This is a genomic window from Nocardioides sp. NPDC101246, assembly GCF_044767415.1.
In the GTDB taxonomy this organism is placed as follows: Bacteria; Actinomycetota; Actinomycetes; order Propionibacteriales; family Nocardioidaceae; genus Nocardioides.
The window spans coordinates 184,389-241,024 of sequence record NZ_JBIWNX010000004.1 but is presented as its reverse complement, the minus strand read 5'-3'; the positions used below and the strand labels follow the sequence as shown (position 1 = coordinate 241,024).

52 protein-coding genes and 1 tRNA gene (2 of these 53 cut by a window edge) are annotated in these 56,636 nt (G+C 70.1%); 13 read left to right on the top strand and 40 right to left on the bottom strand.

The genetic code is table 11. The features are described 5' to 3' along the window. From ACIRON_RS08960 to ACIRON_RS08885, 16 genes are all read right to left on the bottom strand, one after another. Window positions 1–278, bottom strand: the 5' portion of a protein-coding gene (locus ACIRON_RS08960) for a hypothetical protein (RefSeq protein WP_402991764.1). Its footprint begins 868 nt before the window's first position; the window shows 278 of its 1,146 coding nt (coding positions 1–278); it begins with the start codon at window positions 276–278; its stop codon lies off the left edge, out of view. Window positions 279–303: 25 nt separating this feature from the next. Beyond that, entirely contained in the window at window positions 304–1,560 is a 1,257-nt protein-coding gene (locus ACIRON_RS08955; protein ID WP_402991761.1) for a hypothetical protein, read from the bottom strand. Further along, entirely contained in the window at window positions 1,557–1,925 is a 369-nt protein-coding gene (locus tag ACIRON_RS08950; RefSeq protein ID WP_402991758.1) for a PEP-utilizing enzyme, read from the bottom strand. Before ACIRON_RS08950 ends, ACIRON_RS08955 begins: the two co-directional genes overlap by 4 nt. After that, window positions 1,922–3,118, bottom strand: coding sequence for a hypothetical protein (locus ACIRON_RS08945; RefSeq protein ID WP_402991755.1), 1,197 nt, complete (start codon window positions 3,116–3,118; stop codon window positions 1,922–1,924). Before ACIRON_RS08945 ends, ACIRON_RS08950 begins: the two co-directional genes overlap by 4 nt. Then, window positions 3,115–3,468: a PEP-utilizing enzyme gene (locus tag ACIRON_RS08940; RefSeq protein ID WP_402991752.1), complete on the bottom strand. Its 354-nt coding sequence runs from the start codon at window positions 3,466–3,468 to the stop codon at window positions 3,115–3,117. The genes ACIRON_RS08945 and ACIRON_RS08940 overlap by 4 nt, the downstream gene beginning before the upstream one ends. 211 nt (window positions 3,469–3,679) lie before the next feature. Next, a complete protein-coding gene (locus ACIRON_RS08935; RefSeq protein ID WP_402991749.1) occupies window positions 3,680–4,378 on the bottom strand; it encodes a tyrosine-protein phosphatase in 699 nt (232 codons plus the stop codon). Continuing rightward, complete coding sequence (locus ACIRON_RS08930; protein ID WP_402991747.1) at window positions 4,375–5,526, bottom strand: thiolase family protein; 1,152 nt, start codon at window positions 5,524–5,526, stop codon at window positions 4,375–4,377. Before ACIRON_RS08930 ends, ACIRON_RS08935 begins: the two co-directional genes overlap by 4 nt. Next, window positions 5,526–5,960, bottom strand: coding sequence for a Zn-ribbon domain-containing OB-fold protein (locus ACIRON_RS08925; protein WP_402991744.1), 435 nt, complete (start codon window positions 5,958–5,960; stop codon window positions 5,526–5,528). Before ACIRON_RS08925 ends, ACIRON_RS08930 begins: the two co-directional genes overlap by 1 nt. Then, window positions 5,960–7,459 carry a hypothetical protein gene (locus tag ACIRON_RS08920; RefSeq protein ID WP_402991741.1) on the bottom strand — a complete coding sequence of 500 codons (1,500 nt, stop codon included), beginning with the start codon at window positions 7,457–7,459 and terminating at the stop codon, window positions 5,960–5,962. The genes ACIRON_RS08925 and ACIRON_RS08920 overlap by 1 nt, the downstream gene beginning before the upstream one ends. Then, window positions 7,456–8,853 (bottom strand): acetyl/propionyl/methylcrotonyl-CoA carboxylase subunit alpha, encoded by a 1,398-nt coding sequence (locus ACIRON_RS08915; RefSeq protein ID WP_402991739.1) that lies wholly within the window; start codon window positions 8,851–8,853, stop codon window positions 7,456–7,458. The genes ACIRON_RS08920 and ACIRON_RS08915 overlap by 4 nt, the downstream gene beginning before the upstream one ends. Beyond that, window positions 8,846–9,409 carry an acetyl-CoA carboxylase biotin carboxyl carrier protein gene (locus tag ACIRON_RS08910; RefSeq protein WP_402991736.1) on the bottom strand — a complete coding sequence of 188 codons (564 nt, stop codon included), beginning with the start codon at window positions 9,407–9,409 and terminating at the stop codon, window positions 8,846–8,848. Before ACIRON_RS08910 ends, ACIRON_RS08915 begins: the two co-directional genes overlap by 8 nt. Further along, complete coding sequence (locus ACIRON_RS08905; protein ID WP_402992186.1) at window positions 9,406–11,175, bottom strand: pyruvate, phosphate dikinase; 1,770 nt, start codon at window positions 11,173–11,175, stop codon at window positions 9,406–9,408. The genes ACIRON_RS08910 and ACIRON_RS08905 overlap by 4 nt, the downstream gene beginning before the upstream one ends. 14 nt (window positions 11,176–11,189) lie before the next feature. Further along, the gene (locus ACIRON_RS08900) at window positions 11,190–11,801 is read right to left on the bottom strand and encodes a hypothetical protein (protein WP_402991734.1); all 612 of its coding nucleotides are present in this window, start codon (window positions 11,799–11,801) and stop codon (window positions 11,190–11,192) included. After that, the gene (locus tag ACIRON_RS08895; protein ID WP_402991731.1) at window positions 11,794–13,284 is read right to left on the bottom strand and encodes an AMP-binding protein; all 1,491 of its coding nucleotides are present in this window, start codon (window positions 13,282–13,284) and stop codon (window positions 11,794–11,796) included. The genes ACIRON_RS08900 and ACIRON_RS08895 overlap by 8 nt, the downstream gene beginning before the upstream one ends. Window positions 13,285–13,398: 114 nt before the next feature. Then, on the bottom strand, window positions 13,399–14,949 hold the full coding sequence (locus tag ACIRON_RS08890; protein WP_402991728.1) for a hypothetical protein: 1,551 nt from the start codon (window positions 14,947–14,949) through the stop codon (window positions 13,399–13,401). Next, window positions 14,949–15,668: a PEP-utilizing enzyme gene (locus ACIRON_RS08885; protein WP_402991726.1), complete on the bottom strand. Its 720-nt coding sequence runs from the start codon at window positions 15,666–15,668 to the stop codon at window positions 14,949–14,951. The genes ACIRON_RS08890 and ACIRON_RS08885 overlap by 1 nt, the downstream gene beginning before the upstream one ends. 125 nt (window positions 15,669–15,793) lie before the next feature. On the opposite strand from ACIRON_RS08885, the gene ACIRON_RS08880 reads away from it, so the two are divergent. After that, window positions 15,794–16,663 carry a response regulator transcription factor gene (locus tag ACIRON_RS08880; protein ID WP_402991723.1) on the top strand — a complete coding sequence of 290 codons (870 nt, stop codon included), beginning with the start codon at window positions 15,794–15,796 and terminating at the stop codon, window positions 16,661–16,663. A gap of 82 nt (window positions 16,664–16,745) precedes the next feature. Here ACIRON_RS08880 and ACIRON_RS08875 read toward each other — a convergent pair. The 13 genes from ACIRON_RS08875 to ACIRON_RS08815 all read right to left on the bottom strand — a co-directional run bounded on the left by ACIRON_RS08875 (window position 16,746) and on the right by ACIRON_RS08815 (window position 25,959). Further along, a tRNA-Ala gene (locus ACIRON_RS08875) sits at window positions 16,746–16,818 on the bottom strand. 63 nt (window positions 16,819–16,881) lie between these two features. Further along, the gene (locus ACIRON_RS08870) at window positions 16,882–17,502 is read right to left on the bottom strand and encodes a histidine phosphatase family protein (protein ID WP_402991720.1); all 621 of its coding nucleotides are present in this window, start codon (window positions 17,500–17,502) and stop codon (window positions 16,882–16,884) included. 8 nt (window positions 17,503–17,510) lie between these two features. Next, window positions 17,511–17,885: a ribosome silencing factor gene (gene rsfS, locus ACIRON_RS08865; RefSeq protein WP_402991717.1), complete on the bottom strand. Its 375-nt coding sequence runs from the start codon at window positions 17,883–17,885 to the stop codon at window positions 17,511–17,513. Continuing rightward, entirely contained in the window at window positions 17,882–18,544 is a 663-nt protein-coding gene (gene nadD / locus ACIRON_RS08860; protein ID WP_402991714.1) for a nicotinate-nucleotide adenylyltransferase, read from the bottom strand. Before nadD ends, rsfS begins: the two co-directional genes overlap by 4 nt. 11 nt (window positions 18,545–18,555) lie before the next feature. Then, window positions 18,556–18,717, bottom strand: a complete 162-nt coding sequence (locus tag ACIRON_RS08855; protein ID WP_160027856.1) for a hypothetical protein — start codon at window positions 18,715–18,717, stop codon at window positions 18,556–18,558. A gap of 30 nt (window positions 18,718–18,747) precedes the next feature. Continuing rightward, entirely contained in the window at window positions 18,748–19,998 is a 1,251-nt protein-coding gene (locus ACIRON_RS08850; protein WP_402991711.1) for a glutamate-5-semialdehyde dehydrogenase, read from the bottom strand. Between the two features lie 69 nt (window positions 19,999–20,067). Then, a complete protein-coding gene (locus ACIRON_RS08845; RefSeq protein ID WP_402991708.1) occupies window positions 20,068–20,478 on the bottom strand; it encodes a hypothetical protein in 411 nt (136 codons plus the stop codon). Between the two features lie 51 nt (window positions 20,479–20,529). Next, a complete protein-coding gene (locus ACIRON_RS08840) occupies window positions 20,530–21,435 on the bottom strand; it encodes a phosphotransferase family protein (RefSeq protein ID WP_402991705.1) in 906 nt (301 codons plus the stop codon). 16 nt (window positions 21,436–21,451) lie between these two features. Next, entirely contained in the window at window positions 21,452–22,738 is a 1,287-nt protein-coding gene (locus ACIRON_RS08835) for a phospholipase D-like domain-containing protein (RefSeq protein ID WP_402991703.1), read from the bottom strand. A 212-nt stretch (window positions 22,739–22,950) separates the two neighbouring features. Then, a complete protein-coding gene (locus ACIRON_RS08830; protein WP_402991700.1) occupies window positions 22,951–23,904 on the bottom strand; it encodes an electron transfer flavoprotein subunit alpha/FixB family protein in 954 nt (317 codons plus the stop codon). A gap of 23 nt (window positions 23,905–23,927) precedes the next feature. Next, complete coding sequence (locus ACIRON_RS08825; protein WP_402991697.1) at window positions 23,928–24,728, bottom strand: electron transfer flavoprotein subunit beta/FixA family protein; 801 nt, start codon at window positions 24,726–24,728, stop codon at window positions 23,928–23,930. Window positions 24,729–24,838: 110 nt separating this feature from the next. Further along, on the bottom strand, window positions 24,839–25,174 hold the full coding sequence (locus ACIRON_RS08820) for a hypothetical protein (RefSeq protein WP_402991694.1): 336 nt from the start codon (window positions 25,172–25,174) through the stop codon (window positions 24,839–24,841). Window positions 25,175–25,179: 5 nt separating this feature from the next. Next, the gene (locus ACIRON_RS08815; RefSeq protein WP_402991691.1) at window positions 25,180–25,959 is read right to left on the bottom strand and encodes an enoyl-CoA hydratase/isomerase family protein; all 780 of its coding nucleotides are present in this window, start codon (window positions 25,957–25,959) and stop codon (window positions 25,180–25,182) included. 139 nt (window positions 25,960–26,098) lie between these two features. Between ACIRON_RS08815 and ACIRON_RS08810 the strand changes: the two genes are divergently transcribed. Together ACIRON_RS08810 and ACIRON_RS08805 are read left to right on the top strand one after the other, a co-directional pair. Beyond that, the gene (locus ACIRON_RS08810) at window positions 26,099–29,509 is read left to right on the top strand and encodes a M36 family metallopeptidase (protein ID WP_402991688.1); all 3,411 of its coding nucleotides are present in this window, start codon (window positions 26,099–26,101) and stop codon (window positions 29,507–29,509) included. A gap of 103 nt (window positions 29,510–29,612) precedes the next feature. Continuing rightward, complete coding sequence (locus ACIRON_RS08805; protein WP_402991685.1) at window positions 29,613–30,656, top strand: NAD(P)-dependent alcohol dehydrogenase; 1,044 nt, start codon at window positions 29,613–29,615, stop codon at window positions 30,654–30,656. Between the two features lie 157 nt (window positions 30,657–30,813). Here the strand turns inward: ACIRON_RS08805 and ACIRON_RS08800 are convergent, their stop codons facing one another. After that, entirely contained in the window at window positions 30,814–32,004 is a 1,191-nt protein-coding gene (locus ACIRON_RS08800; protein WP_402991682.1) for an MFS transporter, read from the bottom strand. Window positions 32,005–32,070: 66 nt separating this feature from the next. After that, window positions 32,071–32,952, bottom strand: a complete 882-nt coding sequence (locus ACIRON_RS08795) for an RNA polymerase sigma-70 factor (protein ID WP_402991679.1) — start codon at window positions 32,950–32,952, stop codon at window positions 32,071–32,073. Window positions 32,953–33,085: 133 nt separating this feature from the next. On the opposite strand from ACIRON_RS08795, the gene ACIRON_RS08790 reads away from it, so the two are divergent. Then, on the top strand, window positions 33,086–33,829 hold the full coding sequence (locus ACIRON_RS08790) for an NUDIX domain-containing protein (RefSeq protein WP_402991676.1): 744 nt from the start codon (window positions 33,086–33,088) through the stop codon (window positions 33,827–33,829). Between the two features lie 8 nt (window positions 33,830–33,837). Here ACIRON_RS08790 and ACIRON_RS08785 read toward each other — a convergent pair whose 3' ends face one another. The 3 genes from ACIRON_RS08785 to ACIRON_RS08775 all read right to left on the bottom strand — a co-directional run bounded on the left by ACIRON_RS08785 (window position 33,838) and on the right by ACIRON_RS08775 (window position 41,504). Further along, a complete protein-coding gene (locus ACIRON_RS08785; RefSeq protein ID WP_402991673.1) occupies window positions 33,838–37,254 on the bottom strand; it encodes a glycosyl hydrolase in 3,417 nt (1,138 codons plus the stop codon). Window positions 37,255–37,268: 14 nt separating this feature from the next. Next, entirely contained in the window at window positions 37,269–40,463 is a 3,195-nt protein-coding gene (locus ACIRON_RS08780) for a family 78 glycoside hydrolase catalytic domain (protein WP_402991670.1), read from the bottom strand. A gap of 111 nt (window positions 40,464–40,574) precedes the next feature. Beyond that, window positions 40,575–41,504, bottom strand: a complete 930-nt coding sequence (locus ACIRON_RS08775) for an EamA family transporter (protein ID WP_402991668.1) — start codon at window positions 41,502–41,504, stop codon at window positions 40,575–40,577. Window positions 41,505–41,577: 73 nt separating this feature from the next. On the opposite strand from ACIRON_RS08775, the gene ACIRON_RS08770 reads away from it, so the two are divergent. Further along, window positions 41,578–42,546, top strand: coding sequence for a LysR family transcriptional regulator (locus ACIRON_RS08770; RefSeq protein ID WP_402991666.1), 969 nt, complete (start codon window positions 41,578–41,580; stop codon window positions 42,544–42,546). On the opposite strand, the gene ACIRON_RS08765 is transcribed toward ACIRON_RS08770, so the two are convergent. The 4 genes from ACIRON_RS08765 to ACIRON_RS08750 all read right to left on the bottom strand — a co-directional run bounded on the left by ACIRON_RS08765 (window position 42,519) and on the right by ACIRON_RS08750 (window position 46,273). Next, window positions 42,519–43,478 carry a co-chaperone YbbN gene (locus ACIRON_RS08765; protein ID WP_402991663.1) on the bottom strand — a complete coding sequence of 320 codons (960 nt, stop codon included), beginning with the start codon at window positions 43,476–43,478 and terminating at the stop codon, window positions 42,519–42,521. The genes ACIRON_RS08770 and ACIRON_RS08765 overlap by 28 nt on opposite strands. Before the next feature lie 23 nt (window positions 43,479–43,501). Next, window positions 43,502–44,008 carry a PH domain-containing protein gene (locus tag ACIRON_RS08760; RefSeq protein ID WP_091047876.1) on the bottom strand — a complete coding sequence of 169 codons (507 nt, stop codon included), beginning with the start codon at window positions 44,006–44,008 and terminating at the stop codon, window positions 43,502–43,504. Between the two features lie 99 nt (window positions 44,009–44,107). After that, window positions 44,108–45,073, bottom strand: coding sequence for a methylmalonyl Co-A mutase-associated GTPase MeaB (meaB, locus tag ACIRON_RS08755; protein ID WP_402991660.1), 966 nt, complete (start codon window positions 45,071–45,073; stop codon window positions 44,108–44,110). Between the two features lie 12 nt (window positions 45,074–45,085). Further along, the gene (locus ACIRON_RS08750; RefSeq protein ID WP_402991658.1) at window positions 45,086–46,273 is read right to left on the bottom strand and encodes an acetyl-CoA C-acetyltransferase; all 1,188 of its coding nucleotides are present in this window, start codon (window positions 46,271–46,273) and stop codon (window positions 45,086–45,088) included. A 145-nt stretch (window positions 46,274–46,418) separates the two neighbouring features. Here ACIRON_RS08750 and mce point away from each other — a divergent pair, with 145 nt between their 5' ends. The 4 genes from mce (at window position 46,419) to ACIRON_RS08730 (ending at window position 51,036) form a co-directional block, all read left to right on the top strand. Further along, the gene (gene mce, locus ACIRON_RS08745) at window positions 46,419–46,868 is read left to right on the top strand and encodes a methylmalonyl-CoA epimerase (protein ID WP_402991655.1); all 450 of its coding nucleotides are present in this window, start codon (window positions 46,419–46,421) and stop codon (window positions 46,866–46,868) included. Between the two features lie 145 nt (window positions 46,869–47,013). Then, window positions 47,014–48,354, top strand: coding sequence for a crotonyl-CoA carboxylase/reductase (ccrA, locus tag ACIRON_RS08740; RefSeq protein WP_402991652.1), 1,341 nt, complete (start codon window positions 47,014–47,016; stop codon window positions 48,352–48,354). 319 nt (window positions 48,355–48,673) lie between these two features. Further along, window positions 48,674–49,843: a hypothetical protein gene (locus ACIRON_RS08735; protein ID WP_402991651.1), complete on the top strand. Its 1,170-nt coding sequence runs from the start codon at window positions 48,674–48,676 to the stop codon at window positions 49,841–49,843. Further along, entirely contained in the window at window positions 49,840–51,036 is a 1,197-nt protein-coding gene (locus ACIRON_RS08730) for an AI-2E family transporter (protein ID WP_402991648.1), read from the top strand. The genes ACIRON_RS08735 and ACIRON_RS08730 overlap by 4 nt, the downstream gene beginning before the upstream one ends. Window positions 51,037–51,092: 56 nt before the next feature. Here the strand turns inward: ACIRON_RS08730 and ACIRON_RS08725 are convergent, their stop codons facing one another. Next, the gene (locus ACIRON_RS08725) at window positions 51,093–52,055 is read right to left on the bottom strand and encodes an EamA family transporter (protein ID WP_402991645.1); all 963 of its coding nucleotides are present in this window, start codon (window positions 52,053–52,055) and stop codon (window positions 51,093–51,095) included. 38 nt (window positions 52,056–52,093) lie between these two features. Between ACIRON_RS08725 and ACIRON_RS08720 the strand changes: the two genes are divergently transcribed. After that, the gene (locus ACIRON_RS08720) at window positions 52,094–52,645 is read left to right on the top strand and encodes a CGNR zinc finger domain-containing protein (RefSeq protein WP_402991644.1); all 552 of its coding nucleotides are present in this window, start codon (window positions 52,094–52,096) and stop codon (window positions 52,643–52,645) included. On the opposite strand, the gene ACIRON_RS08715 is transcribed toward ACIRON_RS08720, so the two are convergent. Beyond that, window positions 52,627–53,913 (bottom strand): SLC13 family permease, encoded by a 1,287-nt coding sequence (locus tag ACIRON_RS08715; protein ID WP_402991642.1) that lies wholly within the window; start codon window positions 53,911–53,913, stop codon window positions 52,627–52,629. The two genes, ACIRON_RS08720 and ACIRON_RS08715, sit on opposite strands and share 19 nt — an antisense overlap. 102 nt (window positions 53,914–54,015) lie before the next feature. Between ACIRON_RS08715 and ACIRON_RS08710 the strand changes: the two genes are divergently transcribed. The 3 genes in view from ACIRON_RS08710 to ACIRON_RS08700 are tightly spaced (at most 19 nt apart) and all read left to right on the top strand, a layout consistent with a single transcriptional unit that may run on beyond the window. Continuing rightward, window positions 54,016–54,963 (top strand): sensor histidine kinase, encoded by a 948-nt coding sequence (locus ACIRON_RS08710; RefSeq protein ID WP_091047852.1) that lies wholly within the window; start codon window positions 54,016–54,018, stop codon window positions 54,961–54,963. Continuing rightward, window positions 54,960–55,622 (top strand): response regulator transcription factor, encoded by a 663-nt coding sequence (locus tag ACIRON_RS08705; protein WP_091047850.1) that lies wholly within the window; start codon window positions 54,960–54,962, stop codon window positions 55,620–55,622. The genes ACIRON_RS08710 and ACIRON_RS08705 overlap by 4 nt, the downstream gene beginning before the upstream one ends. 19 nt (window positions 55,623–55,641) lie before the next feature. Next, window positions 55,642–56,636 carry the 5' portion of a pyridoxal phosphate-dependent decarboxylase family protein gene (locus ACIRON_RS08700; protein WP_402991638.1) on the top strand. The gene runs 382 nt beyond the window's last position, so only the first 995 of its 1,377 coding nucleotides appear in the window; it begins with the start codon at window positions 55,642–55,644; its stop codon lies beyond the right edge, outside the window.

The window sequence follows — 56,636 nt, the reverse complement described above, 5'->3', positions numbered from 1 at the left end:
GCGCCGATCCGCTCCGGGTCGTTGCCGAGCACCCGCGAGGCTCGTACGGTGATCTGCTCGACACCTCGCGAGACGCCGGCGAACATGTCCATCACGTTGCGGTTGTGGTACTTGCCGATCCCCTGGTCGATCTGCAGGGAGCCGTCCTTCTTGAAGATCGGGCCCCACAGCTTCTCGGTCCAGGAGATGTCCGACTCGCCGACGGTGGCGAAGGTCTGAGGCAGCTGGTGGCACAGGAGCTCGTCGTTGGGGACGATCATCTGCTGGGACTGTCGCATGAGTGGTCCTCCTCGTTTCGTGGGATCAGCGGACGGGCCGGAACGAGCCCGGGTTCGGCGTCGCGACGATCGGGGTGCCGAACGCGGCCGCGGCCTTGTCGTCGTTGTCCAGCGGGTCCGGGTAGAGCGCGCGGGTCGCGGGAGAGATCTCCCAGTCGATGTCGTCGAGCACGCCGGCGGCAGCCGCGAACGGCTTGAGGCCCCACGAGTACATCGTCGTAGCGGCCAGCACCCGCTCCTCGCGAGACATCGCCGCGAACCGCTCGTAGAGCACCATGTGGCTGCGGGCGATCGCCGAGGTGACGCCTGCCCACTCCTCCGGCGCCAGGACCTTCCGGCCACCGTCGGCAGCGTGCCCGATCACCGTGGCGTGGCTCAGCAGCGACATCAGCTGGTCGGGCTCGGTGAAGGTGGTGCCCCAGTCGTTGATCTCGAACTCGGTGAACACGCTCGGGTCATAGCGCAGCACGAGGGTCAGGGCGGAGTACGGAGCCTCGATGCCGTCCATCCACGGGTAGCCGAAGACACCGTTCTGGTCCAGGCACAGGTAGTCGCGGACGATGGCGACGGTCCCGTCCCCGGCGTCGTAGGGACCGGAGTCGTAGATGCCGACCCGGGAGTCGGTGAAGGAGAGGAAGGAGAAGCCGGACACGGTGGCGTTGAGCTGCTTGAGCGCCTTGCGCGAGTCGTCGGCCAGCGGCTGCGTCGCGGTGAGCAGCCAGGCGACCTCGTCCTCGGGCAGGTAGCGGTCGGTGAACCCGGCGTCCTTGTTGTCCATGGTGCCGTCGCCGCGCTGGGCCAGGGTCAGCCGCCGCCAGAAGTCGACGACGTCGCGTACCTCGTCCGCGCGGTCCCCGGGGGTGGTCCCGCCCAGCTCCGAGAGCGCCTCGCGGCCGCACAGGTAGTGGTAGCCGGCCATCCAGGTCCACAGCGGGCTCGCCTGGCCGCAGCGCTGGGAGAGACCGCGGGCGATCTCCTCCGGCGCCTTCGCCTCGCGGATCGTACGGACCCGGCTGCCGTAGGTGTGGTAGTCCTCGATGGTCGAGAGGCACATGTACGGCAGCATCGGGAACAGCTCGGAGGTGAAGGCCGAGCGCCGGGTCATCTCCGGCTTGAAGGCCCGGCCCATGTGGCCGATCAGGTCGTCGAGCCGGTCCTCGGTCAGCGGCTCGGCGATCAGCGCGTCGAGACCGTCGGGAGTGACCTCGACGTCGAACTTCTTCACACCGATGTCGTCGCCGACCCTGCGTACGTAGTCCCACCAGTCGTCATGGATGCTCACAGCGTTGCTCCTTCGGGAAGCTTCTCGATGATGGCTGTGCCGTCGTCGACCACGACCAGGGAGATCGTGGTGCCGTCGGACAGGTCCTGCTCGACGCTCGCGCCGACCAGGCAGGGCACGTCGAACTCACGGCTGACGATCGCCAGGTGCGAGCGGAGGGTGCCGTCGAGGGCCACGATCCCGCCGAGCCGACCGAGGATCGGCGAGAGGAACGTGGTGCCTCCGGAGGCGACCAGCGCGATGGTGCCGGACAGGTCGTCGTCGAAGGACGCGATCACGTCGCTCGGTGCGGTGAAGCGTCGGACCACGCCCTCGGTCCGCTCGAAGCGGAAGCTCGGGGTGCCGGTGCCGATCTGCTCGCTCATGCCTGACCTCCCAGCGGCCGGAAGCAGCCGTCGCGGTCCTGCGGGACGAACACCCCGCCGATCAGACCGAGGGCGACGTCGGAGTCCTTGAACCGGTCGTAGGACTCGACGACGCTCGGGCTCACCGACCAGTCGATCTCGTCGTAGCAGCCGGCCATCCGGGCCCAGCTCTTCAGCTTCCAGGCGTACATCTGGGTCGCGTAGAGGTTGCGCTCCTCGGCCTCGGTCTCGGCGAGCCGCTGGTAGAGCCGGCGGTGTGCCTTGCGGATCGTGGAGGTGACGTCGTCGATCTCGTCGGCACCGAGCGGCCGCAGCCCCTCGTCGTCGTTGACGAAGACCCGGGCCTCGATCAGGTCACCGAGGTAGTCGGAGGGCTGGAACCACGCGGTTCCCCAGACGTTGTTCTCCATCTTCACCGTGTCCGGGAGGCGGAAGGCGAGCACGAACTGGTGGTGGGCCAGGTCCTCACGGATCCCGTCGAGCCAGGGGAACTCGCCGTACTTGTCCAGGCAGAGCTCCCGCAGGGCCAGGAAGGTGCCGTCACCGAGGTGGTAGGGACCGGTGTCGCACACGGCGGTGCGGGCGTCGCAGTTCTCCAGGAAGGCGTACGCGGTGAGCCGGGCGCCGAGCTTGCGCAGACTCGTGCGCATCGCGTCGTCAGCGGGCAGCAGCTGGTCCCGGATGGCGCCCAGCTGGGCGTCGTCGACGACACGGCAGCTGTCGGCGGGGTCGGCGTCCATGTTGAACAGCACGCCGTCGCGGCGGGTGGCGATGGTCGCCTCGCGCCAGAACCTGAGGACGGTCAGCTGGTCCTCGAGGCCGTCCTCGAGGGAGGTCTCGCCGAGGTCGACGTAGAGCTCGCGGCCGGTCAGGTAGTGCAGGGGCATGGCGGCGAGATTGATGAACGACTTCTTGGTGCCGATCGTCGGCTGGGACCGGACGAGGTCCGTCGCCGTGGTGTGCGCGAGGATCGTACGGATCCGGTCGGGCACCCGGAGGTAGTCCTCCATCATCGACATGACGATGTAGGTGTTCATCCCGAACAGCTCGGACTCGAAGACGGTCCGGGCGGAGAGCTCGCTCTTGTAGGCCGCACCGCCCTTGTGGACCAGCAGGTTCCACTCCTCGAGGGTCGGCTCGTAGCCGGGGTCGGTGTAGAGGGCGTGGGTGTCCGTGGACGCTGCGGTGGTCATGCGGGCACCCCCGCCCCGGCGAGGATCTTGGCCGTGGCCGGATCGGTGAGGTCGAGGGTGACTTCGTCACCGTCGCCGACCTCCCCGGTGAGGTCGGCGGTCACGACACAGGGCACCGCGGCCTCCCGGCAGAGGATCGCCAGATGCGACTCGGGGCTCCCCGCGGTGCACACGATGGCCTTGAGGTCGGGCAGGATCGGCGAGAGGAAGGTCATGCCTCCCTTGTTGACGAACGCGACAATGTCCTCGAGCTCGTCGTCGTCGACCGAGAGGACGTCGCTGGTGTCGATGAACCAGCGGGCGGTGCCGGTGATCTGCCCGGCGGTGAAGAGGTTCGTTCCCGTTCCCAAGAGTGTTGACGGCATCAAGATTTCTCCGTTCGGCGAGGGGTTCACAGACACTGGGTCGAGCGCCTGGATGGCTCGACAGTAGGGACGGAGTGATCTCCGTCACGATCCACGTTGGTGGACAATCCACACCCCGATGTGGGCGGTCGTCTTGACACAGGAACGCCGACGACCCCGACCGCAGAGCTGCGGTCGGGGCGTCGGTCCGAGACGGTCAGCTCCTGTCGGCGTCCGCCTCGAGCACCTCGGAGCGGAACGCTTCGATCCAGGCCTCCGGGACGCCGGTGGAGGCCACCCAGGCGCGGGCGCCGCCGCGCTCCTGCAGCCAGTCGAGCACGACGGTCGCCGACTCCTCCCGAGGCAGGAACACCTCGAGCCGACGCTCACCGAACAGGTCTCGGTAGTAGGCGTGGGTGCCGAGACGCTCGAGCACCGACCCGATGCCGTCGCCGGTCGCCCGGAAGTCGGCCAGGATGTCGTCCCGGCTCACCCCGGCGAGCGAGAGCAGCACGATCGCGAGCAGGCCGGTGCGGTCCTTCCCGGCCGCGCAGAAGAAGTACGCCGGTAGCCGGCCGGGCTCCAGCACCGTGCGCAGCGTCTCGGCGAGCTGCTGCTCCCCCGCCGCCAGGTAGGAGTCGGAGTGGGCGACGGCGAAGGGCACGGTCCCCGAGCCGAGGGAGTGCCGGTGCCGGTCCACTCCCCAGCGCGACCAGTCGACGTCCTCGAGCTCGATCTCGACCGGACGCCGCAGGTCGACGGCGGTCCGCAGACCGGCCGGTGGCTCACCTCCATCGACCAGCCAGTGCGGAAACTCCCCGCGGAACAGCACACCGCTGCGTACGCGTCGGCCGCCGGAGGTACGCAGCCCGCCCAGGTCACGGAAGTTCGCTCCCGCCCCGGCCCCGGCTGTCATCGGTTGGCCTCCAGGACGGAGACGACGCAGTTGTTCCCGTCCATCCCGGCGGCTCCTCCGCCCATGGTCTCCACGACGCCCAGCCGGTGGCGTCGCACCTGTCGGGCGCCGGCCTCACCGCGCAGCTGCCACACGATCTCGGCCAGCTGGGCGGTGCCGGTGGCCCCGAGCGGGTGCCCGCGGGAGAGCAGGCCTCCGCTCGGATTGACCGGCTGGGCGCCGTCGCGCGCGGTGTGTCCGGAGGGCGCGAGCTCGGCGCCCTTGCCCAGCGGCGCCAGGCCCAGGGCCTCCAGCGCGATCACCTCGCCGATGGTGAAGGCGTCGTGCACCTCCAGCACATCGATGTCCGAGATGCCCACCCCCGCCTCGGCGAAGGCGGCCTCGGCGGCGCGTACGACCGGGTCGAAGCCCCACACGTGCTCGGAGCGCTGGTCCCACAGCTGCCCGGAGACGTACGCCGAGGAGCGCACGAGTACGTCCCTGGTGCCCGAGCCGCGATGACGCCCGACCACCGCGGCGCCGGCACCGTCCGTCGTGGGACAGCACTGCAGCAGGGTGAGCGGCTCGACGATCATCCGCGACTCCAGCACCTCCTGCAGGCTCGGCGGCTGTTCGCGCAGGTGGGCGCGGGGATTGTCGGTGCCGTTGGCCTTGTTCTTCACGGCGATCGCGGCGAGCTGCTCGGGCGTGACGCCGTGCTCTGCCGCGTACCTCTGGGCCTGGAGCGCGTAGAGCCCCGGGAGCGGGAGACCGGCGGCCCCCTCCGGGTCGGTCGCCTCCGGCACGATGGCACCGGAGAAGAGCGTGGACATCTGCTCGATCCCGAGGACCAGCACGGTCTCGTACTGTCCGGAGCCGACCGCCTCGACCGCCCGATGGTACGCAGCGGTGCCGCTCGCACAGGCCGCCTCGACGGTCCACAACGGGATCCCGGGCAGCCCCAGTCCGCGCTGGACGCGGGTGGCGATCCCCGGTGGGCCGAAGACCGAGCCGACGATCATCGCGTCGATGTCCTCGACGGCCACGCCGGCGTCCTTCACCGCCTCGGCGACCGCCTCCCAGGCCAGCGACTCGACCCGCCTGTTCCGGAACCAGCCATAGTCGGAGGTGCCGACACCTTGGACGGCGACGTCGTGGATCCGCTCCATCACACCGGCTCCTTCGCGATCTCGGTGGAGGCGATCAGGTCGCCGTCCTCGGTGCCGAGGATCCCCACGCGCGCGCCGGGCGGCAGCACGACCGGCTCGAGGAGCCTGGCCAGCACCCGCGGACCGTCGTCGAGGTCGACGTACGCCAGCGTGTAGGGCGGCTCGCGGTGCAGCACCCGGAGCTGGACGCGTGCCGACGACCAGACCACTCCATCGGGCCCGAACCCCTCCTCGACCATCTCGCCACGCTGGCAGGCCGGGCACCACGGCAGGCCGGTCTGGGCGCTGGGGTAGCCACACTCGGTACAGCGCGAGCCGACCACCCGCCCGTCGACGAGCGGGGGCCTGCTGTCGGCGACCCGCTGGCCGCCGGCCGCGGACCCGGCGCGCCGCTTGATCGGCCGCCCCTCACCCAGCGGCGTCTCGGCGCCCATCAGTGGTCCCCGTTCAGCGTGAGCGAGAAGCCCGGTCCGGAGATGTGGGCGTAGGCACCGGTGGCCGAGGTGACCATCTTGCGGATGTAGCGCATCTCCCGGGTGGTGGCGGGGAACTCCCGGTTCCTCGGCGGCGTCGCCCGCATGGCGTCGACGTCGGCCCCGGGCACCAGCAGCCGCAGGATCAGCTCGTCGTCGCTGATCGACTTCCCGAACCGTTCGCGCAGCTCGTCGAGCGAGGGCTGCGGGGGCACCCACTCGTGGTAGGTCTTGGCCTTCGGCGAGTCCAGGATCCGGTCGAGCACGTCCTGGTCCAGCGGTGCCACCGGGTCGCCGTAGAGCCCGTTGACGTACATCAGGACCTCGTCGGGCACGACCCCGTAGCGGTCGCCGGTGACGACGTTGAGCACCGCCTGGGTGCCGACCAACTGCGAGAAGGGCGTCGCCATCACCGGGTAGCCGAGCTCCATCCGGATCCGGGACATCTCGTCGAGGACCTCCTCGAACCGCTCCGACATCCCGCGCTCGGCGAGCTGTGCCTTGAAGGTGCCGGTCATGCCGCCGGGGAGCTGGTGGCGGTAGAGGAACAGGTTGAACTCGGTCGGCTTCCCGACCGGGAGGTCCTCGTACTCGGCGACCCGGAGCAGGTGCTCCTCGACCGGCGCGAACTGGCTCTCGTCGAGCTCCACGTCGAAGCCCGCGTAGCGCAGGTTGGCGTAGGTGACCTCGGTCGAGGGCAGCGAGACACCGGCGGCCAGCGGCCGGCTGGCGGTGTGGACGACGTCGGCGCCCGCGAGCACCGCCTCGAGGTAGTTGACCGGCGCCATCGCGTTGTTGCTGTGGAAGTGCGCCTCCAGGGGCAGGTCGCCGATCGCGCGCTTGATCGCGGACATCAAGGTGCGGGTGCGGTCCGGCGTCAGCAGCCCGGCGGCGTCCTCGACCTCGATCCCGTCGGCGCCCAGCGCCGCCAGCTGGGCGGCCTTCTCGGCGTAGTACTCGTCGGTGTGGAACGGGCTCTCGGCGAAGAGGATGCACGGGATCGCGGCCGCGCCCTCGCTCTGGATGGTCTTGACGAGTCGTCCGGTCTTGTCGAGGTTGAAGAGCCCGTCATAGATCCAGAAGCTGCCGATCCCGTGGGCGACCAGCCGGCGTGCCCACAGGTCCATGACCGAGTCGGCGGTGAGGCCGAAGGTGACGATCCCGTTGCTGCGCGTCCCGGCCCGAACGGTCGTACGCGGCATCGCCCTCGAGAGCGAGGTGAGCTGTTCCCAGGGGTCCTCCTTGCAGTGCCGGGCGAGCACCTCGAAGATCGAGCTGCCGACGAGGTCGATGGTGTGGAAGCCGGTGCGGTCCAGGGTCTCCGCGATCGGCAGGCCCATGTCCTTGCGCATCCGCATCCCCCACCAGCTCTGGGGTCCGTCGCGCAGCGTCTGGTCGATGATGTGCACCGTGCGGCGGTTGCCGTCGGCGTCGAGGGGTGCCACGTCGAGGAACGTCATGACGCCTCCTTCCGGTCGGGGGTTACGGATGCGCGGTATCCGGCCAGGCCGGTCCGGTCGATCCAGGTCGTGGTGATGGCGCCGTGAGCGAAGTCGTCGGTGCCGAGGACGTACGCGATGAAGTCGGAGGTCGTGCTCAGCCCGTCGGCCACGAGCCCGCCGAGCGCCTCGCGGAGCCGGTCGGCGGCCTGCTCCCGGGTGTCGCCGTGGGCGATCACCTTGGCCAGGAGCGAGTCGTAGTAGGGGCCCACGACGAGCCCGGGCTCGGCGTAGGTGTCCACCCGAACCCCGGCACCGCCGGGGCTGAGCCAGTCGGACAGCGTGCCGGTGCGGGGCAGGAAGCCGTCCAGGACCGACTCCGTGGTGATCCGGGCCTCGATGGCGTGCCCGGAGAAGGTGATCTGCTCCTGGGTGAACGGCAGCGGCTCGCCGCGGGCACTGCGGATCTGGGCCTGCACCAGGTCGATGCCGCTGACCATCTCGCTGACCGGGTGCTCCACCTGGATCCGGGCGTTGAACTCGAGGAACGCGAAGTCCTCGCGCTCGGTGTCGTAGACGAACTCCACCGTGCCGGCGCTGTCCAGGCCGATCATCTCGGCGTAGCTCCGTCCGGCCTCGCGGATCTGCCGCCGGATGCCCTCGTCCAGGCCGGGGGCGGGAGCCTCCTCGAGCACCTTCTGATGACGGCGCTGGAGGGAGCAGTCGCGCTCGCCGACATGGACGACGTTGCCGTGCCTGTCGCCGAGCACCTGCACCTCGATGTGGCGGGCACGAGGGACGTAGCGCTCGACGTACACGCGGCCATCACCGAACGCCGAGGCGGCCTCGGCGGATGCGGAGGTGAAGCGCGCGGCGAGCTCGCGCTCGTCCTCGGCCACGACCATGCCGCGGCCGCCACCTCCGGCGGCCGCCTTGATCAGGACCGGGAAGCCGATCCGATGCGCGGCCGCGACCGCTTCGTCGACGTCGTCGAGGACGGGTGATGCGGCCAGGACCGGGATGCCGGCCCGCTCGGCGGCCTCCCGGGCGCGTACCTTGTCGCCGGCCTCGGCGACCACCTCGGCCCGTGGGCCGACGAAGGTCAGACCCTCGGCCTCGCACTCTCGGGCGAACTCCGGGTTCTCCGACAGGAAGCCGTAGCCGGGATGAACCGCGTCGCAGCCGGTGCCGACCGCCGCCTGCAGCACGCTCGGGGTGTGCAGGTAGGACTGCCCGGCGGGGGCCGGGCCGATGCACACGGTGCGGTCGGCCAGCCGGGCGGCCATCGAGCCCCGGTCGAACTCGGAGACGGCCAGGACGGTCTCGAGCCCGAGTGCGCGGCAGGCCCGGATCACCCGGACCGCGATCTCGCCCCGGTTCGCGACCAGCACCCGGGTGACGGAGTGGTCAGCCATCGTCGCTCTCGATCACGAAGAGGACCTGTCCGAACTCGACCAGGTCGGCGTTGACGGCACACACCTCGACGACCCGGCCGGCGACCGACGAGGACACGTCGCTCATCAGCTTCATGACCTCGACGATCGCGAGCTGCTGGCCCGCCTCGACCGCGTCACCGATCTGGACGAACGGTGGCTCGCCGGGGCTCGGCGAGACCCAGAACGTGCCGACCACAGGCGCGGAGATCTCCGTACGTGTCCCCGTTCCGGCCACCGGGGCCGGTGCCGGCGGAGCAGGTGCCGGGGTGCTGGGTGCCGGGGCGGCCGGCATGGGAGCAGCCGGAGCAGGGGTGGCCGGCGCAGGGGTGGCGGGTACGACCGGCGCGGCAGCTGGCGCTGGGGCCGGCGCGGCAGCCGGCCCCGGCGCAGTCTGACGCCCGAGCGCCAGATGGACTCCACGGAGGTCGAGCTCGAGTCCGTCCCAGTCGGACTCGTTGAAGAGCCGGACGAGCTCGTCGAGCTCGGCCATCGTGACGTCGACTGGCACATCGGTGCCCGGCGTGGTCTCACTCATGAGGTCTCCTTCAGGTTCAGTGCGGTCAGCAGGACCGGAAGCGCGGGATCCGCGACGAGCGTGTGGACGCCGGCCGCGAGCGCGGCACGCAGGCCCTCGGGCGTACCGAAGCAGGGACCGTGCACGGACGCCGTCCCCTCCGGGATCGGCGGGACGGTCTCGGGGTCGAGCTCCGGATCCGCGGTCACGTCGAGGAGCGGCTCAGGCGCCTCCCCGGTGGTGGGGACGACCGTGATCGGGGACCGCTCGGCGGCCCAGGCCAGGATCCGGACGAGGTCCGGGTCGTCGTTCTCGTCGACGGCGACGGTGGGCAGCTCGCCGGCGTAGACGACGCCGGCCGAGGCGTCGACGGTGACGACCTTGCCGACCAGCTTCTCGAGCGCGCCGTCGCAGCCCACCACGCACGGCGTGTCCAACGCCCGGCTGACCACCGCGGCGTGGGAGGTCGATCCACCGAGCTCGGTGACGACCGCGGCCGCGGCGATCATGCCGTGTACGTCCTCAGGGCTCGTCGTACGCCGGACCAGGATCGAACCGGGCACCTGCTCGGCCTCCTCCGGGGTCGCCACGGCCAGCCCGGTGGCCACACCGGGGCTCGCCGAGGAGCCGGAGGCGAGGGCGGTCGCCCCGTCGGTCGCGCCGGACGCGACCACCGGCCTCAGCACGGCACGGAGCTGGTCCGGCGTGACCCGGGCGAGGGCCTCGCCGATGTCGATGACCCCCTCGTCGACCAGCTCCAGCGCGATGCGTACGGCGGCACGGGCGGTGCGCTTGGCGGGCCGCGACTGGAGCAGGTAGAGCGTGCCGCACTCGACGGTGAACTCGATGTCCTGGGCGTCGCGGCCCTCGCGATCGAGCAGGTCGGCGGCCTCGATCAGCTCGGCGTGGATCGTCGGGGAACGCTCGGCGAGCATGTCCAGCGGGAGCGGGCTCACCTTCCCCGAGACCACGTCCTCGCCCTGGCCGCACGGGAGGTACTCGCCGTACACCTCGGGCGACCCGGACAACGGGTTGCGGCTGAAGAGCACCCCGGTCCCGGACCGGTCGTCGGCGTTGCCGAAGACCATCGCCTGCACGGTCACGGCGGTGCCGAGGTCGTGCGGGATGCCGTGGTGCTCGCGGTAGGCCATCGCCCGGCGGGTGCGGCTGGAGGCGAAGACCGCGCCGACCGCCGCCTCGAGCTGGGCCCACGGGTCCGTCGGCACCGTGCCCGTGGTCTCCTCGCTGATCGCGGCGCGCACCGCGGCGGTGTCGGGGAGGTCTCCGAGCTCCTCGAAGCAGCCGAGCACCAGCTGGCCGTAGAACGCGTGGAAGCGGCGGTTGACCTCGGCGGCGAACTCCGGCATGCGGGTCTCGACGGCCAGGGCCCGCTCGATGTCGTCGTTGATGCCGAGGTTGAGGATCGTGTCCATCATCCCGGGCATGCTGACCGCGGCCCCCGACCTCACCGAGACCAGCAGGGGCCGTTCGGTCCCACCGAAGGTGCGGCCCAGCTCGGCCTCGAGGGCCCGGATCCCGGTACGCAGCTCGTCGACGAGACCGTCCGGGAGCGACTTGTCCTGGTCGAAGTAGGCGGTGCAGGCCCGGGTGGTCACCACGAACGACGGTGGCACCCGAAGGCCGAGCTGGTTCATCCGCCACAGGCTCCAGGCCTTGCCGCCGATGAGCTCTCGGCCGGGGTCCTCGTCCGCGTGGGCCGGGAAGACGACCCATTCCAACGGCTCGGCGGTGTCGCTCCCGGACGTCCCGGGGCGCGTACGCATCATCTCGGTCACGGTCCTCACTCCTCGGGGCGCTCGCGGCCGGTGATGCGCAGGATGTGCTCGTGGAGCTGGAACCACACCGTGTGGAAGGAGTCCACGCGTACGCCGCTGACGTAGTCGGTCTCCCCCGAGGCGGCCCGGGTCAGCGCCTCACCGGCCCGGTCGAAGAACCGGGCGATCTCAGGGCGCAGCTCCACCAGCGGCGCGAGCACCGACTCGGTGCGCTCGAGCACCTTGCCGAGCCGGTCGATGACCTTGGCGTCGTACGCGGCGTCGGCATGGTCGTTGGGCTGGCGCTCGCCGTCCACCTCGATGGTCTGCCAGTCGGTGGTCAGCCTGAGCACCTGTCGGTTCACGCCGGCTTCGAAGTCGTCCATCGCGGCGGTGACCGCGGCCGACCCGCGCTCGGTGGCGAACCAGTCCGGGTAGGCGTCATCCAGCAACGTACGACCGGACGGGGTGATCATGAAGGACCCCCGGGCTCCCATGGCCGTCTTCTCCTCGGTCGCGCGCTCGAGCGCCGCGGTGACCTCGGCAGGGTCCTGCTCCAGGATGGCGACGAGGCCGTCCGGATCGGCCAGCTGCTTGAGCGTGAGGGTGTGCAGGGTGGTCAGGTAGGCGTCAGACATGGGTCGTCTCCTTCTCGTCGTCGGACATCTGGTCACGGACCTCGCGGCGCAGGGACTTGCCGACCGGGCTGGTCGGCAGCGCGTCCCAGAACTCGATGCGCCGGGGTCGTTTGAACCCGGCGAGCCGGGCGTCGCAGTGCTCGGTCAGCTCCTCGGCGCCGACCGGCGAGCGGAGCACCACCGCAGCGCTGACCTGCTCCCCCCACTTGGCGTCGGGGATGCCGACCACGGCTGCCGCGAGCACAGCCGGGTGACCGAGCAGCACGTCCTCCACCTCACGGGGGTAGACGTTGTAGCCGCCGCTGATGATCACGTCGTGACGGCGGTCCATCAGGCTCAGGTAGCCGTTCTCGTCGAAGGCACCGAGGTCGCCGGTGTGCAGCCAGCCGTCCGGCTCGATGGTCTCGGCCGTGGCCTCCGGGCGCTGCCAGTACTCCTTCATCGTGTGCGGCCCCCGGGTCATCACCTCGCCGACCTCGCCCGGCGGGAGCGAGTTGCCATCGGTGTCACGCACATCGACCTCGACGAAGGTGTAGGGCTTGCCCGCGGAGCCGAGGTGGTCCAGGTGCTCCCACGGCTGCAAGCAGGTGATCGCCAGCGGAGCCTCCGCCTGGCCGTAGAGCTGCGCGAGGACCGGACCCAGGACGTCCACCGCCCGGGTGATGACCGAGGTCGCCATCGGGGCACCGCCCCAGCACAGCCGCTGCAGTCGCAGGTCGGTCGTGGCGGTCTCGGGGTGCTCCAGGAGCATCGAGATCATCGTCGGCACCATGAACGTCGTGGTCGCACCGTGATCCACCGCCGCGGCCAGGAACGCCTCGGGCGTGAACTTGTCCAGCACCACGTTGGGCGCGCCCTTGACGAGGTGCGGCAGGAAGAAGGCACCGCTGCCGTGCGTGATCGGGGCCGCGTGCAGCATCACCGACCCCGGCGTCGTGTCGGGGATCAGGTCGACCAGGAAGTTGGCCACCTCGGCCATCTCGGTCGTCGTGGTGAGCACCACGGCCTTCGGCTTGCCGGTGGTCCCGCCGGTGTAGGCGAGTCGCAGCGGCGCATCGACGTCACGGCGTACGTCACAGGGCTTGTCGCCGCCGGCCGGCGCACTCGCCATCAGCTCGGTGATCTCGTCCAGGTCGACCATCACCTCGACCTGCGTGGGCGGGCCGCCGGCGTGGACGAGCCCGCGGGAGCCGGAGTCCTCGATCTTGTAGGTGTGCTCGCTCGCGGTCTCGCGGGAGTTGAGCGGCACCCGGACCAGGCCGGCCTTGGCGAGGGCGTAGTAGACGACGACGCCGTCGATGCTGTTGGGCAGCAGCACGCTGACCCGGTCGCCGGGTTGCAGGCCGCGCGCCAGCAGGCCGTGGCCGACGCGGTCGGTGAGCCGGTCGAACTCGGCGAAACTGACGGTCCGGTCGCCGTGGATCAGGCACGGCGCGGCGTCGAACTGGCGGCCGGCGCGTCTGATCAGGTCACCGATCTGCATGGTCACTCCTGGTCTGGGTTCGGGTGGAAGTCGGGTATTTCGGGTGTGCTGACCGCCTCGCCGGGACACCCGGGGGAGGGTGCGGTGCCCCGGCGAGGGGTTCGAGGTGGGCGCTCAGCCGAGGTCGGCGCGGAGCAGTCCTGACCCGCGGCCCTCGAGGTTGCGCGACCCACGCTGGGTCAGCCGGTAGAGCTCGTCGGCGAGCGGGGTTCCGTGGCTGCGCTTGACCCACTCCTCGTCCAGGTGGCGGTAGGGCGCGGCCTGGAGGGACGGGGTGAACCCGCGCACCTTGGCGTTGTACTCCTCGAGGGTGATCCGTCCGGCGCTGGTGGTCCACAGCCCGTTCTTCTCGGGCAGCGAGCTGTGGCCCGAGAAGGCCGATCGGTCACCGACCGTGTCGGCGTACCTCGCCCGGTCATCGAGGATGTCGTAGGGGATGCCGGTGATCATGTTCTGGTTCAGCCCCGAGTAGCGCGCCATCTGGTACTCGCTGCCCTTCTGGTGCGGCAGGCTGAGCATCCCGACCATCTCGCCGAGGAAGTTCGCGGCGTACTCGTCGTTCATCAGGGGCTTGAACCGCTGCGCTCGGTCGTCGAGCTCCAGCCAGTCCGACTGCCGGTAGACACCGGCCATGTGGGCGAAGTCCTTGGCCACCGAGGAGTAGACGAGCGCCCCGGCGTCGATCATCTGCTCGCGCGACCAGGTGGCGATCCGCTTCCACAGGTCGGCGGTGGCCTCCGCGAGGATCTCTCGGTAGGACTCCATCGTGTCGGCGAGGGTGTCGGCGTTCTCCATGCCGACCTGCTGATAGCCGTCGGTGAGAGCGTCGGAGGTGTACATGCCGACCGCGACGATGTTGTTGGCGGAGTAGCTCGGCTCGGCCTCGAAGGAGGCCCAGTCGTCCATCAGGTGGAAGTTGGTGTCCTTGAAGACGATCGGGATCGAGATGTTGTTGACCGGCAGCGTGGTCGCGATGCCGTCCAGCCACGGGTAGTCGCCCTCGGTGAGGTCGAAGAAGTCCCGCATGATCATCTGCCGCGAGCCGCCGAAGTTGTACGGGCCGGAGTTGTTGATGCCGACCCGGCACTCGCAGTGGGCGAGGAAGGCGTACTGGGAGAGCTGGGCGAGCAGCTTGACCGTGGCCTCGTGCAGGCGGTCTCCCGGGTTGACGCCGTGCAGGTCGGCCTCCATCACCTGCAGCGTACGTTCGGGCAGCAGCTGGCTGCGGTCGCCGAACTCCTTGTTGGTGAGGTGGCCGTCGTTGCGGTGGTAGGCGAGGTTGAACCGGCGGCTGAAGTCGAGCACGTCGACGACGTCGTCGGCGGCGTCCTGGGGCGCGAGCAGCCCCCAGTTCATCAGCATCTCGCGGCCCAGCAGGTAGAAGGTCGGCACGCCCCAGGCCGCGTTGACGGTGTCGACCTTGAAGCTGGCCTCGCGGGCCCGGTCACCGAGCTCCTCGGCGGGCATCACCGCGTCGATCTCGCGCAGCAGCGTCGGCGTACGGTAGAAGCTGTTGAGGTAGCTCAACAGCATGTAGGGGTTCATCGGGAAGAGCTTCGACTGCTGCACGGTGCGGGTGATGCACAGCCAGTACGTCGTGTCGCTGAGGTTGCGCAGGAAGTTGTTGGCGCCCAGCAGGTCGGGGTAGCTGATGTCGCGGCTCATCACAGGTCTCCTTCGAGCTTCCAGATGCGGGCGTGGCCGGTGTTCCCGGTCTCGTAGGCGTCTGCGGCAGGCGGGGCCGCCGTCACCTCGATCTCGACCCGGTCGCCGTTGGCGAGGTCGCCGATCTTGCAGTTCATCAGGGTCGGCACGTCGTACTCGCGGGCGAGGATGCCGAGGTGGGAACGGACGGTGCCCCCCAGGCAGATGATCCCGGCGAAGCCCTCCATGATCGGCGCCGTCAGCGTGCCGCCGGAGTCGTCGATCACCGCGATGGTGTTCTCGGGCACCCCGTGCTCGAGGAGGTCCATGACGTGCTCGGTGGTGGAGATCAGCGCGACGGTCCCGCTCATCGGCACCTCCTTGCGCAGGACGTTGTCACCGTGGCCGACCACCCGACGCCCGTCGACCACCTCCTCGTGGAACTCCTCGTCGTGCGGAAGGCCCTCGGGCTGCTTGTACTTCTCCGGCTCGGCCGCGAGGGAGGCCGTCGCGGAGAACTCGAAGAGATACCCGGTCTCGAGCAGCGACTTCTCGACGGCGACCGCGTCGTCGGCGGTGAAGAGATCGAAGGTTCCGGTCGTGACCAGCTCGCGCCAGGGCCGGTCACTCTCCGCGACACGGTCGGCGACGACCTTGCGGATCGCGGCGTTGAAGTGTTGGGGAACCGGGGTGAGTTCCTGGCTGCCCCACTTGGGATCCTTGATGGTCAGATCGGACATGCGCACCTCCTGGGTGTGGGCCGAGAAGACCTCGAGACGGCGAATATCCACTTTGGGGGACTGTCTCGTCGGTCCACGTTCTCCGGCGTTGTTTCGTGTCCAGAACGCTAGGTAGCCTGTGTCACATGTCACAATCCACCGTGGGGGACACTCAGAGCGCCGGCTATCGGGCCGCTCCCCCACCCGCGAGCGTGCAGGCGGCGCGGCGGGCCGCGAGCAGGATTCCCCAGGTCGACTACAAGCGCGTCTTCAACGTCATGGAACGCGTCGATCGGGCGCGCTCGCTGTCAGAGTTCAAGACCCAGGTCGTCGAGGCGCTCGGCAGCGTCATGGGCTTCGAGGACGTCTCGTTCTTCGCCGGGCCGACGTTCCGTGCGGTCTTCAGCGACCCGCACCCCATGGTGGCCGGGAAGACGGCCGTGATGCTCCCTCCCTACCAGGAGGGATGGTTCCGGCACGACATGTTCGGCACCCCGGCCGCGGTGCGGATGTTCCAGGTCAGCGGAGCCGCCTCCCTCTCCGAGCTGCAGAACTCCCCCGCCGTGAAGACCGTCTCCAGCGGCTACATCCGCCACTTCCTCCACTCGGACTGGAGCATGGAGTCGGCGGCGGCCGTACGCATCGATCTCTTCGGCCTGCACACCGGGCTGATCGGGATCTTCGCCCCCGACCACCACGCCCTGGGACCGGCCGAGATGGTCACCCTGCGGGCCTTGAGCCGACAGCTGTCAGCCGTCGCCCGAGGCATCCCGTTCGTGCCGCTGCGGCACGACTGCTCACAGCTCACCCCACGCCAGCGAGACGTCGCACATCTGCTCGCCGAGGGGTTCAACAACGCCACCATCGCCGAGACCCTCTCGCTGGCGGAGGAGAGCGTGAAGAAGTACGTGAGCAGGGTCCTGGCGACCACCGGGTGCGCGACCCGGATGGAGCTCGCCCTGATGATCCGATCGGGACCTTGCCCCTTCGGTCCCACGCAGGTCTGGCACGCCTGAGAAGCGCGCCACCAACGAGATCAGGGCCGTGTTCCTGGCCTTCTGAGAAGGTCTGGAACACGGCCCTGATCTGGTGTTTCGGTGGAGGTGAGGGGACTCGAACCCCTGACCCTCTGCATGCCATGCAGATGCGCTACCAGCTGCGCCACACCCCCGTTGGCGTTGTCCCGGTGATCAACCCGGGCAACGAGAAGAACAGTAGCGGAATGCTTCCGCGATCACGAAATCGGGGCACCCATTCCGTACGTCGCGAGCCGCCAGGGCGCCGAGGCGATGAGTCCGTGGGCGGACTCCTTGGCAGTGAGCTCGATCCAGGCGCAGTTCGTCAGCGGCGCGAGGGTGGTGACGACGGACGGATCCCAGCCGAGGAAGGCCGCCAGGCCCTGCCGGATCGCGCCGCCGTGAGCGACGACCACGACGGTCTCGCCGGGCGCGACGGTCTCCGCGACGTCGTGGAGCGCGCCGCTGAAACGGGCCGCGACCGTGGGCCAGGACTCCCCGCCGTGGGGCTCCCAGCTGGCCGGCATCTCACCGAAGCGCTCGACGATCTCGGCGCGGTTCATGCCCTCGGCCTCGCCCGCGCAGACCTCCCGCAGCCTCGGGTCGTACGCCGCCTCGAGGCCGGTCTCCTCCGCGACGTACCCAGCGGTCTGCCGGGCCCGCATCAGGTCCGAGGAGACGAGACGGGTGACGGAGAAGGAGGTCCCGATCGCACGAGCGGCGGCCTTGGCCTGCTGGTGGCCGGTCTCGGCCAGCTCGATGTCGGTCTGGCCCTGGTAGCGGCCGTCGGCGTTCCAGGGCGTGACACCATGGCGGAGGAGGACGATGCGACGGGTCACGGGCGCGATCAGCCCTCGGAGACGATGTCGGCGGGCAGCGAGATCGAGGGGCAGTCGCGCCAGAGCCGCTCGAGGGCGTAGAACTGGCGCTCCTCCTCGTGCTGGACGTGCACGACGATCTCGCCGTAGTCGAGCAGCACCCAGCGTCCCTCCTTGTGGCCCTCGCGGCGAAGCGGCTTGGAGCCGAGGTCGCGCAGCTTCAGCTCGACCTCGTCGACGATCGACTGCACCTGCCGCTCGTTGGGAGCGGATGCCAGCACGAAGGTGTCGGTGATGGCCAGCTGGTCGCTGACGTCGAAGGCCAGGATGTGTCCGGCTTTCTTGTCCGAGGCCGCCCGGGCGGCGGTGATGGTGAGCTCGATGGCGTGCTCGGTCGCGGTCATACGCGGTCCTTGTCTGAGGGATTCTTGCGGTAGAGGTCGTGCTTGCCGATGTACTGCACCACGCCGTCGGGGACGAGATACCAGACCGGCTCGCCACGGTGACGCCGCTCGCGGCAGTCGGAGGAGGAGATCGCCAGGGCCGGGATCTCGAGCATGGTGATGCGGTCGGAGGGGATCTTCGCGATCACCTCGGGATCCATGGTGTAGCCCGGGCGCGTGCACCCCACGAACTGGGCGAGCTCGAAGAGCTCGTCGGTGTCGCGCCAGGTGAAGATCTCGGCCAGCGCGTCGGCACCGGTGATGAAGTAGAGCTCGGCGTCGGGCAGCGCCTTGGCGAGGTCCCGCAGCGTGTCGCGCGTATAGGTGCGGCCGGCCCGGTCGATGTCGACCCGGCTCACGGTGAAGCGCGGGTTGGCGGCGGTCGCGATGACCGTCATCAGGTAGCGGTGCTCGGCCGGCGAGACGTCACGGTCGGCCTTCTGCCACGGGTCGCCGGTGGGCACGAAGACGACCTCGTCGAGGTCGAAGAAGGACTGCACCTCGGAGGCCGCGACCAGGTGGCCGTGGTGGATGGGATCGAAGGTGCCACCCATCACCCCGACGCGGCGCTTGCCGGTCAGACCCTCCAGACCCGGCTCGGGCACTCCCCCGCTGCCCATCTGATCAGCGCTCAGGAGTGCTCACGGCCACCGGCGAACCAGACCAGGACCAGGAGAGCGAAGACGAGGATCGCCAGGGCGCCGCCGCCGATGACCCACTCGATGCCAGAGGTGCCGTGCTCGGCCCCGTGCTCAGCGGAGGTGATGATGCTCGACACAACAGAGTTCGACATGGCGCACAGATTACCTTGTGGCTGCTGCTGCTAGCGCACGTGCCCGTCCCCGGTGACCACATACTTCGTCGAGGTCATCTCGGGCAGCCCCATCGGGCCCCTGGCGTGCAGCTTCTGGGTCGAGATCCCGATCTCCGCGCCGAAGCCGAACTCGCCACCGTCGGTGAACCGCGTCGAGGCGTTGACCATGACCGCCGCGGAGTCGACGGCTGCGGTGAACCGGCGGGCCGCGCCCAGGTCCTCGGTCAGGATCGCCTCGGTGTGGCCGCTCGACCAGCGCCGGATGTGGGCGACGGCGGCGTCGAGGGAAGGTACGACCGCGGCGCTGATCTTCAGCGCCAAGAACTCGGCCGCGTAGTCCTCGTCGGTGGCGGGCTCGACCAGGTCGAAGGCACAGAAGGCCTCGTCGCCCTGGATCTGCACCCCGCGCTCCTGCAGGGCGGGGACCACCATCGGCAGGAACTCCTTGGCGATGTCGGCGTGCACGAGCAGCGACTCGGCGGAGTTGCACACGCTGGTGCGCTGGGTCTTGGAGTTGACCACGATCGTGACCGCCTTCTCGAGGTCGGCGGCCTTGTCGACGTAGACGTGTACGTTGCCCACCCCGGTCTCGATGACCGGCACCGTCGACTCCTCGACGACGCTGCGGATCAGCCCGGCGCCACCGCGCGGGATGAGCACGTCGACGAGGCCGCGGGCCCGCATCAGCGCCTTGACCGAGTCGTGGCCCTCCCCGGGCACGACCTGGATCACGTCGGCCGGGAGGCCGACGGAGGCGACGGCGTCGCGGAGCACGGCGGCGATCGCGACGTTGCTGGAGGCGATGTTGGAGGAGCCGCGCAGGAGCGCCGCGTTGCCGGACTTCAGGCAGATCCCGGCCGCGTCCACGGTCACGTTGGGGCGCGCCTCGTAGATCATCCCGACGACGCCGAACGGCACCCGCACCTGGCGCAGCTCGAGGCCGTTGGCGAGGGTGCTGCCGCGTACGACGTCACCTACGGGGTCGGGGAGGGCGGCGAGCTCGCGGAGCGCGGCGGCGATGCCGTCGAGACGCTCCGGGGTCAGGGTGAGGCGGTCGATGATGTTGGCCGGGCTGCCCGCGGCCTCGGCACGGGCGACGTCGGCCGCGTTGGCCTCCAGCACCTCGTCGGCACGCGCGAGGAGCGCGTCGGCCATCGCGTGCAGCGCCGCGTCCTTCACACTGCGCGGCGCGAGCGCGAGCTCGTAGCTCGCCTCGCGTGCCTTCGCCGCCACGTCACGGATCACTGCCTCTGCACTCATGTGAGAAAGCCTAGGGGGTCCGGGGTGGGCAGCCACCACCCCTTTCGCCGTGCGGACCGTACGGCCGGGTCAGTCCTCCTCGGCCAGGCCCAGCAGCACACCGAGGCCCCTGAGCGGGTCGAACGGGCTCTCGGACGGCTCCGCCGTCGCCATCGGCTCGCCGCTCGCCGACCCGGACGCCGAGGGCCGGACCTTCCGAGGCGCCTTCACCGGCGTCGGCTCAGCGGCGCCCGTCGGCCGTGTCGACGGCGCCTCGCTGCGATCCGGCTTCGCCGGCGCGGACGAGGTCGCCGTGCTCGCCGTCGGCTCGGGGTCCGTCATCGCCGGGTAGTCCACCGGCGGCTGATACGTCTTCCGCACGAACGCGATCCCCGTCGTCGCGGCTGCGAACAGCGCAGACAGCACGAGCGCCGAGATCCAGGGCGTCCAGCCACGCCACCAACCTCCGGCGGGGCTCCGAGCCCCGTCGAACTCACTCACTCCCACAACCATCCCCCAGGTTGCGCCGGCACCGTCCGGCGCGCTCCGATCCTAGCCTCGATCATCGCCCTCCGGGGCGGTGTGGACATCCCCGGATCGGCCGATCGCGAGCAGGAGGTCGTGGGCCCGGGCGGCCACCGGATTGGCGGTACGCCGAGCCCCGAGCTCGACCAGCGCGACCAGGTCCGCGGACCTGGCCAGGTCGAGGGCATCCGTGGCGCTGCCACCACGCACCGCGACGTAGCCCGCCAATACCCCCGAGACGTACGCCTCGTCCCGATCGAACCTCAGCAGGTTGCCGAGGTCGGCGAACGGCGAGCCGGCGTGGGCGAACTCCCAGTCCAGCACCGCGCGCACCCGCAGCGTCTCCGGGTCGATGATGAGGTTCTTGGGGTTGAGGTCGCTGTGCACCAGGCTCACCCGGGTGACCTTGTCGAGCCGGTCCTGGGCGTCGGCGGCGACGTCCCGCAGCCCCTCCAGGTCGGACGGCGACCAGTCGAGACGCTCGGCGTACGACTCGACCCACTCGGTCAGGTCCAGCTCGAACGTCTCGACCCGCAGGTCCTTGTCGGCGAAGGTCCCGGCACTCAGGAACGGCATCCCGGCCAGGGTGCCCGCGATCTCCCCGAGGCAGCGCCCGAGCCGATCTCGCTGCGCCTCGTCCAGGTCGGGCAGCAGCAGGTCACCGCGTACGCCCTCGACGAACTCGGTCACCAGCAGCGCCGGCGTGCCCGTGGCCGGGTCGGCGCGGCGTACCTCCAAGACGTCCGGGACCGGGACGAGGCCCCGCACCAGACGGTGCAGGGCTTCGTGGACCTCCGCGGCCTGCGGGTGGTGGCGTGGGTCCGCGAAGACCCGCACGACCGACCTCTCCCCACCGGCCTCTGCCAGAAACGTCTCCCCCGACCAGCCGCCGTCGAGCGGCCGAAGGCCCCCACCGAGTTCACCAAAGCTCACCCGGCGAGGTTAGCGGTCAGGCGCAGGGCCGGCTCTTCGGCTCGATGTAGACCCGGTGCGTCGCCCTCGGGCTGTCCCACATCTTGTTGAACCGGGAGGTGTAGGCCTGGTAGTAGCTCTTCGAGGTGAACCGGAAGGTGACCTCGTCGTTGCTGAACGACGGCGGTGACCAGTTCTCCGAGCCGGTCCAGACGCTGAAGGTGCCCTTGTCCGCGAAGCGGCCGTTGACGCTCATCCACTTGTAGTGGGAGTAGCAGCGCGAGCCGTAGACGATGTTGTCGCCGCTGGTCGACTTCTTCTGGCCCCAGTCCCAGGCGGCGTCGCGCACCGGGATGCCGACCGCCCTCAGCTTGCGGTAGACCACGTCGCTGGTCACCGAGCCGATCACCCGGACCACGCAGCCGCGCTTCTTCAGCCGGACCACCTCATCGGCGATGCGCTCGCCACGGCGGCTGTACCACGCGTACATGTGGATCCGCAGGATCGTCTTGCCCTTGGTGCCGTAGCCGCTCGGCGCACGGCACCCGACCAGCCGCAGCCGGTCGATCACCCGGTCGCCGCTGCCGCGGGCGTAGATCTCGTCACTGGTCGCGCCCGGACGCTGCCGCTGGAAGCCGACCGAGGTGCCGCCACCGGTCCAGGACACGTAGCGCGGCGAGGCCTTCCGGTCGGCCTTGAGCTCGTTGAACATCCGCAGCCACGTCTTCCACAGGCTGTCGTTGGCGTAGATCGTCTGGGCGTCGTTCCACTGCGAACCGGCCGCGCCGCCACCGAGGTTGCCGGAGCTGTTGATCAGGACGTTGCGCTTGGTGCCGACCTGGGTGAACGAATGGATCTTGATGTGCAGGTTGCCCTTGTCGTAACCACGGCAGGCACCGGCGCAGCCGTAGATGAAGCTCGGCCGGGAGCGCGTGGTGCCGAGGCGGGCGGCCAGCTTTCGCTCACCGCTGCTCCACATCTTCCGGTTGACCAGGATCTGCACGTGCACACCACGCTTGTGAGCGGCGATGAGCTGATCGACGGTGTCGGCGCGGTCCAGGTTGTAGGTGACGAACCGGATGTAGGAACCCTTGACCGCGTAGCGGACGCTGTTGTTGATCCGGTGGACGATGTAGTTGCGCTGCGACGCGTCGCCGGTCGGGTTGTTGAAGAACGGACCCGCCGGTGGCGACCAGGTCGCCGCCGTCGCAGGCGTCGAGACCACGGACATCGTCGCAACGACCAGGGCCACCACGCAGCCGGCCACAGCCGAAGCGATCGAGATCTTCCGGGTCTTCCTCGACCTGAGCACATTCCCCCACATGCGGCCGGACTATACCCAGCGACGTATGGCTCGCAACGACAATTCCGAGAACTAGATGCCGAACCGAAAGAAACCCGCCTCCGAGCAGTGCTCGGAGGCGGGTTTTCGGGACGTACGTCCCAGGCTCGAGGGGTCAGCCCGGCCGCCTTCGGCGGCGGGACTTCCTCGCTCGGCGCGAACGGACGAGCAAGCTCGCCGTCCGACCTCGCTCGTCAGCCCTTTGCGGCCTTGACGGCCTCGGTGACGGCCGGGAGGACGGTGTGCAGGTCGCCCACGACACCGAAGTCGACGAGCTCGAAGATCGGCGCCTCCTCGTCCTTGTTGACCGCGACGATGGTCTTCGAGGTCTGCATACCGGCACGGTGCTGGATGGCACCGGAGATCCCGTTGGCGACGTAGAGCTGCGGGGAGACGGTCTTGCCGGTCTGGCCGACCTGGAAGGTGTGCGGCATCCAACCCGAGTCGACCGCGGCACGCGAGGCACCCACGGCGGCACCGAGCGCGTCGGCGAGACCCTCGACGGCGGAGAAGTCGCCGCCGGTGCCACGACCACCCGAGACCACGATCGCGGCCTCGGTCAGCTCCGGGCGACCAGAGGCCTTACGCGGCTGGGAGGCCACGATCTGGGCGGTCTTGGCGGCGTCGGAGATGGTCACCTCGAACGGGGTGACCGCGGCGGCGCCGGCCTTCTCGACCGGAGCGGCCGAGTTGGGCTTGACCGTGATGATCGGGGTGCCCTTGGTGACCTTCCCCTTGACCGTGAAGTTACCGGCGAAGACCGACTGGGTGGCCACACCGGAGTCGTCGAGGTCGACGGCGTCGGTGATCAGACCGGAGTCGAGCTTGATCGCCAGCCGGGCGGCGACCTCCTTGTTCTCCGCGGAGGAGGGCAGCAGGATCGCGGCCGGGGAGGCGGAGCCGGCCAGCTGGGCCAGCGCCTCGGCCCGCGGGGCGACCAGGTAGCCCTTGATCTGGGCGTCGTCGATGACGTAGACCTTCTCGGCGCCGTAGCCCTTGACGGCCTCCGCGGCACCAGCGGCACCGTCGGCGCCACCGATGTAGACCGCGGACGGCTCGCCGAGCTTGGCGGCCAGGGTGAGCAGCTCGTAGGTCGGCTTCTTGACCTGACCAGCGACGTGGTCGATGAGAACGAGAACTTCAGCCATGATTCAAAGATCCTTTCTCGGCCTCAGATGAACTTCTTGGACGCGAGGAAGTCGGCCAGCGCCTTGGCGCCCGAGCCGTCCTCGTCGGTGACGATCTCACCAGCGGTACGCGGCGGACGCGCCGCCGTCTCGAGGACCTCGGTGTAGGCGGCACCCAGACCCACCTGGGCGGCGTCGACACCCAGGTCGCCCAGCGACCAGGACTCCAGCGGCTTCTTCTTGGCCGCCATGATGCCCTTGAAGGACGGGTAGCGGGCCTCACCGGACTGGTCGGTGACCGAGAGGACCAGCGGCAGCGTGCCACCGATGACCTCGGTCGCGACGTCGCCGTCACGCTTGATCCGGACCTGGTCACCCTGGGTCTCCACGACCGCGGCGAGGGTGACCTGCGGCAGGCCGAGACGCTCGGCCAGCATCGCCGGGACCACGCTCATACCGGCGTCGGTCGAGGCCAGACCGCCGACCACGAGGTCGACCTTGGTCTCGGCGCCGATCTTCTCGATCGCCTTCGCGAGCACCAGCGAGGTGGCGATGGAGTCCGAGCCCGCGATCGCGTCGTCGACGACGTGGACGCCCTTGTCGGCGCCCATCTGCAGCGCCTTGCGCACAGCCGCCTCGGCCGCCTCGGGACCAACGGTCAGCGCGGTGACGGTGATCTCCTCACCCTCGCGCTTCTCCTTGATCTGCAACGACTGCTCAACCGCGTACTCATCGAGCTCGGAGAGCAGACCGTCGACGTTCACGCGGTCGACGGTGAAGTCGTCCTCGAACTGCCGGTCCGCGGTCGCGTCCGGCACGTACTTCACAAGCACAACAATGTTCATGATGGTGCGGCCTTGCCGGCCCCTCCTGGAATGGTCGTAGTTCGCCAGCGATGTTACCCGTCAGTCACATACGATGACAGGTGCCTACGCGTTGAGAATGTCACATGGCCTCAGGGCCGGATGACACCGGCCACGATGCGGCCGACGATCAGCCACGCCAGCGCACCGATGCCCCAGTTGAAGAGTGCGTTCTTGATCTCGGCGTCCTCACCGCTGAACTGCTTGATGCCGTTCTCCCGCGAGAACAGGCCCAGGTCGGCGATGTCGGCGGCGTGGAGGACGAACGCCACGAGGGTGTTGTCCTGGTTCGCCTGGAGCGCGATCATCAGCGCTCCGATCGCCAGCGCCAGCGCGGCGAGCAGCGCGATCACCCAGACCACCCTGGCGGCGTAGGACCGGATGGTGTGGACCATGCCCGGGCCGGTGGACGTCTTGGTGTCGGACACGGGATTCACTTCCCTTCGAAGTTGGCTTTGCCGGGGCCGTTCTCCAGGAACGATCCCATCCCGGTCTGGGAGTCCTGCGTCGCGAACACGCCGGCGAACTGCTGCTGCTCGATGGCCAGCCCGGTGGCGAGGTCCACCCCGAGCCCCTTGTCGATCGCCGTCTTCGCCGCCGCCAGAGCGTACGGCGCCGCCTTCTTGAACTGGCTCGCCCACGCGAGCGCCTCCTCATAGACCGAGGCCGACGGCACGAGCCGGTCGGCCAAGCCGATTGCAAGCGCCTCGTCTGCCTTGACGAAGCGGCCCGAGAAGATCAGATCCTTGGCCTTGGACGGCCCGATCAGCCGTGCCAGCCGCTGGGTGCCACCGGCACCCGGGATGATGCCGAGCAGGACCTCCGGCTGACCGAAGGTCGCGTCGTCGGCTGCGATGCGGAAGTCGGCCGCGAGGGCCAGCTCGCAGCCTCCACCCAGCGCGTAGCCGGTCACCGCGGCCACCACCGGCTTGGGCATCTCGGCGACGGCCGTCACCGCGGCCTGCACGCCCGCGACCCGCTTGGCCATCTCGGAGTAGGAGAGGCCGGCCATCTCCTTGACGTCGTTCCCGGCGGCGAACAGCCGCTCGCCTCCGTAGACGACGACCGCGCGCACGTCGTCGTCGGCTGCCGCCGCGTTCGCGACCTCGAGCAGCTCAGCCTGCACCTGGAAGCTGATCGCGTTCATCTTCGGCCGGTCGAGCCGGATCGTGCCGATGCCGTCCTCGACGGTGAGGTTGACGAAGTCACCCATCGTGGCGCTCCCCTGTCTGTGAAGGCGGTTACATGTGTCCGGAACCCTATCGGGTGCCATCCACCTCTTGTGTGCCGGTTCGCGGTACACGCGTTGCGTGTATCCGTAACCCCTGCCGGTAAAGGGACGTTTCAATAACATGACCGATATTCGTTCCAGTCGCGCTCGGGTGAGCCTCGGTGCCGCGCTGAGCATCGCTCTCGGCGCCTTCGTGCTGGCGACGCCGGTCTCGGGTGCCGCGCTCTCCACCGCTGATGACACTTCCACCAAGGCCGAGGAGGCCCGCTCCGGCGGGCTGCTCGGTCACGAGGCCGACGCCGGTCTGGACGTACGCGACCGCGTGCTGCCCACCTCGACCCAGAAGTCCGCGGCCGATGCCCTCGATGCTGTCGACGTCCGCTGGAACGCCCAGGGAACGCCGACCTCGCTGATCTCCGCCGACGGCGTGCTGGCCACGGCCGGCTCCTCGGACCCGGTCGCCGCGGCCCGGGGCTTCCTCGACGACAACGCGGCGGTCTTCGGGCTCACCGCGGCCCAGCTGGACGACCTGGAACTGGTCAACGGCCAGAAGCTGGCCGGCGGCGGAGGTCACGCGGTGCTCTTCCGGCAGACATACGACGGCCTGTCCGCCGCCACCGAGGGGCTGGTCACCGTGGGCGTGGCCGACGGTGACATCACCTACGTCTCCTCGTCGCTGTCGAAGGTGAGCGGCGACGTCGCCGAGGCGACGTTGAGCCCGACGCAGGCATGGCTGAAGGCCGCCGCCTCGGCCGGACGGCCGATCTCCGGTTCGCAGGTCGGCGAGATCGTCACCGACGCCGCGGCGAAGCTGACCGACTGGACGAAGCTGACCGTGCCCGGCCTGGCGACCGACCAGCTGGTGCGACTGCGTGCCCTCCCGGTCCCCGGCGAGGGGGTACGCCCCGTCTTCCAGGCCACCGTCGTCGACTCCGCCGCCGCCACGCTGCTGGGGCAGACGGTGCTGGTCGACGCGGTCACCGGCGAGGTGCTCCTGCGCCGCGACAACGTCGACCACGAGAACGACGTCGAGGGTCCGTTCACCGGCACCGCGCTCGACGCCTGCGGCCCGAAGCACACCTTCGACATCTCCGACGACAAGACCCGCACCCTGGCCGCGCTCGCCATCGGCCTGCCGACCGACGACTTCACCGTGAAGCTCTTCGCCCCCGACGGGACCCTGCTCGTGGAGGGTGACCTGCTCACCAGCCCCGAGGCCGCGACCTACACCGCCGCGAAGATCGACCCCGGGACGTACGCGGTCCAGGTCTGCCCCTTCGACGACTCGCTCCTCCTCGGCAGCTACACGGTGACCGTGGCGTCCTCCGACGCCGGCGCGGAGACCGGTGACCTGCCGGGCAGCAACCCGCGCTGGTCCTACTTCCCCGGCACCCCCGACGCCGCCTCGACCGGGGGCGCCGCGGTCCCCGCCAACGACGTGATCGCGTGCTGGACCAAGGTGGCCGGGTGCACCGGGCCGGAGCTGAAGAGCCTGGCCAACGCCGGCCCGTGGGACACGCTGCTCAACACGACCGTCGGGGTGCCTTCGCTGACGACCATCGGCAACAACGCCAACACGCACGAGGGCTGGCTCTCCCCGCTCGCTGCCGGTGGCCTCGAGCAGGCGCCGATCTCGCCGCTGCGTGACTACACGGGGAAGTTCACCGACGCCTGGAACAACTCCAGGTGCGCGCCGACCAACCTGGTCCCGGGCGGAAACGACGTCAACTACGTGGTCGGCAACCTGTTCGCGAGCCACAACCGGATGCACGACTGGTCCTACTTCCTCGGCTTCACCGAGGAGAACTACAACCTGCAGACCGACAACCTCGGCCGTGGCGGCCGTGGCCTCGACGCCGAGGTCGGCAACGCCCAGGCCGCCGCGATCGACTCGCAGGTCATCGAGCAGACCGGGCTGCTGACCGGCCGCAACAACGCCAACCAGCTCACCCTGATGGACGGCGTTCCGGGCATCACCAACCAGTACCTCTTCCAGCCCGCTGCCGGCGCCTTCTACGCGCCCTGCACCGACGGGTCGCTGGACTTCGGGATCGTCGGCCACGAGTACACCCACGCCATCTCCAACCGGATGATCGGCGGTCCCGACGACGGGATCACCTCCGAGCAGGGTGGCGCGATGGGTGAGTCGTGGGGCGACCTGGCCGGGGCCGAGCACATGTTCGCCCACGACCTCTACAACGGCGGCACCCCGTGGGCCGTCGGCACCTACGCGACCGGCAACACCGAGACCGCGATCCGCGACTACGCGATCGACAAGAACCCGCTCAACTTCTCCGACTACGGGTTCGACACGACCGGTCCCGAGGTCCACGCCGACGGCGAGATCTGGAACGGCACGATGTGGTCGGTACGCAAGGCGCTGGTCGACAAGTACGACGCCACCTACCCCTACGCCGACAAGGCCCTGCAGCTGCGCTGCTCGGTCGGGACCACGACGGCCTCGCCGCTGGCCGCCGACAAGTGCCCCGGCAACCGCCGCTGGATCCAGCTGGTCTTCGACTCGTTCCTGCTCCAGCAGGGTGCGACCTCGATGCTGGACGCCCGTGACGCCTTCCTCGCCGCCGACCAGATGCGCTTCGGCGGCGCCAACCGCCAGGTGATCGCCGATGCCTTCGCCCGCCGCGGCATGGGCCAGTACGCCACTACGACCGCCGACAGCGACGAGCCGACCCCGAGCTTCGCCTCGCCGGCCTCGCGCAACGTCAAGGTCACCTTCACCGCGCCGGCGCCCGGGAAGGTCTACGTCGGCCGCTTCGAGGCGCGGGCGACCCCGATCGCCGACACGCTCTCCGAGACCGGGCTCGGGTCGGTGGCTCACTTCGTGCCGGGGACGTACGAGCTCCTCTACGTCTCCGCCACCGGAGGCGCCCAGCGCAAGACGGTCACGGTCTCCCCCGCCGAGATCACCAAGACCGTCTCGTTCGCGGCCGGGACCAACCTCGCCGCGGCCGCCAACGGCGCCACCGTGCTCACCTCCACCGAGGGCTCGCGCAACCCGGCCGCGCTGATCGACGGCACCGAGGCCACCAACTGGGGCGGGGTGACCGCGGGCGACGTGGACGCCACCACGCCCTCGATCGCCGTCGACCTGGCCGGCGGGACACGCACCGTGAAGACGGTCGGGGTCAGCGCCTACCTGTCGCCGGCGACCGAGACCGACGCCGACTCGGGGTCGCGCTTCACCGCACTGCGGAAGTTCGCACTGGAGGCGTGCGTCTCCGCCTGCGAGACGGCCGGCGCGACCTGGAAGCGCTTCTACACCTCGGCCGACGACGCCTTCCCCGGAAAGCGCCCGCGGCCGGTCGCCCCCGACCTCAACCTGCGCACCTTCGACGTCCCCGACACCTCCGCCGCGGCGGTCCGTCTGGTGGCGTTGGAGAACCAGTGCACGGGCTATGCCGGCTACGCCGGTGAGCAGGACGCCGACCCGCTCACCACGACCGACTGCAAGACCGGCTCCGACCGCGGCACCATCGTCCACGCCGCCGAGCTGCAGGTCTTCGGGCAGTAGCCCGGACCGCCGCTGCGTCCGTTCTGCCCTGGCGTACTCGCGTACGCCAAGGTAAAACGGGACGCAGCGGCGGGCGGGGGTCCTGCCGGTCTGGAGATCGACGATGAAGGCACTGAGGTACGTCACGATCGGCGCTGCGCCGGAGATCAACGAGGTTCCGGTGCCGGAGCCGGCGCCCGGTCAGGTGCGGGTGAAGATCACCGCGGCCGGCGCCTGCCACTCCGACTCCTTCCTGATGGGACTGCCGGAGGAGGCCTGGAACACGTTCGGCTACCCGCTGCCGATGACGCTCGGGCACGAGGGTGTCGGAGTCGTCGACGCGCTCGGCGACGGCGCTCACGGGATCGAGCACGGTGAGCCGGTGGCCATCTACGGGCCGCAGGGCTGCGGCCGCTGCTATCCCTGCGCGCAGGGCAAGGAGAACTACTGCGAGCGTGCCGCCGAGCTCCACATCAGCCCACCAGGGCTCGGCACCGACGGGACCATGGCCGAGTACGTCCTCGTGCCGGACGCCCGCCACCTGCTGCCGCTCGGCGACCTCGACCCGGTCGCCAACGTGGCGCTCACCGACGCCGGTCTGACGCCCTACCACGCCATCAAGGGCTCGCTGCCCAAGCTGGTCGCCGGCTCGACCGCCGTCGTGATCGGCGCCGGCGGCCTCGGCCACGTCGCGATCCAGCTGCTGCGGGCCCTCTCCCCCGCCACCGTGATCGCGCTCGACCTCGGCGAGGACAAGCTCGCTCTGGCCACCGACGTCGGCGCGCATCACGCCTTCCTGTCCGACAAGACGGCCGCCGACAACATCCGCAAGGTCGTCGGCGCCCGCGGCGTCACCGCCGTCTTCGACTTCGTGGGCGCCCAGCCGACCGTCGACCTGGCCGCGTCCGTGATCGGTGTGGAGAGCGACCTGGTGATCGTCGGCGTCGGCTCCGCCACCGCCCAGGTCGGCATGCTCGCCAAGCCGTACGACTCGGTGATCCGGGGTCCCTACTGGGGTTCGCGCTCGGAGCTGATGGAGGTCCTCGACCTGGCCCGCGCCGGGCTCGTGCACGTGGAGACGGAGCAGTTCTCCCTGGACGAGGCACCGGAGGCGTACCGGCGACTTCACGAGGGCACGCTGCGCGGCCGCGCCGTCGTCGTCCCCTAGGGCGTGTCTCCCAAATCCACGCCCGCTACGCGACGTTTCGCATCCGATCTGGCCGCGTTGGCGCCGCTCGACAGCCACCAGGATGCCGTCGCAGCGCCGCCTTGCCAGATCGGCCCGAAACGCCGCTCGCGGCCGCCGTGTCTTTGAGAGACACGCCCTAGTCCGGCATCGACGCCAGAGCAGCTCCGGCGAGCAACGCAGCGACGAGCACGGTCCCGGCAAGGACCCAGTAGAGCGCGTCGTACCCGCCCAGCACGGTGGCGAGCGCGGCACCCACCGCGGGAGCGAGCGCGCCCGCGACCCCGGCGGGAGCCGAGTAGACACCGTTGAGGGCGGCGTACCTCTCCGGGCCCCACACGTCGCTGACGACGGTGGCGGCGATGAGGGTGTAGAGCCCGCGGGCGGTCCCGGTGAGCACCGCGACGACGATCATCACCCAGCCGACCGCGGGCAGCAACGGAAGCAGCGCGACGGAGGCCGCGAACCACAGCACTCCTCCGATCATCCGCGCCCGGACGCCGAAGCGCCGCGCCAGCATCGGGTAGAACGCACGCCCTGCGACCTGGCCGGCGCCACTGAGCCCGAGGGCCCAGGCGGCGGTGGTCGCGCTCAGCCCGTGCTCGACGAGGAACGGCACCAGGTGGACGATCGAGGCGAACACGGCCAGCGAGACCAGGGTGCCCGCGAGCGTGAGCAGCACGAACCGGCTGCTCCGCAGCACGTCCCGGTCCCGCACCGGTCGGCCGTCCTTGCTCGGGGCGGTCGGCTGCCAGGCGAGATCGAGCACGACGATGCTCGGCACGAATGTCAGCACCAGGAAGGCGACGGCCAGGATCACGTACGTCCACCGCCACTCCACCCACCCCGCCAGCGCATCGGTGAGCGGCGCGAAGATCGTCGAGGCGAAGCCACCGGCGAGGGTGAGCGTCGTGATCGCATCGACCCGCCGGTTACCGAACCAGTGGGTCAGCGCCGCGAAGGCCGGCGGGTAGAAGGTGCCCGCGGTCGAGAGCCCGACCAGCAGCCAGCCCAGCGCGAAGATCCAGTACGAGGGCGCGGCAGCGACCACGAGCAGCGACGCCGCCCCCATCAGGCTGGCCCCGGCCATCACCCACCGCGGCCCGAAGCGCTGGATGACCCGCCCGACCGGGATGCCTGCCACGGCGCCCACGAGCGTGCCGGCGGAGAACGCGGTGGTGATCGCGGCCGCCGACCATCCGGTGGCGTCGACGATCTGCGGCTGCAGGACGGTGAAGGCGTAGTAGAGGACGCCGTAGGCCGCGGTGACGGTCACACAGAGCGTGATCAGCACCGCGAGCAGCGGCCGCCCGTCGACCCGCTGTTCCATCGACAACCTCCAAGCAGCACGTAGGTCGTCACCCTCCGACGCGCCGCCTCGGCGCCGACGTCGGCCTCAGCGTTCCAGGTGGACCTCTTCGGCGACGCCGCTGAGCTTGGCGGGGTTGCGCACGTAGTAGAGGCCGGTGACCATGCCGTCCTCGACGTGCAGGGTGACGACGCCGTCGACCTCCTCGCCGAAGTAGAGCAGCATCCCGGGGGCGCTGTTGACGCTGGCGAGCTCGAACCTGGGGACGCCGTACTTCGTAGCCAGCCCCGCGAAGAACTTCAGGACCTTCTCGGCGCCGTGGATCGGCCTGCGGGCCGCCTGCACCGCACCGCCGCCGTCGGAGAAGAGCACGACGTCGGGGGCGAGCACGTCCAGCAGCGACTGCAGGTCGCCGCCGGTCGCGGCGTCGCGGAACCGCTCCAGGGCGCGGCGTGCCTCGGCCGCCGAGACGGACTCGCGCGGCCGCCGCTCGGCGACGTGGGCACGCGCCCGGTGGGCGATCTGGCGCACCGCGGCGGGCGACTTGTCGACCGCTCCCGCGATCTCGTCGTAGCCCAGCGCGAAGACCTCGCGCAGCACGAAGACCGCCCGCTCGGTCGGCGAGAGCGTCTCCAGCACCAGCAGCACCGCGGTCGAGAGCGAGTCGGCGAGCTCGGCGTCCTCGGCCACGTCCGGCGAGGTCAGCAGCGGCTCGGGCAGCCACGGACCGACGTACGTCTCCTTGCGGCGCGACAGTGTCCGGATCCGGTTGAGCGCGAGCCGGGTCGTGATCCGCACCAGGTAGGCGCGCTGGTCGCGCACCTCCTCCAACGGCACCTCGGCCCAGCGCAGCCAGGTCTCCTGGAGCACGTCCTCGGCATCGGCGGCCGAGCCGAGCATCTCGTAGGCGACCGTGAAGAGCAGGTTGCGGTGAGCGACGAACACTTCCGTGGCGGCCTCGTCACTCATGACCGCGACCCTACCGGCGCCGGGGCCTCCGGGATCCTGAACGTGCTGGGCATCCTCGCTCCTGTCTCGTCTCTTGCATCTCGTCACCATCCAGACACCGGCACGCATCAGGTTGTGACACTAGGGTTGGAGCGTGAGCGAGCCAGAGACGACGACGGTGGCGGAGGGCGTTGCCCGGATCGAGTGGGCCGCGGGCGAGGCCGTCGACGTCGTACGCCGCGAGGTGGCCGCCGCGCTGCTCACCCACCACCGGGTGGAGGCGCTGGTCGACCCGGCCGACGTCACCGAGCAGCGCACCGCGACCTGGTCGGGGCTCCACCGCGAGGGCCTGCTCCGGGGCGTGGCGGGCGGCCAGGACCGGATGCTCTACGCCCGGGTGGCGAGCGACGCCCCGGTGGAGGCTCCCGAGGGCTTCCGGGCGCTGCTCAACTCGTTCCTCCCGCGCAAGCGCGCGATCGGGCAGATGCTGGTGCGCGACGCCGAGGAGCGCGTCCTGATGTGCCAGCTGACCTACAAGAAGGACTGGGACCTGCCCGGCGGCATCGTCGAGGTCGGTGAGTCGCCGAAGCTGGCCACCACCCGCGAGATCGAGGAGGAGCTCGCCCTCGTCCTCCCCGCCGGCGACCTGCTCCTCACCGACTGGCTGCCGCCGTGGGGCGGCTGGGACGACGCCGTCTGCCTGATCTTCGACGGCGGCGTCCACCCGGCCTCGATCGTGGAGCAGACCACTCTCCAGCCGCGCGAGATCCGCTCGGTGGCGTTCTGCACGCTCGACGAGGTCCGTGAGCGGGCCGCCGACTTCACCGCGCGCCGGGTCGAGGCCGCGCTGGCGGCGCTGAAGGGCGGCCCGACCTATACCGAGTCGGGCCGCCCCTAGCTCCTACGTCACCTCGACGCGGTCAGCTCCGCGACGACCTCCGCCCGCGGCCGGAGGCTGACCGGCCCGAGCAGGCCGGAGGTCGGTGGGACCTGGTTGGCCTTGCCGCGCTGGTTCAGCAGCGTGTTGGTGACCCGGACCTCGATCGTGTTGGTGCCGGCACGCAGCGCCTCGGTGGCGTCGATGACATAGGGCCGCCACATCGCGCGCGGGAGCACGACCCCGTTGACGGTGACCTGTGCGATGTCGCGCACCTCGCCGAGGTCGAGCGTCATCCTCCGGCCGGCCAGGTCGGCGGCGGTGACGTCGACGGAGGTGCGGTAGGTGGCGCTCCCGGAGAAGCGGGGGTCGATGGTGGTCCACGATCCCAGCGGCCGGGTCTGCTCCTGCTCGCCCTCCCGCTCCAGCTTCACCGTCCACGGGCCGTCCAGCGCGATCGGTGCCAGCGGGTCGGTCACCGTGGCCTCGCCACGGTAGGTCCGCGGCCCGTCGTTGCCGATGAGAGCCGTCGTCCCTGGCTCGTCGACCAGTACGGTCGCCTCGAGCGCCTTGCCCTGCCTGGTCACCGACGTCGCCACCTGGTCACCGACCAGGTGCGCGCCTGCCCGCGTGCCCTTCTGGAAGACGATCGCGAGCGTCTCGTAGGGGTCCAGCCGCAGCGGCACGGTGGTCTCGTCGCGCCCGCCCTCGTCGTAGGTCGCGGCCACCTCGGTGCTGCCGTCGCGCGGGTCCCAGATCTCCGGCACACCGTCGACCGGAAGGGTCGCCGAGGTGCTGATCGCCTGGTCGCTCTCGTTGTTGACCAGGAACGCGACGTCCCCGTCCCGGCTGGTACGCAGCACCCGCACCGCCGGGGCGGCAGGGCTGAGCGCGGCGGCCGAGACACCGGCACCGGCCGCCAGCCCACCGAGCGCGTCGACGTCGGACACGACCGCGACGTGGCCGTCACCGACCCGCTTCCAGCCGCCGGCAGCCGCGCCGAACAGCGACCGCAGCTCCTTCACCAGCGCCGCGTCCCGACCACTGGCCTCGAGCTCCGGCAGCGCCCCGACGGCGGCGACGCGGCCGCCGTCGCGTACGAACTTCTTCAGGGTCTTCGCCGTCTCCAGGTCGAGCACCGGCGTCGTCGGCAGCACCAGCATCCGGTAGCGCGCCTTGCCGACCTTCAGCTCGCCGTCGTCGGACCGCGCCTGGAAGCGGGTGCCGGGGTCGCCCGAGAGCGAGCCGTCGCTGAGCAGGTCGAAGTCGACCTGGCCGCGCTCGAGCGCGAACGCGGCCGAGCTGAGCGAGTCGTCGAGCCCGTGCTCGGCATCGGTGGTGCGGGTCTGCTCCGCGGCCCGCTGCGGCTGCACCAGGGCGGTCTCGGCGAGCGAGGAGCCCCGGCCGAGCTCCATGACCCGGCCGATCCAGGCGTCGACGTCGCCCATCGCGTCCCAGTACGTGCTGGCGGGCCCGAACGGGGGTGCGAAGTAGACCTGCTTCTCGTCGGTCCACATCGCGTGCAGCGCGGTGAAGTTGGCTCCCCGGGTGGCCAGGGCACCGATCGTGGCGTGCATGTACTCCGGAGCGACTCCCCACCCGGAGTTGCCGAACACCTCCACCAGGGCGCGGTCGGCGCCGCTCTGGTGAGCCGCCGAGGCGGCGTTGCGCATCAGAGTGGTCTGCTTGCCCGCCGTGTAGTCGGTGGTGATCATGTCGGTGCCGGGGACCTGGGCGTACTGGTTGTTCTTGGTCAGGTCGCCGGTGCTGTGCATCCGCTGCTGCGGGCCCTCCTCGTCGAGCAGCGGGTTGGTGATCAGCTGCAGCCCGTGCTTGCCCATCCAGGTCGCCTGACGCTGGTAGTAGTTGGTTGCGAACGAGTCGTTGACCGCGCGCCAGTACGTCCCGGAGTACTGCTCACCGGTGCGGCCGAGCTGGTCGGAGGCGGCGGTGAACGCGACCCCCGGGGACCCGCCCGCGTCCTCGATCAGGTCCGCGAGACCGTCGGACCAGGCGAGCCGCTTGAACGGCCACGGCTCGGCCGAGGAGATGAAGGGCTCGTCGTCCCAGAAGCCCGGCACCACCGAGCCCATCGCCCAGCCGAAACGTCGCAGGTACTCACCCTGGACCACCTCGAGCAGCCGGTCGGTCGCGTCGGGGTCGAGCAGGTTGAGATAGCCGCGGTGGTAGCCGCTGGTGTCGTCGACCAAGGTCGTGTGCGCGAAGGTGTCCACCTGCCAGCGCCCCGCCGGCACCGTCCAGGAGCCGTCCTCGAGGTTCGGGGTGAGCTCGACCAGGTCGCCGCCGTCGGTCGATCCCGTCGGACGAGCCGCTGCCGCGACCGTGTCCTCCAGCCTCACCAGGGGGCCGCCGAAGTCGCCGATCGCCTCGCTGTCGTCGAACGTCTGGGACCACAGCGCGGCCCCGGCCGGGTCCGTGACGGTGAGGTCGTTCCACTGCACGCGCTGCAGGCCCTCGACCGCGTCCTCGATCCCGACCCCGCCGAACTCCGCGCTGACCGCCGGCGCACCCGTGGCGTACGTCGCGTCGACCGCCTCGGGCTGGACGGTCTTGTTGATCACCGGCTGGATCCGGTCACCGGAGACGGTGACGCTGATCGTCTGCTCCCGCCGCGGCGAGAACCCCGGCGTGTTCACGCCGGTGGTCAGCCGGGTCCGCGAGCCGCCGTCGAGACGCCAGACGCTCGCCTTGCCCTTCACGTCGACATCGACGAGGTAGCCGCGGCTGCCGTCCTCGGAGGCGCGTACGACGAGCTGCGCGCCGGAGGCGGTCAGCGTGACCTTCCCGGTCGCGGTGTAGTCGCCCCAGGTAGCACCCGAGCTGATCGGGTGCGCGCCCTCGCGGATGGCCGCGTCCACGACGAGCCGGCCGGCCTCGACGCTGAGACCGCTGGACTCGGCCGGGTCGATCCTCGCCGGGCCCTCGACGACCCGGGTCGAGCGCTGCAGCGCCTTGAGACGCAGCTCGGGGCTCGGCTCGTACGTCTTGTCCCCGACGGTGCCGCCGTTGGCGATGATGCCGCCCGCCTTGCCGCTGGGGAAGTTGCTGTCGTTGAACAGCCAGATCCGCATCCCGGTGCGCTGTGCCTCTCGCAGGACGTGCTCGACGATGTCGAACCAGGCCTCGGTGAAGAACGCCGGCTGCATCTTGTCGCCGCCGTAGGGGAAGAGGACCGCCTCGTAGACGCCCTTGTCACGCATCTCCGCCATCTGCGCGTCGACGACGTCCGGGGTCACGTTGCCCGTCCAGTACCAGTAGAACGCCGGACGGCTGTCCTTCGGAGGGTCGGCGAAGGCCGCCGGGTCGAAGCCTTGGGCCTCGTGCGACGCCTGGGTGGCCACCGCGGGATCGGCGGGTACGGTGCCGAGCGCGAGCGACGTCGCCAGGGCCACGGTGCCGGCGAGAATGCCGGTGAGTCTGATCATGGTCCTTGACTTCCTTACTCGGAGACGAACGTGTAGGTGCCGGTCCCGACCTCGAACTCGGCGAACCCGGAGACGGTCGAGGTGACCTTGCGGGCCCCTCGGGGCGCGATGACCCGCTGGCCCTCGGTGACAGGCACCCGGACGGTCGCGTTGGTGTTCGGCGGGATCGTGGCGGTGAGCCTGACCGTGCCGTCGGCCCGGACCCAGGAGCTGGAGATCGTGCCCCGGACCGAGTCGTAGGAGGACGAGGCGGAGGCGACGTCACCGACGAGCGCGGGCTCGATCACGACCTTCTTCCAGGCGATCGAGTCGTCGGCCTGGGTGATGCCGGCGACCCCGCCGGTGAACCAGGCGTCGATCGCTCCGAGCATGTAGTGGTTCTGCGAGGCGCCGGAGCTGGTCCAGCTCTCCGGCAGCGAGGTCGCGCCGGCGGCGAGGAACTTGCCGTAGCTGACCCCGTCGTTGCGCTGCACCCAGTCGTGGAGCACGTCGTCGAGCCGCTCCCGGGAGAGCAGGTCGACAGCGGCGTACAGGCCGACCTCACCGACGACGATGTGGTCGTCGGCGTCGCGGATCTGCTGCACGAACCTGTCCAGCACGCCCTCGCGCAGGTCGGCCGGCACCAGGTTCCCCTGGAGCGCCAGGGCCTGGCTGGCCTGGTCGCCGTTGCCGTAGAGGCCGGTCTCCGGGTGGTAGAAGGTCGCCTGGAAAGCGGTCGCCACCTCCCCGGCCTTCTTCTCGTACGCTGCCGCATCACCGTCGCGCCCGAGGGCGGCCGCGATCTGGCTCATGTGGGTGAGGATGCGGTGGTAGGCCCAGGTCTGGGTCAGCGGCGCCGGTGTGGCAGGCGAGGCCGGGGTGATCCAGTCACCGAGGCCACCGGAGACGATGCCACCGTTCGCGATCGAGGCCAGGTAGTCGGCGTACTCGACCATCTGCGGCCAGTGGGCGCGCATGGCGCTGTCGTCGCCGTACCACTGGTAGATCTGCCAGGACGACACCGCGAGGGTCGCGCCCCAGTTGGCGTCGTGCCGGAAGGCCCCGGCGAAGAGGGCGTCCTCCGGTGCCGTGGTCGGGATCAGCCCGTTGTCCCGCTGGGCGTCGACGACGTCCTGCAGCATCTTGCGGTAGTGCGCCTGGACGTCGTAGCCGTAGGCGAGGGTGTCGAAGACCAGGTTGGTCTGGTCGAGCCAGCCGAGCTTCTCGCGGTGCGGGCAGTCGGTGAAGACGGAGTACATGTTCGACTGCACCGAGCGGTCGATGATCTTGTGGATCCCGGTCATCTGGGGATCCGAGGTGGTGAACGACCCGACCGCCCGGTCGGTGGCGCGCAGCACCAGCCCCTTCACGGTCTCGGCGGTCGGCGGGGTGGTCAGGCCTTCGACCTGGAGGTAGCGGAAGCCGTGGTAGACGAACCGTGGGGTGAACGTCTCCTCGCCGGTGCCGGCCAGGGTGAACCGGTCCCGGATGTCGCCGCCGACGCTGCCCTGGTCGACGGTGCCGTCGGCCTTGAGCTTCTCGGCCGGTCGCATCGTGATCGTGGTCCCGGCCGGGCCGCTGGTCGTCAGCTGCTGCCAACCGGCGAAGTTGGTGCCGAGGTCGAAGACGTACGTCCCCGGCTTCGGCTCCTTGACGGCGACGGTCTCCAGGGTGTCGACCTCGCGGATCGGCGGGCTCTGCTGAGCCACCAGCTCGGGGTCGCCCGCCGGGGCGCCGATGTCGACCGCGTCGAGCCAGCCGGCGCGGCTCGCGCCGGGCTCGTTCCAGGCGCCGAGGTCGCGCCGGGCGTCGTGGTCCTCGCCGCCGTACCAGTTGGAGAAGGTCACCTCGCCGAGGGTCGACTTGAACGAGGACCCGGTCGCGACCGTCTGGCGCCGGCCGTCGCGGTAGGTGATCTCGAGCTGTCCCATCGCCCGCGGGGCGCCGTGCCCGGCGGCGGCCTTCATGTAGCGCTTGGGGATCTCGGGGGTGTTGAAGACGTTGTAGATCCCGTTGCCGAGCTCGATCCCCCAGGTGTTGCTGCCCTTGCGGAGCAGTCCGGTGACGTCGTAGGTGGCATAGGGAACCCGCACGCTGTGCTCGGTGTTGCCGGGCTGCAGCAGGTCCTTCGAGACCGGTCGCCCGTTGAGCGAGGCGTCGTAGACGCCCTCACCGGTGACGTAGAGGCGCGCGGAGGCGACGCCGGCACGGGCGGTGAAGTCCTCGGCCAGCACCGGCAGCGCCTCGGGAGCCGTGTGCAGGTTGGAGATCGCGGTGACCTTGGTCCGCGGCCCGACCTTGGTGAACGTCGCGCCGTCGGTGGAGACCGAGGCCTGGAAGTCGCGGGGGAAGTTCGGCGTGGTGCCGTACTCGCTCGGCGCGTCCCACAGCGAGTAGAGGCGGATCGTGTCGATCGTCGTCGGCTCGCCGAGATCGATCGTGATCTCGATCGGCTGGTCCTGGACGTCCGTCTCGGGGTGGTAGTCGCTGCGGTAGCCGCGCGGGTCGTCCGCGGTGGTGAGCTTGCCGTCGGTCAGGTAGGACGGATCCCACACGCCCGGCTCGGAGTTCTCCTCGGAGACCGTCACGGTGGCGCCCTCGGCCAGGTTGGCCCCGTCGGCGCCGAGGGTGGCCTCGATCTCGCCGAGCTCGAGGCGCGGCTTCCAGTCCGGGTCGTCGAGCGGCTCACCGGGGCGGCCGAGGTCGATCACGGTCAGGCGTACGTAGCGGGTCTCCTGCGCGCCGATGCTGACGTCCTGGTGGAGCGGCTCCGCCCAACGTCGGTCGGTGATCCACTCCCCCTGCCAGTCGGACTCGTCGAGCAGGCCCATCTCGAAGGAGGCGGGCCGGCTCCACTCGCTGGCGCGGCCGGCGGCGTCCCACACGCGGACCTGCCACAGCGCCTCGTCGCGGGAGCCGAGGCGGTCTCCCGCGTAGGAGGTCGCCATCGAGGCCGAGCGGACCCGGCCGCTGTCCCACAGGTCGGGACGGCCGAGGCGGCCGCGGGTCGAGGCGACGCGGACCTGGTAGGCCGTCTGACGGGCGACCCCGGCGCCGTTGCGCCACTGCAGATCCGGGGTCAGGTCGTCGATGCCGATCGGATCGCTCACCCCTCCGACGCTGAGCCGCACCGGGGCGGCCACCTCGTCGGACGGGCCGCTCGCCACCGCCGCGGACGGCATCAGACCGACCGCTGACGCCACGAGCGCAAGGCTGACCAGGGCTCTCATCGCACCTCCTGAAACGATTCAATTCCTACGGAGGTCGAGTATGTCTCACGTCACATCTATGACGGAAGTCACATCAGCAGACTGGCCACATCCGGCCACATCCGGGGCTCGTCAGCGACGCTCGCTCTCGGCGAGCTCCGGGAGCGGCTCGACGACCCCGGACGACCGGGGCAGGCGTACGACTCCCTGGGCGACCAGCGCCCCGATCACCAGGAGCGCGCCACCGGCGAGCTCGCCGGCGCTCGGCACCTCCCCGAGCAGCAGCCACGCCGAGCCGATCGCGACCGGCGGCACCAGCAGGATCCACGGCACCACCGACGACGCCGGGTGCCGGGCGAGCAGCGAGTTGAAGATCCCGTAGCCGACGAACGAGGCCAGCACCACCGTGTAGACCGTGGAGACGAGCGCCTCCCAGCCGAAGGCGGCCACCCCTTCGCGGATCCCCTCCGGTCCGTCCAGAACCAGCGAGAGCGCCAGCAGCGGGAGCGGAACGACCAGGGCCGACCAGACCGTCAGGGAGAGCCCGCCTGGCACCTTGGCCGCCCGGGAGATCACGTTGCCGATCGCCCACGACAGCGCGGCGAGCAGGCACAGCACCAGCGCGACGACGGGTACGTGACCGCCTCGCCCGAGCGCCACCACGACCAGACCCAGGGCGCCGGCGACGACCCCGACCACCTGCATGAGGGTCGGCCGCTCGCGCAGCACACCGGCCGCGATGACGATGGTGAGCACGACCTGCGCCTGCAGCACCAGGCCGGCCAGCCCGGGCGGCATCCCGGCGGCCATGCTCGTGTAGAGCAGCCCGAACTGGCCCAGGCTCATGAAGATCCCGACCGCCGCCACCACCCGCCACGACGCCTTCGGGCGCGGCAGCAGGAAGACCGCCGGGAACGCGACCAGGACGAAGCGCACGGCGAGCAGCAGCAGCGGCGGCACCGCATGCCCATCGCGCGTCTCGAGGCCCCAGTCGATGACGACGAAGTTGAAGCCCCACAGGACGGCGACGAGGACGGCGAGCAGCGAGTCACGGCGGTTCACACCATCAACGATGACCCCCAAGACGATGAAGCACCAGCGAATGATTCTTCATTCGATGACGTAATATTCCTTCATGATCGACCTCGCTTCGCTCGTCGCCCTGCGCACCATCGACACCCACGGCTCGGTGGTCGCGGCCGCCGACGCCCTGGGCTTCACGCCCAGCGCCGTGTCGCAGCAGGTCAAGCGGCTCGAGCGGCAGGTCGGCGTACCTCTGCTGGAGCGGATCGGCCGCGGCGTCATGCTCACCCACGCCGGCCGGCATCTCGTCGATGAGGGGTCGCGGCTGCTCGCCGACATGGAGTCGCTGGAGTCCGGGCTGCACGAGCAGGCGACCACCGTGGCCGGGCGGCTGCGGCTGACCGCCTTCTCGACCGCGATGCGCGGACTGGTCGCGCCGGTCGCGGGCGAGCTCCGCATCGCCCATCCCGAGCTCGCCCTCACCCTCTCCGAACGCGAGCCGTGGGACACCGTCGACCTGGTCGCGACCGGTCACAGCGAGATCGGCGTCGTGCACTCCTGGGGCGACGTGCCGCTGTCCATCCCCGACCATCTCGTCACCACCGAGCTCCACCGCGACATCGCCGACGTGATCGCCCATCGCGACCATCCGCTGGCCCAGCTCGCCAAGGTGACCCCGCACGACCTCGTCGCCGAGGACTGGATCGCGACTCCGGAGGGCACGATCTGCCGGCAGTGGCTGAACCGGATGTACGCCGGCACCGGCGGGCTGCCCCGGATCGCGCACGTCTCGATGGAGTTCGACAGCCATCTGGCGCTGGTGCGAGCTGGGCTCGGGATCGCGCTCGTCCCCCGCATGGGGCGAGCGGCGCTGGGTGAGGACCTGGTCGCCGTACGCGTCGTCGACCCGGTCCCCACGCGCGAGATCCTCGCGCTGCACCGGCGCACGATGACCGCCTCACCGGCGGTCACCGCGGTGCTGACCGCGCTAGCGGCTCAGCACGGTGCCGAGAACATGGCCGGTCAGAACAGGGTCGGTCAGAACAGGGCCGATCAGAACAGGGCCGAGGCCAGCGACTGACGGCCCTTGAGCACCCGCTCGTCGTCGTTGCCGACCGCGGCGAAGAGGCCCAGCAGGTGCTCGCGCGCCTTGTTGCGATCAGCGTCCGACGTACGTCGCACCAGCTCGACCAGCCGGAGGAAGGAGTCCTCCACGTGGCCGCCGAGCAGATCCAGGTCGGCGACGAGCGTCTGCGCGTCGACGTCGTCGGGCGCGGCCGCGGCGGCGGCACGAGCGGCGTTGAGATCGACCCCCTGCGTACGCTGCAGCACCTTGGCCATCGCCAGCCCGGCGGCGGCCTCGGAGTCGGCGGGGTTGGAGGCGATCAGCTTCTCGTACTCGGCCACGGCGGCGTCGATGTCGCCGCGCTCCAGCGCGTCCTGGGCCGGGGCGTAGCGCGGATCCATCGCCGGCTCGTCCCCTTCCTCGGTCGCCACGGCACCGCCGAGGGCGTTGGGCTTGTGCCGCCCGCCGATGCCCTGGGTGGTGAGCTGCTGGCCGAGCTGCTGGAAGACCGTACGCAACTCCTCGAGGTTGAGCGCGCCCGGGATCGGCTGGGTGACCGGCCGGCCGTCGAGCAGGATGTAGAGGAGCGGCACCTGGGGCACCTGCAGCGCCTGCGCGATCTGCGGGTTCTTGTCGATGTCGACCAGGCCGAGCAGGAAGCGGCCGTCGTACTCCTCCACGACCGCCGACACGTCGCCCGCATAGGTGACGCTCTCGGGAGCGCGGGAGGCCGAGTAGAAGACCAGGACGACCGGAGCGGTCATCGACGCCTCGAGCACCGACTGGAAGATCTGCTCGTCGACCTCGACGGTGTACGAGCCGGCACTTCGCCCCTGAGCGGAAGCCGCATCGGCCGGACCGCCGAAGGGGGCGTCCTGTGCGGGCGTGGTGCTGGCGAGCCCGGAGAGGTCGACGGCTCCGGGACGGGAGAACGGCTGCTGCGTCATGGGGGCAATCCTATGAGGACGGTCTAACCGACGCTGCCACGGAGGCCCGCACGCTGGACGACACGCTGGATGGTCAGGTCTCGCTCGTTCGGCCGACCGACGAAGTAGATGTTGTTGAGGCCCTGCTCCTGGGCGGCCGACTCGAAGACGAAGTGGCCGTAGTTGAAGATCTGGCCGGTGAACGACTGCTTCACCGTGATGTCGAGGACTCGCGCCAGCGGCATGGTCGCCAGCTCGCTCGAGAGCACGCCGTGGACGCGGAAGATGCGCATGTTGGTGACCACGAACCGGTCCCGGCTGATCACGAGCGCCTGCCAGAATGCGTACCCGACGAGCCCGAAGGCGAGCAGCACCAGGATCCAGGCGACGTTCATGTCGATCGTCGCCGCCACGATCATCAGCGCCAGCCCGAGGATCGCGAAGGCAACCGGCTTGATGTAGGAGACCCAGTGATGGGTGACCTCGTCCACGACGACCTCACCTTCGTCTCGCAGAAGGTGCTTGGAGATGTCGACACCGAAGAGGTTCACGTAACCAACGATAGTGATCTCACTGTGCGGAAGTCGACAAACAAGCCGTACGCCGGGACAACCTCCCCCGAGAAGTAGGTTCCTGACGCCGAAAATCGACTATTCGGCCTCAGCGACCGAATCCTCGGCCAGAAGGACGTCGGCGGCGGCGTAGGGGTCGCGCACACCTTTGACCACGTCCGCCGCCAGGGCGTCCAGGTCGCCGGCCGAACCCACCGACGACCATCTCGCGCGCAGGGTCTCGACGGCGATGGCCTCGACCTCGGCCCGGGCCCGGCGCGTACGCCGCAGCTCCAGCGTCCCGCTGGAGCGCAGCCACTCGCGGTGCTCGTCGAGCGCGCCGACGACCTCGGCCAGGCCCTTGCCGGCCTGGGCGACGGCAGTGAGGACGGGCGGGGTCCAGGCCCCCTGGGTGCGGTCGGTCAGGCGCAGCATCCCGCGCAGGTCGCGCTGGACCTTGGTCGCGCCGTCGCGATCGGCCTTGTTGACGACGTAGAGATCGCCGATCTCCAGGATCCCGGCCTTCGCGGCCTGGATGCCGTCACCCATCCCGGGCGCGAGCAGCACCACGGTGGTGTCGGCGAGCCCGGCGATCTCGACCTCCGACTGGCCGACGCCGACGGTCTCGACCAGCACGACGTCGAACCCGGCCGCGTCGAGCACCCGGATCGCCTGCGGGGCCGACCAGGCCAGGCCGCCGAGGTGGCCCCGGGAGGCCATCGAGCGGATGAAGACACCCGGGTCGGTGGCGTGGTCGGTCATCCTGATCCGGTCACCGAGCAGCGCGCCACCGGAGAACGGCGAGGACGGGTCGACGGCCAGCACCGCCACGGTGCGCCCCTCGGAGCGCAGCTCGCGGACCAGCGCGGAGGTGGTGGTCGACTTCCCCACCCCGGGTGCGCCGGTGAGCCCCACGATGTGGGCGTGCCCGCTGTGAGGCGCGAGCGCTGCCATCACCTCACGGAGCCGCTCTCCCCCACCGACCGGGGCGTTCTCGACGTACGACACCAGCCGCGCGACCGCCCGGGGCTCACCGCCCCGGGCGCGCGCGACCAGGTCGCTCACATCAGCGATGGCTCACGCCTTGGGGACACGCACGATCAGGGCGTCGCCCTGACCGCCACCGCCACACAGCGCGGCGGCACCGGTGCCACCGCCACGACGCTTGAGCTCGTGGGCGAGGTGGAGCACGACACGCGTACCGGACATGCCGACGGGGTGGCCGAGGGCGATCGCGCCACCGTTGACGTTGACGATCTCGGGGTCGAGGCCGAGCTTCTTGGTGGACTCGATGCCGACGGCGGCGAACGCCTCGTTGAACTCGACGAGGTCGAGGTCGGCGGCGGTGATGCCCTCCTTCTCGAGGGCCTTGGCGGTGGCGTTGGCCGGCTGCAGCTGCAGCGAGGAGTCGGGGCCGGCGACCATACCGTGGGCGCCGATCTCGGCCAGCCACTCCAGGCCCAGGGACTCGGCCTTCTCCTTCGACATGACCACGACGGCGGCAGCACCGTCGGAGATCTGCGAGGCGGACCCCGCGGTGATGGTGCCCTCCTTGGCGAACGCCGGGCGGAGCTTGCCGAGCGACTCGGCGGTGGTGTCGCCGCGTACGCCCTCATCGGCGCTGACCACGACCGGGTCACCCTTGCGCTGCGGGATCGACACCGGGACGATCTCGTCGTCGAAGACGCCGTTCTTCTGGGCCGCGGCGGCGCGCTGGTGCGAGGTGGCGGCGAAGGCGTCCTGCTCCTCGCGGGTGAGCTTCACGCCCTCGGCGTTGACCTGCTCGGTGAGCCCGCCCATCGCCTGCTTGGTGAGCTGGTCGTAGAGCGCGTCGTAGGCCATCGAGTCCACCAGCGTGGTGTCCCCGTACTTGAAGCCCTCACGCGACTTCGGCAGCAGGTGCGGCGCGTTGGTCATCGACTCCATGCCACCCGCGACGACGACCTCGGCCTCGCCGGCCCGGATCAGCTGGTCGGCCATGGCGATGGTGTTGAGGCCGGAGAGACAGACCTTGTTGATGGTGAGCGAAGGCACGCTCATCGGCAGCCCGCCGGCGACGCCGGCCGCGCGCGCCGGGTTCTGGCCGGCACCGGCCTGGATGACCTGGCCCATGATCAGGTAGTCGACCTGCTCCGGCGAGACACCCGCCTTCTCCAGGGCGCCCTTGATGGCGACGCCGCCCAGATCGGCCGCGGACAGGCTCTTGAGCCCGCCGAGCAGGCGGCCGATCGGCGTACGTGCCCCGGCGACGATGACGTTGGACATGGGTCCTCCAAAAAAGTTTGCTGGTGCTGATCCGCCCATGAGGTTACTTATTAGTAACCTCCGTGGGAAGAGTGTTGACTGCAGCTTGGTGTGGCTGTCATCACACATTGTGCCCGTTGGACCCGAGCTCAAGGAGAGTAGGCCCATGACATCAGTCGAGATCCCTCCGCACCTGTTCACCCAGATCGACCACGTCGGTCTCGCCGTCGCCGACCTGGACGCGGCGATCGACTTCTACGAGACGACCTTCGGCATGAAGCTCGCCCACCGCGAGACCAACGAGGAGCAGGGCGTCGAGGAGGCGATGATCGCGATCGGCGACTCCGACAACAAGCTCCAGCTGCTCGCCCCGCTCAACGAGAACAGCACCATCGCCAAGTTCCTCGACCGCAACGGCCCCGGCATGCAGCAGCTCGCCTACCGGGTCACCGACGTGGAGCAGGTCTCGGCGATCCTCAAGGAGCGCGGCGTACGTCTTCTCTACGACGCACCGCGTCGCGGCACGGCCGACTCGCGGATCAACTTCATCCACCCCAAGGACGCTGGCGGCGTCCTGGTCGAGCTCGTCGAGCCGGCCGCCAACCCGGCTCACTGAGCCTCGCTGACCCCCAGCGCCCACCAGGGCACGTGAACGATCCAAGAGTCGTGTGTCACATCTGACTGGTCATTGCGGTTACTCACCAGTAATGTCCAGCGAACTAGAGTCAACCGCGACCCCTACGACGACGCAGGAGCCGACCATGCAACACATCCTCGACGCGATCCTTGCCGGCGATACGCCCGGCGAGGAGTTTGCGAACCTCGAGATTCCCGACCACTACCGTGCCGCCACCGTCCACAAGGACGAGGTCGACATGTTCGAGGGCGTCGCGACCAAGGAGAAGGACCCGCGCAAGTCCCTCCACGTCGAGGACGTCGCCCTGCCCGAGCTCGGTCCGGGCGAGGCGTTCGTCGCGGTGATGGCGTCCGCGATCAACTACAACACCGTGTGGACCTCGATCTTCGAGCCGGTCTCCACCTTCGGGTTCCTGGAGCGCTACGGCAAGGAGTCCGAGCTCGGCGCCCGCCACAACCTCGACTACCACATCGTCGGCTCCGACCTGTCCGGCGTCGTGCTGGCCGTGGGCGCGGGCGTGACCAAGTGGAAGCCGGGCGACCGCGTCGTCGCCCACTGCCTGAGCGTCGAGCTCGAGGCCCCCGACGGCCACAACGACACGATGATGGACCCCTCCCAGCGCATCTGGGGCTTCGAGACCAACTTCGGCGGCCTCGCCGACGTCGCGATGGTCAAGGCCAACCAGCTGATGCCCAAGCCCGAGCACCTCACCTGGGAGGAGGCCGCCTCCCCCGGTCTGGTCAACTGCACCGCCTATCGCCAGCTCGTCTCCGCCAACGGCGGCAACATGAAGCAGGGCGACAACGTCCTGATCTGGGGCGCCTCCGGCGGCCTGGGCGGCTTCGCGACGCAGTACGCCCTCAACGGCGGCGCCAACCCGGTCTGCGTGGTCTCCAACGAGGAGAAGGCCAAGATCGTGCGCAACATGGGCGCCGAGATGGTGATCAACCGCTCCGAGATGGACTTCAAGTTCTGGAACGAGGACGGCACCCAGCAGAACCCGAAGGAGTGGAAGCGGCTGGGCAAGGCCATCCGCGACCTCACCGGCGGCGAGGACATCGACATCGTCTTCGAGCACCCGGGCCGCGAGACCTTCGGCGCCTCGGTGTACGTGACCCGCAAGGGCGGCACCATCACCACCTGCGCCTCGACCTCGGGCTACATGCACGAGTACGACAACCGCTACCTGTGGATGAACCTCAAGAGGATCATCTCCAGCCACTTCGCGAACTACCGCGAGTCGTGGGAGGCCAACCGCCTCATCGCGCAGGGCAAGATCCACCCGACCCTCTCGCGGACCTACACCCTCGAGGACGTCGGTCAGGCCTCGCTCGACGTGCACCACAACAAGCACCAGGGCAAGGTCGGCGTCCTCTGCCTCTCGCCCGAGGAGGGCCTCGGCGTCCTCGACGAGGAGAAGCGCGCGGCCCACATCGACAAGATCAACCTGTTCCGCGGAATCTGAGACGTCGGGCCCGGGTAAATAGCCCATTTGAGACTGGATTCACGGCCGGTCTCCCCTTGCGCGAGGGGTGACCGGCCGTAGTCTTGCCCTTTGGGAGCAGAGGGCAAGACACAAACCCCCCTAAAGTGTGAGGAATCCGCCACAAATGACGAATGAGGGACTGTCCATCTTCAACGAGGCTTCCGAGCCTCGGAAGAAGCCTGACCAGGACGCGACGGAGACACAGGTTCTCCCGCGGGTTCCTGGCGCTTCCGGATCGCCCAGCTCCGGCCACAACTCGGCTCCACCGGCTCCAGGCTCACTCCCAGCCTTCCCGGTCGTGCGACGTGGCGGATACGACCCCGGCACGGTGAACGCACGGGTGCAGCAGCTGCTCCAGGCCAACGGCCAGGGTCAGTCGGCGCTGCGCAACGCTCAGCGACGCATCGCCGAGCTCGAGCGCAAGGTCACCGACCTCAAGGCTGCTGCCACTCAGGGCAACGAAGCCCCGTCGTACGCCTCCCTGGGTGGTCGCGCGAGCGCGATGCTCCGGCTGGCCGAGGAGGAGGCCGCTGCGGTCAAGGAGTCTGCTGAGAAGGAGGCCGCGGTCATCCGCGAGGCCGCCCAGCGTGAGGCTGCCGCGACCAAGGCGTCCGCCCAGCGTGACATCGAGGCGCTGCGTACGACGCACTACAAGGAGATCGACGATCACCGCGAGAAGGTGACCGCGGAGGTCCAGCAGGCCCGCAAGATGGTGCAGGCCGAGAGCGACGAGCTGCTCGCCGCCGCCAAGCGCGAGGCCGACCAGGTCCGGCTCGCCGTGCAGCAGGACGTCACCCAGCTGCGCACCTCGACCCAGCGCGAGGTCGAGAAGGCCCGCGCCGGCGCCGACCGTGAGGTCCAGGAGGCGCGGCGGATGCTCGCCGTCGAGCGCGAGCGTCTCGCCCGCGAGGCCGCCGACCACCACGACCAGTCGATGGCCGAGACCGCTCGCATCGTGACCGAGGGCGAGACCCGCGCCGCCGACGCCGAGGAGCGGGCCCGGATCGCCGCCCAGCACGTCGCCGACCAGCGCGCCGAGCTGGCCAAGGAGTCCGAGGGGATCGTCGCTCGCGCCCGCCGCGACGCCGAGGCGATCCTGTCCAAGGCTCGCGCCGAGGCCGACCACCTCGCCTCCACCGCGACGGTCGAGGCCGAGAAGGGCCACGCGATCATCAAGGCCGAGGTCGACCGTCTCACCAAGCGTCGCGACGCGATCGCTGCTCAGCTCTCCTCGCTCACCGACCTGGTCTCCGGGTTCGGCAAGACCGAGGACCCGGCCGAGCTGGAGGCGCCGAAGCCGATCACCGAGGACGAGGACATCGTCGACGGCGAGCTCGTGGACCAGGTCGACGAGAGCGTCACCCTGGTCGGCTCCGACGACGACCTCGACGAGGACTACGACGACTACGACGAGCCTTCGGAGAAGACCGCGATCCGCGAGCCCGAGACTGCGACCGAGAGCCGGTGAGCACCGCCGCTGCCGACCGTCCTGCCGACGGTCCGGAGACGACGTCTGCCCAGACCGACTCCAGCGACGACACGACGGTCGACAGCGAGGCGGCGATCGACCTCGAGGAGCCGGAGGAGGAGAGCGAGCGGGACAAGCGGTTCGGTAAGCCCGGACCGCCGTTCGACCGGAAGTCGCCCTACCTGTTCGGGCTGCTCCTCGGCCTCGGCCTGCTGACGGCCTACGCGGCGGGCAACCTCCTCACCACGATGGGGAGCGTGATCCTCCAGGTGGTGGTCTCGCTCTTCATCGCCGCCGGGATCAACCCGATGGTGGTGTTCCTGCAGCGGCGTGGCTTCTCGCGTCCGTGGGCGGTCCTGAGCGTCATCCTCGGCGTGCTGGGCGCTCTCGCGCTCTTCTTCGTGGCGCTGGTTCCGGTGATCAGCGACCAGGTCGCCAAGATCTCGGCCAACGTCCCGGACTGGATCGACGAGCTTCAGCGCAACCAGCGCATCCAGCAGTTCAACGAGGACTACCAGATCCTCGACAAGGTGCAGGACTACGTCGCCAGCGGTGACTTCGTCAGCAGTGCCTTCGGTGGGGCGCTCGGCGTGGGCCTGGCGGTGATCAACGTGCTCGTCACGGGCTTCATCGTCGTCGTCCTGACGCTCTACTTCATCGCCGCCTACGACCAGACGAAGAACGCCATCTACCGCCTCGCTCCGGCCTCGCGCCGCGAGCGGGTCGGCAAGCTCGGCGACCGGGTCTTCGACGGCATCGGGGGCTACGTCTCCGGGGCCTTCATCGTCGCGCTGTGCGCCGGTCTGTCCACCCTGGTGCTGCTCTTCGTCATCGGGATGGGCGAATACGCTGTCGCCCTGGCCTTCGTCGTCATGATCACCGACGTGATCCCGATGATCGGGGCCACCATCGGCGCGATCATCGTCTGCGCGATCACCTTCGCGACGACCGACCTGAAGACGGGCCTGATCGCGGTGATCTTCTACATCGCCTACCAGCAGTTCGAGAACTACGTCGTCTATCCGCGGGTCATGTCCCGCTCGGTCGACATCCCCGGCGTCGTCACGGTGATCGCGGCCCTCATCGGTGCCTCGCTCCTCGGCGTCGTCGGCGCCCTGCTGGCGATCCCGACAGCGGCCGCCGTCCTGATGCTGGTCCGCGAGGTCTACGTCAGGGCACAGGACGAGCGCTAGTCCCGACACACCTGTGAAGCGCCGCACGCAGCCGATGCGTGCGGCGCTTCGCGTTCTCAGGAGACGGCCGTCGCCTGCTCTCCCTGCCGGACCGCGATGATGCCGGCCAGCACGACCAGCCCGCCGATGAGCTGCACGAGGCCGGGGGCCTCGCCGAGCAGCAGCCAGGCGACGACGACGGCCGAGACGACCTCGAGGAGACCCACGAAGGAGGAGAGCCGCGAACCGAGGGTGCGGGTGGCGGCGATGCCGGTGGCATACGCGACCGAACAGGTCAGCACGCCGAGACCGATCAGCGGCCCCCACCACGGCATCTCCAGTCCCGCCAGGACCACCGGCGCGGTATGCATCTCGAACGGGATGGCCCCGATCAGGCAGAGCAGCGCGAGCAGGACCGTGGCGCCGGTCAGGCCGAGCCAGGCCAGCGCGAGTGGTGGCAGCGTGGTGCTGGAGTGGGCGTTGAGCACGTAGTAGCCGGCCAGTCCGACGGCGGCCGCGGAGCCCCACAGGACGCCGAGCGGGTGCACGTTCGCGCCGCTGACCAGGTCGAGGACGAGCACGAGCCCGGCGATCGCAACCAGCGCGCCCACCATCGTCAGCCGCGAGGGCCGCTCGCCGTGCCGCAGCCACATCCAGCCGACGACGAGCACGACCCCCATGTACTCCAGCAGCAGCGCCGGCCCGACTGCCATCCACTGCACCGCCGAGAAGAACGCGAACTGCGGCACCACGATCGCCAGCAGTGCGTACGCCACCACGACCCGCCAGCTCGTGGCGACACCCCTCCACCGGCCGGCGAGCGCGCGCAGTGCGAAGGGCGCCAGCACGACGGCGCCGATGCCTACCCGGAAGACGAGCACGCCGCCCGTCGACCAGCCGGTGTCGAAGAGCCCACGCCCCAGCGGCCCCGAGAGGCTGAACGTGACCGCCGAGACGACCGCCATCAGCAGTCCGGCAGCCACCAGCGGCGTCTTCTGCGTGCTCTGCGGCACCGCCTCGTCATTGGTCAACGTCGTCATGACACATGACAATCCCACCGACGCGGTAATGTGTCAACATGGTTTTCACCCATGACACCGACGTAGGCCTCCAGGCAGCCGCGGCGCTGGCGAACACCCTTGCCCTCTCCCCCGGCTCGGTCGACGAGCTGGCCACCGTGGCGGCCCTCGACGAGTTCTTCGTGACGTACGACTACACGGGTCGGCACGACCGCGACCGCGCCGAGCTCGACGAGGTCCGTGACCTCCGCGTCCGGCTGCGCGATCTGCTCACCGCCGAGCGCGACGAGGCCGTGCGACTGACCAACGAGATGCTCGCCGAGCACCGCGCGACACCTCAGCTGGTCCGCCACACGACCTACGACTGGCACATCCACGCGACCGAGCCCGACGCTCCGCTGGCCACGCGGATCGCGGTCGAGACCGCGATGGCCATGGTCGACGTGATCCGAGCGGGCGAGCTGTCCCGGCTCTCGATCTGCGCCGACGACGGTTGTGCCGGCGTGGTCGTCGATCTCTCCCGCAACCGCTCCAAGCGCTACTGCTCGGCCACCTGCACCAATCGCAACGCCGTCGCCGCTTACAGAGAGCGTCAGGCCAGCACGAAGTAGCGCAGCGCGACGTAGACCCAGGCGACGGCGAGGGTCACGATCGTCACCACGATGCCGTACCTGGTGAACTTCCAGAAGCTGATCGGGTGGCCGGCCTTGGCGGCGAGGCCGAGCACCACCACGTTGGCGCCGGCGGCGACGGCGGTCGTGTTGCCACCGAGATCGGCGCCGAAGACGAGGGCCCACCACAGCGGGCTGTCGGCGCCCGAGGACGGCGTCGCTGCGACCATCTCCTCCACGATCGGCACCATCGCCGCGGTGTAGGGGATGTTGTCGACGAAACCGCCCACGACGGCCGAGCCGATCATCAGCCCGGTCACTCCGGCCAGCTCGTTGTCGCCCATCAGCTCAGCGGCGTACGTCCCGAGGGAGCCGATCACACCGACCTCGACCAGGCCGCCGACCAGCACGAACAGCGCCATGAAGAAGGCCAGGGTCGACCACTCGACCTCCTCGAGGAACGCCTCGGTCCGCGTCTGGGAGACGACCACCATCGCGCCGGCGCCGAGCATCGCAACCATCGACGGGTCCAGGTGGAGCTCGGTGTGCAGACCGAAGGCGAGCATCACCAGGGCCAGGACGGCCAGGCAGCGGTAGAGCAGCCCGCGGTCCGGGATCGCCGAGGCGGGCGGCTCGATCAGGCCGTCCAGGTCGACCCGGCCACGGAACTCGCGCCGGAAGAGCACCCGGACCAGCCCGATCAGCACCACGATCAGGATCAGGCACAGCGGCAGGGAGTGGATCAGGAAGTCGTCGAAGGTCAGGTTGGCCCGGCTGGCCACGATGATGTTGGGCGGGTCGGCGATCAGGGTCGAGGTGCCGCCGACGTTGGCGGCCAGGATGAGTGAGATCAGGTAGGGCATCGGGCGCAGGCCCAGCCGTTCGCAGACCGACAGGGTCACCGGCGTGACGAGCAGCACGGTGGTCACGTTGTCGAGGATCGGCGAGAGCACCGCGGTGACCAGGATCAGCAGCGTCGCCAGCCGCGCCGGACGGCCGCCGGAGTGCTTGACCGCCCACAGCGCGAGGAACTCGAACAGGCCCGTCTGTTTGAGGACACCGACGATCACCATCATCCCGAAGAGCAGGAAGATGACGTCCCAGTCGACCCCGGTCTCATGACTGAAGAAGGCCGACTCGGCGTTGATGATACCGAGCGCGACCATCGCGGCGACGCCTCCCAGGGCGGCGGCGACGCGGTGGACGCGCTCGGTGGCGATGAGGCCGTAGGTGACGATGAAAACGGCCACCGCTGCGTACACGATCATGCGTTGAGCTCCATACCAACGACTCTCCGCGACCACGCTCCGGATCCGAATGGGTGCTGCCACCCATAAGTCCAGGCCAGGGAGCATGTCAGGGTTGTCGGTATGAGCCATCTACCCCTCTACTGGCGGGTGTGCCTGACGAACGGGACGGTCTTCTGCGTCGGCACCCTGGTCCTGGCGCTGTCCCCGGCCCGGGTCTCGGAGCGCGTCCTGGCCTCGGAGGCGGTGATCCTGGCGGTCGGGCTGGCCGTGATGGCGACCCTCAACGCGCTCCTGCTGCTGCGCAGCCTGGCGCCGATCGACCGCGTGATCCGCACCATGGACTCGGTCGACCACCTCTCCCCCGACCAGCGCCTGACGACCGAGGGCAAGGGCGCGGGCGCCCGTCTGGTGGCCAGCTACAACGCGATGCTCGACCGGCTGGAGACCGAGCGGAGCACCAGCAACGCCAAGGCGCTCGCCGCGCAGGAGGCGGAGCGCCATCGGATCGCCCAAGAGCTGCACGACGAGGTGGGTCAGTCGCTCACCGTCGTACTCCTGGGGCTCAAGGGGCTGGAGCGCCAGGTGCCCGAGGCGGTGCGCCCCGAGCTCGCCGCCGTCCGCGAGTCCGCGCGCACCGGTATCGACGACGTACGCCGCGTGGCCCGGCAGCTGCGGCCGGGCGTGCTCGAGGACCTCGGCCTGCACGCCGCCCTGGCCTCGCTGGCCACCGACGTCGGCGCCCTGGGGCGTACGACCGTACGCCGCACCATCGGCCGCGGGCTTCCCGAGCTGCCCCAGGACCGCGAGCTGGTGATCTACCGGGTCGCCCAGGAGGCGCTCACCAACGTCGTACGCCACGCCCACGCCGCGACCGCCGAGCTCTCCTTGTGCAAGGTCGGCGACAAGGTCGTCCTCACGGTCTCCGACGACGGCCGCGGCAGCGCCGCCCTGGTGGCCGGTGCCGGGATCAGCGGCATGCGGGAGCGGGCCCTGCTCGTCGGTGCCGACCTGAGCGTGACCAGCACGCCCGGCCGCGGCACCACCGTCCGCCTGGAGGTGCCGCTGTGACTCCCACGCCTGCGAAGATCAGGATCCTGCTGGCCGACGACCACACCCTGGTCCGCCGCGGAGTCCGCCTCATCCTCGATGCCGAGCCGGACCTCGAGGTGGTCGCCGAGGCCGCCGACGGGGCCGAGGCCGTCGCCGCGCTGCGCGACGTCGAGGTCGACCTGGTGATCCTCGACGTCGCCATGCCCCGCATGACCGGGCTGCAGGCCGCGCGCACGATCGCCCGGATGCGTACGCCTCCGAAGATGCTGATGCTCTCGATGCACGACAACGAGCAGTACTTCTTCGAGGCGCTCAAGGTCGGCGCCAGCGGCTACGTCCTCAAGTCGGTCGCCGACGAGGACCTGGTCAAGGCGTGCCGCACCGCGATGAGCGGCCAGGCCTTCGTCTACCCCGGCGCGATGAGCGCGCTGGTCCGCGACTACCTCGACCGTCTCAACCGCGGCGAGAGCCTGCCGCGCACGGTGCTGACCGAGCGCGAGGACGAGGTGCTCAAGCTCATCGCCGAGGGCCACTCGACCCGCGAGATCGCCCGCGAGCTGACGATCTCCTACAAGACCGTCGAGCGGCACCGCGAGAACATCCTCGCCAAGCTGGGACTCCGCGATCGCACCCAGGTGACCAGGTACGCCATCAGAGCAGGTCTCATCGAGCCCTGAGATGCCTTACCGTCCAAGGATGGACCCACGGCTCTACGCGGACCTCGCCGGGATGCCCGACCTCCTCGACGCGGTCCAGGACTACGCACACGACATCGTCACCGGGCTCGACGACCGGCCGGTGACCTCTCCGTTCCGGCCGCCGCGCGCCGAGCGGCTGCCCGCCCGAGGCGCAGGTGGCGCGGCCACCCTCCGCCACTTCGGGAACCGCTGGGCACCGGGATTCTCGGCGAGCGCCGGGCCTCGCTATCTGGGCTTCGTCACCGGCGGGGCCACCCCGGCGGCGGTCGCAGGCGACTGGCTGACCTCGGTCTTCGACCAGAACACCATCACCGTCCAGGACTCCGCCGCCAGCGACCTGGAACGCGAGACGGTGCGGTGGATCCGCGATCTCCTGCACCTTCCCGACGACTTCACCGGCGCCTTCGTCACCGGTGCGACGATGTCCAACCTCACCGGTCTGGCGCTGGCCCGTGAGTGGCTCGGCGACCAGCTCGGGGTGTCGGTCTCGACCGAGGGCGTCGCGGCGCTCGGCCCGGTCGTCGTGCTGTCGGGCGCCGCCCACTCCACCGTCTCCAAGGCGCTGTCCGTGCTCGGGCTGGGCCGCGACAGCCTCCGTCCTGTCGCCCTCCTCCCCGGCCGGGACGCGGTCGACGTCGACGCGTTGCGGGCCGCCCTGCGCGAGCAGGACGGCCGGCCCGTGATCGTGGTGGCCAACGCCGGCACCGTGAACACCGGCGACTTCGACGACCTCGAGGCCATCGCCGACCTTCGCGAGGAGTTCCCGTTCTGGCTCCACGTCGACGGCGCCTTCGGAGCCTTCGCAGCCCTCTCGCCGTCGCACGCCCACCTCGTGGCAGGTCTCGGCCGCGCCGACTCGGTCTGCGTCGACCTGCACAAGTGGCTCAACGTCCCCTACGACTCAGGCCTCCAGCTCTCCCGCCACCAGGAGCTGCAGGCTCGCGTCTTCGGCAACGCCTCGGCCTACATCGGCGTCCCCGGCACGGACCCCGA

Bases quoted from the DNA above. Each gene is read 5' to 3' on its own strand.
- ACIRON_RS08855 (WP_160027856.1), bottom strand. From the start codon at position 18,717: ATGTCGAACTCTGTTGTGTCGAGCATCATCACCTCCGCTGAGCACGGG.
- ACIRON_RS08920 (WP_402991741.1), bottom strand. From the start codon at position 7,459: ATGACGTTCCTCGACGTGGCACCCCTCGACGCCGACGGCAACCGCCGC.
- ACIRON_RS08830 (WP_402991700.1), bottom strand. From the start codon at position 23,904: ATGGCTGAAGTTCTCGTTCTCATCGACCACGTCGCTGGTCAGGTCAAG.
- ACIRON_RS08825 (WP_402991697.1), bottom strand. From the start codon at position 24,728: ATGAACATTGTTGTGCTTGTGAAGTACGTGCCGGACGCGACCGCGGAC.
- ACIRON_RS08805 (WP_402991685.1), top strand. From the start codon at position 29,613: ATGAAGGCACTGAGGTACGTCACGATCGGCGCTGCGCCGGAGATCAAC.
- ACIRON_RS08890 (WP_402991728.1), bottom strand. From the start codon at position 14,949: ATGAGCCGCGACATCAGCTACCCCGACCTGCTGGGCGCCAACAACTTC.
- ACIRON_RS08885 (WP_402991726.1), bottom strand. From the start codon at position 15,668: ATGTCCGATCTGACCATCAAGGATCCCAAGTGGGGCAGCCAGGAACTC.
- ACIRON_RS08905 (WP_402992186.1), bottom strand. From the start codon at position 11,175: ATGATGCGTACGCGCCCCGGGACGTCCGGGAGCGACACCGCCGAGCCG.
- ACIRON_RS08950 (WP_402991758.1), bottom strand. From the start codon at position 1,925: ATGAGCGAGCAGATCGGCACCGGCACCCCGAGCTTCCGCTTCGAGCGG.
- ACIRON_RS08895 (WP_402991731.1), bottom strand. From the start codon at position 13,284: ATGCAGATCGGTGACCTGATCAGACGCGCCGGCCGCCAGTTCGACGCC.
- ACIRON_RS08925 (WP_402991744.1), bottom strand. From the start codon at position 5,960: ATGGGCGCCGAGACGCCGCTGGGTGAGGGGCGGCCGATCAAGCGGCGC.
- ACIRON_RS08945 (WP_402991755.1), bottom strand. From the start codon at position 3,118: ATGACCACCGCAGCGTCCACGGACACCCACGCCCTCTACACCGACCCC.
- ccrA (WP_402991652.1), top strand. From the start codon at position 47,014: ATGCAACACATCCTCGACGCGATCCTTGCCGGCGATACGCCCGGCGAG.
- ACIRON_RS08750 (WP_402991658.1), bottom strand. From the start codon at position 46,273: ATGTCCAACGTCATCGTCGCCGGGGCACGTACGCCGATCGGCCGCCTG.
- ACIRON_RS08800 (WP_402991682.1), bottom strand. From the start codon at position 32,004: ATGGAACAGCGGGTCGACGGGCGGCCGCTGCTCGCGGTGCTGATCACG.
- ACIRON_RS08725 (WP_402991645.1), bottom strand. From the start codon at position 52,055: ATGACGACGTTGACCAATGACGAGGCGGTGCCGCAGAGCACGCAGAAG.
- mce (WP_402991655.1), top strand. From the start codon at position 46,419: ATGACATCAGTCGAGATCCCTCCGCACCTGTTCACCCAGATCGACCAC.
- ACIRON_RS08780 (WP_402991670.1), bottom strand. From the start codon at position 40,463: ATGAGAGCCCTGGTCAGCCTTGCGCTCGTGGCGTCAGCGGTCGGTCTG.
- ACIRON_RS08765 (WP_402991663.1), bottom strand. From the start codon at position 43,478: ATGACGCAGCAGCCGTTCTCCCGTCCCGGAGCCGTCGACCTCTCCGGG.
- ACIRON_RS08915 (WP_402991739.1), bottom strand. From the start codon at position 8,853: ATGGCTGACCACTCCGTCACCCGGGTGCTGGTCGCGAACCGGGGCGAG.
- ACIRON_RS08770 (WP_402991666.1), top strand. From the start codon at position 41,578: ATGATCGACCTCGCTTCGCTCGTCGCCCTGCGCACCATCGACACCCAC.
- ACIRON_RS08910 (WP_402991736.1), bottom strand. From the start codon at position 9,409: ATGAGTGAGACCACGCCGGGCACCGATGTGCCAGTCGACGTCACGATG.
- rsfS (WP_402991717.1), bottom strand. From the start codon at position 17,885: ATGACCGCGACCGAGCACGCCATCGAGCTCACCATCACCGCCGCCCGG.
- ACIRON_RS08720 (WP_402991644.1), top strand. From the start codon at position 52,094: ATGGTTTTCACCCATGACACCGACGTAGGCCTCCAGGCAGCCGCGGCG.
- ACIRON_RS08880 (WP_402991723.1), top strand. From the start codon at position 15,794: ATGTCACAATCCACCGTGGGGGACACTCAGAGCGCCGGCTATCGGGCC.
- ACIRON_RS08785 (WP_402991673.1), bottom strand. From the start codon at position 37,254: ATGATCAGACTCACCGGCATTCTCGCCGGCACCGTGGCCCTGGCGACG.
- ACIRON_RS08710 (WP_091047852.1), top strand. From the start codon at position 54,016: ATGAGCCATCTACCCCTCTACTGGCGGGTGTGCCTGACGAACGGGACG.
- nadD (WP_402991714.1), bottom strand. From the start codon at position 18,544: ATGGGCAGCGGGGGAGTGCCCGAGCCGGGTCTGGAGGGTCTGACCGGC.
- ACIRON_RS08900 (WP_402991734.1), bottom strand. From the start codon at position 11,801: ATGTCTGACGCCTACCTGACCACCCTGCACACCCTCACGCTCAAGCAG.
- ACIRON_RS08935 (WP_402991749.1), bottom strand. From the start codon at position 4,378: ATGACAGCCGGGGCCGGGGCGGGAGCGAACTTCCGTGACCTGGGCGGG.
- ACIRON_RS08835 (WP_402991703.1), bottom strand. From the start codon at position 22,738: ATGTGGGGGAATGTGCTCAGGTCGAGGAAGACCCGGAAGATCTCGATC.
- ACIRON_RS08715 (WP_402991642.1), bottom strand. From the start codon at position 53,913: ATGATCGTGTACGCAGCGGTGGCCGTTTTCATCGTCACCTACGGCCTC.
- ACIRON_RS08850 (WP_402991711.1), bottom strand. From the start codon at position 19,998: ATGAGTGCAGAGGCAGTGATCCGTGACGTGGCGGCGAAGGCACGCGAG.
- ACIRON_RS08815 (WP_402991691.1), bottom strand. From the start codon at position 25,959: ATGGGTGACTTCGTCAACCTCACCGTCGAGGACGGCATCGGCACGATC.
- ACIRON_RS08810 (WP_402991688.1), top strand. From the start codon at position 26,099: ATGACCGATATTCGTTCCAGTCGCGCTCGGGTGAGCCTCGGTGCCGCG.
- ACIRON_RS08930 (WP_402991747.1), bottom strand. From the start codon at position 5,526: ATGGAGCGGATCCACGACGTCGCCGTCCAAGGTGTCGGCACCTCCGAC.
- ACIRON_RS08795 (WP_402991679.1), bottom strand. From the start codon at position 32,952: ATGAGTGACGAGGCCGCCACGGAAGTGTTCGTCGCTCACCGCAACCTG.